The organism is Pseudomonas sp. ICMP 3272, assembly GCF_001466905.1.
Classification (GTDB): Bacteria; Pseudomonadota; Gammaproteobacteria; order Pseudomonadales; family Pseudomonadaceae; genus Aquipseudomonas; species Aquipseudomonas amygdali.
On the sequence record NZ_LKEK01000001.1, the window covers coordinates 1 to 57266 of the forward strand.

Annotated in this window: 54 protein-coding genes, 3 tRNA genes and 3 pseudogenes; 20 read left to right on the plus strand and 40 right to left on the minus strand. The window is 57.3% G+C overall.

The window, feature by feature from the left end:
* From AO068_RS00005 to AO068_RS00095, 18 genes are all read right to left on the minus strand, one after another.
* Positions 1-414 (minus strand): filamentous hemagglutinin N-terminal domain-containing protein (locus AO068_RS00005; protein WP_161936566.1); only part of this gene is annotated, 414 nt, incomplete at its 3' end.
* An 876-nt stretch (positions 415-1290) separates the two neighbouring features.
* Positions 1291-1366 (minus strand) — tRNA-Lys (locus AO068_RS00010).
* 63 nt (positions 1367-1429) lie between these two features.
* Positions 1430-2119 (minus strand): 7-cyano-7-deazaguanine synthase QueC, encoded by a 690-nt coding sequence (gene queC, locus AO068_RS00015; RefSeq protein ID WP_080394845.1) that lies wholly within the window; start codon positions 2117-2119, stop codon positions 1430-1432.
* A 1-nt stretch (position 2120) separates the two neighbouring features.
* Entirely contained in the window at positions 2121-2768 is a 648-nt protein-coding gene (gene queE, locus AO068_RS00020) for a 7-carboxy-7-deazaguanine synthase QueE (protein WP_058407337.1), read from the minus strand.
* Positions 2769-2939: 171 nt separating this feature from the next.
* Complete coding sequence (ybgF, locus tag AO068_RS00025) at positions 2940-3767, minus strand: tol-pal system protein YbgF (protein ID WP_083509064.1); 828 nt, start codon at positions 3765-3767, stop codon at positions 2940-2942.
* 6 nt (positions 3768-3773) lie between these two features.
* Complete coding sequence (gene pal, locus AO068_RS00030) at positions 3774-4274, minus strand: peptidoglycan-associated lipoprotein Pal (RefSeq protein ID WP_002554651.1); 501 nt, start codon at positions 4272-4274, stop codon at positions 3774-3776.
* Between the two features lie 52 nt (positions 4275-4326).
* A complete protein-coding gene (gene tolB / locus AO068_RS00035; RefSeq protein WP_216597196.1) occupies positions 4327-5577 on the minus strand; it encodes a Tol-Pal system beta propeller repeat protein TolB in 1251 nt (416 codons plus the stop codon).
* Positions 5578-5624: 47 nt separating this feature from the next.
* A complete protein-coding gene (tolA, locus tag AO068_RS00040; RefSeq protein WP_058399679.1) occupies positions 5625-6695 on the minus strand; it encodes a cell envelope integrity protein TolA in 1071 nt (356 codons plus the stop codon).
* Positions 6695-7159 (minus strand): protein TolR, encoded by a 465-nt coding sequence (tolR, locus tag AO068_RS00045; RefSeq protein ID WP_002554654.1) that lies wholly within the window; start codon positions 7157-7159, stop codon positions 6695-6697. Before tolR ends, tolA begins: the two co-directional genes overlap by 1 nt.
* Positions 7160-7173: 14 nt before the next feature.
* Complete coding sequence (gene tolQ / locus AO068_RS00050) at positions 7174-7869, minus strand: protein TolQ (protein ID WP_002554655.1); 696 nt, start codon at positions 7867-7869, stop codon at positions 7174-7176.
* Positions 7859-8326, minus strand: a complete 468-nt coding sequence (gene ybgC / locus AO068_RS00055; RefSeq protein ID WP_005733346.1) for a tol-pal system-associated acyl-CoA thioesterase — start codon at positions 8324-8326, stop codon at positions 7859-7861. Before ybgC ends, tolQ begins: the two co-directional genes overlap by 11 nt.
* Positions 8327-8459: 133 nt before the next feature.
* Positions 8460-9521, minus strand: coding sequence for a Holliday junction branch migration DNA helicase RuvB (gene ruvB, locus AO068_RS00060; RefSeq protein WP_002554657.1), 1062 nt, complete (start codon positions 9519-9521; stop codon positions 8460-8462).
* A complete protein-coding gene (gene ruvA / locus AO068_RS00065) occupies positions 9522-10130 on the minus strand; it encodes a Holliday junction branch migration protein RuvA (protein WP_004657901.1) in 609 nt (202 codons plus the stop codon).
* An 87-nt stretch (positions 10131-10217) separates the two neighbouring features.
* Complete coding sequence (gene ruvC / locus AO068_RS00070) at positions 10218-10742, minus strand: crossover junction endodeoxyribonuclease RuvC (protein ID WP_004657902.1); 525 nt, start codon at positions 10740-10742, stop codon at positions 10218-10220.
* Positions 10743-10872: 130 nt separating this feature from the next.
* Positions 10873-11619, minus strand: coding sequence for a YebC/PmpR family DNA-binding transcriptional regulator (locus AO068_RS00075; RefSeq protein ID WP_005733344.1), 747 nt, complete (start codon positions 11617-11619; stop codon positions 10873-10875).
* Between the two features lie 116 nt (positions 11620-11735).
* A complete protein-coding gene (aspS, locus tag AO068_RS00080; RefSeq protein ID WP_002554661.1) occupies positions 11736-13511 on the minus strand; it encodes an aspartate--tRNA ligase in 1776 nt (591 codons plus the stop codon).
* A 280-nt stretch (positions 13512-13791) separates the two neighbouring features.
* Positions 13792-14136: a ribbon-helix-helix domain-containing protein gene (locus AO068_RS00085; RefSeq protein ID WP_005746541.1), complete on the minus strand. Its 345-nt coding sequence runs from the start codon at positions 14134-14136 to the stop codon at positions 13792-13794.
* A gap of 349 nt (positions 14137-14485) precedes the next feature.
* Positions 14486-14959: a Dps family protein gene (locus tag AO068_RS00095; protein WP_003314356.1), complete on the minus strand. Its 474-nt coding sequence runs from the start codon at positions 14957-14959 to the stop codon at positions 14486-14488.
* A gap of 458 nt (positions 14960-15417) precedes the next feature.
* Between AO068_RS00095 and AO068_RS29470 the strand changes: the two genes are divergently transcribed.
* Positions 15418-16026: a cold-shock protein gene (locus tag AO068_RS29470; protein WP_002554664.1), complete on the plus strand. Its 609-nt coding sequence runs from the start codon at positions 15418-15420 to the stop codon at positions 16024-16026.
* 65 nt (positions 16027-16091) lie between these two features.
* On the opposite strand, the gene AO068_RS00105 is transcribed toward AO068_RS29470, so the two are convergent.
* Both AO068_RS00105 and AO068_RS00110 read right to left on the minus strand, forming a co-directional pair.
* Positions 16092-16298, minus strand: a complete 207-nt coding sequence (locus AO068_RS00105; protein ID WP_002554665.1) for a SlyX family protein — start codon at positions 16296-16298, stop codon at positions 16092-16094.
* Positions 16295-16726: an HIT family protein gene (locus AO068_RS00110; RefSeq protein WP_058399678.1), complete on the minus strand. Its 432-nt coding sequence runs from the start codon at positions 16724-16726 to the stop codon at positions 16295-16297. Before AO068_RS00110 ends, AO068_RS00105 begins: the two co-directional genes overlap by 4 nt.
* An 862-nt stretch (positions 16727-17588) precedes the next feature.
* Between AO068_RS00110 and AO068_RS00115 the strand changes: the two are divergent.
* The 3 genes and pseudogenes from AO068_RS00115 to AO068_RS00125 all read left to right on the plus strand — a co-directional run bounded on the left by AO068_RS00115 (position 17589) and on the right by AO068_RS00125 (position 21843).
* Positions 17589-18929 (plus strand): annotated as a pseudogene (locus AO068_RS00115) (OprD family porin).
* Positions 18930-19100: 171 nt separating this feature from the next.
* Positions 19101-20816, plus strand: coding sequence for a proline--tRNA ligase (locus tag AO068_RS00120; protein ID WP_058399676.1), 1716 nt, complete (start codon positions 19101-19103; stop codon positions 20814-20816).
* A 70-nt stretch (positions 20817-20886) separates the two neighbouring features.
* The gene (locus tag AO068_RS00125; protein WP_058399675.1) at positions 20887-21843 is read left to right on the plus strand and encodes a hypothetical protein; all 957 of its coding nucleotides are present in this window, start codon (positions 20887-20889) and stop codon (positions 21841-21843) included.
* A 40-nt stretch (positions 21844-21883) separates the two neighbouring features.
* Here AO068_RS00125 and dinB read toward each other — a convergent pair whose 3' ends face one another.
* A complete protein-coding gene (dinB, locus tag AO068_RS00130) occupies positions 21884-22945 on the minus strand; it encodes a DNA polymerase IV (protein WP_005746536.1) in 1062 nt (353 codons plus the stop codon).
* Between the two features lie 260 nt (positions 22946-23205).
* Between dinB and AO068_RS00135 the strand changes: the two genes are divergently transcribed.
* From AO068_RS00135 to AO068_RS00150, 4 genes and pseudogenes are all read left to right on the plus strand, one after another.
* Positions 23206-23294 (plus strand) — tRNA-OTHER (locus AO068_RS00135).
* A 231-nt stretch (positions 23295-23525) separates the two neighbouring features.
* Positions 23526-23602, plus strand: a tRNA-Met gene (locus tag AO068_RS00140).
* Between the two features lie 374 nt (positions 23603-23976).
* Positions 23977-26594 (plus strand): annotated as a pseudogene (mprF, locus tag AO068_RS00145) (bifunctional lysylphosphatidylglycerol flippase/synthetase MprF).
* The gene (locus tag AO068_RS00150) at positions 26594-27928 is read left to right on the plus strand and encodes a virulence factor family protein (protein WP_058407338.1); all 1335 of its coding nucleotides are present in this window, start codon (positions 26594-26596) and stop codon (positions 27926-27928) included. The pseudogene mprF and the gene AO068_RS00150 overlap by 1 nt, the downstream one beginning before the upstream one ends.
* A gap of 97 nt (positions 27929-28025) precedes the next feature.
* Here the strand turns inward: AO068_RS00150 and AO068_RS00155 are convergent.
* Positions 28026-30018, minus strand: a pseudogene (locus tag AO068_RS00155) (potassium transporter Kup).
* Positions 30019-30337: 319 nt separating this feature from the next.
* Here AO068_RS00155 and AO068_RS00160 point away from each other — a divergent pair.
* The 6 genes from AO068_RS00160 to tsaA all read left to right on the plus strand — a co-directional run bounded on the left by AO068_RS00160 (position 30338) and on the right by tsaA (position 35763).
* Positions 30338-31429 (plus strand): catalase family protein, encoded by a 1092-nt coding sequence (locus tag AO068_RS00160; RefSeq protein ID WP_058407339.1) that lies wholly within the window; start codon positions 30338-30340, stop codon positions 31427-31429.
* 396 nt (positions 31430-31825) lie between these two features.
* Positions 31826-33169 (plus strand): 30S ribosomal protein S12 methylthiotransferase RimO, encoded by a 1344-nt coding sequence (rimO, locus tag AO068_RS00170; protein ID WP_057402364.1) that lies wholly within the window; start codon positions 31826-31828, stop codon positions 33167-33169.
* Positions 33170-33271: 102 nt separating this feature from the next.
* Complete coding sequence (locus AO068_RS00175) at positions 33272-33712, plus strand: GNAT family N-acetyltransferase (protein WP_058407341.1); 441 nt, start codon at positions 33272-33274, stop codon at positions 33710-33712.
* A 92-nt stretch (positions 33713-33804) separates the two neighbouring features.
* On the plus strand, positions 33805-34515 hold the full coding sequence (locus AO068_RS00180) for an rRNA pseudouridine synthase (protein ID WP_058399669.1): 711 nt from the start codon (positions 33805-33807) through the stop codon (positions 34513-34515).
* Positions 34516-34595: 80 nt separating this feature from the next.
* The gene (locus tag AO068_RS00185) at positions 34596-35057 is read left to right on the plus strand and encodes a DUF1456 family protein (RefSeq protein WP_002554678.1); all 462 of its coding nucleotides are present in this window, start codon (positions 34596-34598) and stop codon (positions 35055-35057) included.
* A 13-nt stretch (positions 35058-35070) separates the two neighbouring features.
* The gene (gene tsaA, locus AO068_RS00190; RefSeq protein WP_058407453.1) at positions 35071-35763 is read left to right on the plus strand and encodes a tRNA (N6-threonylcarbamoyladenosine(37)-N6)-methyltransferase TrmO; all 693 of its coding nucleotides are present in this window, start codon (positions 35071-35073) and stop codon (positions 35761-35763) included.
* Between the two features lie 79 nt (positions 35764-35842).
* On the opposite strand, the gene fpr is transcribed toward tsaA, so the two are convergent.
* The gene (gene fpr, locus AO068_RS00195; RefSeq protein WP_002554680.1) at positions 35843-36622 is read right to left on the minus strand and encodes a ferredoxin-NADP reductase; all 780 of its coding nucleotides are present in this window, start codon (positions 36620-36622) and stop codon (positions 35843-35845) included.
* A 123-nt stretch (positions 36623-36745) separates the two neighbouring features.
* On the opposite strand from fpr, the gene AO068_RS00200 reads away from it, so the two are divergent.
* Positions 36746-37672, plus strand: coding sequence for a LysR family transcriptional regulator (locus AO068_RS00200; protein WP_002554681.1), 927 nt, complete (start codon positions 36746-36748; stop codon positions 37670-37672).
* Positions 37673-37678: 6 nt separating this feature from the next.
* Here AO068_RS00200 and AO068_RS00205 read toward each other — a convergent pair whose 3' ends face one another.
* The 3 genes from AO068_RS00205 to AO068_RS00215 all read right to left on the minus strand — a co-directional run bounded on the left by AO068_RS00205 (position 37679) and on the right by AO068_RS00215 (position 39731).
* Positions 37679-38044, minus strand: a complete 366-nt coding sequence (locus AO068_RS00205) for a diacylglycerol kinase (protein ID WP_058399668.1) — start codon at positions 38042-38044, stop codon at positions 37679-37681.
* Between the two features lie 83 nt (positions 38045-38127).
* Positions 38128-38775 (minus strand): response regulator transcription factor ErdR, encoded by a 648-nt coding sequence (erdR, locus tag AO068_RS00210; protein WP_046270723.1) that lies wholly within the window; start codon positions 38773-38775, stop codon positions 38128-38130.
* A 245-nt stretch (positions 38776-39020) separates the two neighbouring features.
* The gene (locus AO068_RS00215) at positions 39021-39731 is read right to left on the minus strand and encodes a tRNA-uridine aminocarboxypropyltransferase (protein WP_058399667.1); all 711 of its coding nucleotides are present in this window, start codon (positions 39729-39731) and stop codon (positions 39021-39023) included.
* A 279-nt stretch (positions 39732-40010) separates the two neighbouring features.
* On the opposite strand from AO068_RS00215, the gene AO068_RS00220 reads away from it, so the two are divergent.
* Both AO068_RS00220 and AO068_RS00225 read left to right on the plus strand, forming a co-directional pair.
* Positions 40011-40427: a quorum-sensing-regulated virulence factor family protein gene (locus AO068_RS00220; protein WP_002554685.1), complete on the plus strand. Its 417-nt coding sequence runs from the start codon at positions 40011-40013 to the stop codon at positions 40425-40427.
* A 193-nt stretch (positions 40428-40620) separates the two neighbouring features.
* Complete coding sequence (locus tag AO068_RS00225) at positions 40621-41742, plus strand: LOG family protein (protein ID WP_058407342.1); 1122 nt, start codon at positions 40621-40623, stop codon at positions 41740-41742.
* Positions 41743-41746: 4 nt separating this feature from the next.
* On the opposite strand, the gene recX is transcribed toward AO068_RS00225, so the two are convergent.
* The 4 genes from recX to AO068_RS29550 form a co-directional block, all read right to left on the minus strand.
* Complete coding sequence (recX, locus tag AO068_RS00230; protein ID WP_005743450.1) at positions 41747-42214, minus strand: recombination regulator RecX; 468 nt, start codon at positions 42212-42214, stop codon at positions 41747-41749.
* A gap of 5 nt (positions 42215-42219) precedes the next feature.
* Positions 42220-43284: a recombinase RecA gene (gene recA, locus AO068_RS00235; RefSeq protein ID WP_004657925.1), complete on the minus strand. Its 1065-nt coding sequence runs from the start codon at positions 43282-43284 to the stop codon at positions 42220-42222.
* 93 nt (positions 43285-43377) lie between these two features.
* On the minus strand, positions 43378-43893 hold the full coding sequence (locus tag AO068_RS00240) for a CinA family protein (RefSeq protein ID WP_054098798.1): 516 nt from the start codon (positions 43891-43893) through the stop codon (positions 43378-43380).
* Entirely contained in the window at positions 43886-44089 is a 204-nt protein-coding gene (locus AO068_RS29550) for a hypothetical protein (RefSeq protein ID WP_058407343.1), read from the minus strand. The genes AO068_RS00240 and AO068_RS29550 overlap by 8 nt, the downstream gene beginning before the upstream one ends.
* Before the next feature lie 273 nt (positions 44090-44362).
* On the opposite strand from AO068_RS29550, the gene mutS reads away from it, so the two are divergent.
* Both mutS and fdxA read left to right on the plus strand, forming a co-directional pair.
* Complete coding sequence (mutS, locus tag AO068_RS00250; RefSeq protein ID WP_161936569.1) at positions 44363-46930, plus strand: DNA mismatch repair protein MutS; 2568 nt, start codon at positions 44363-44365, stop codon at positions 46928-46930.
* A 249-nt stretch (positions 46931-47179) separates the two neighbouring features.
* Positions 47180-47503, plus strand: coding sequence for a ferredoxin FdxA (gene fdxA / locus AO068_RS00255; protein ID WP_002554692.1), 324 nt, complete (start codon positions 47180-47182; stop codon positions 47501-47503).
* 516 nt (positions 47504-48019) lie between these two features.
* Here the strand turns inward: fdxA and rpoS are convergent.
* The 8 genes from rpoS to AO068_RS00290 all read right to left on the minus strand — a co-directional run bounded on the left by rpoS (position 48020) and on the right by AO068_RS00290 (position 55235).
* On the minus strand, positions 48020-49027 hold the full coding sequence (gene rpoS, locus AO068_RS00260; protein ID WP_005733320.1) for an RNA polymerase sigma factor RpoS: 1008 nt from the start codon (positions 49025-49027) through the stop codon (positions 48020-48022).
* 103 nt (positions 49028-49130) lie between these two features.
* Entirely contained in the window at positions 49131-49997 is an 867-nt protein-coding gene (locus tag AO068_RS26100) for a peptidoglycan DD-metalloendopeptidase family protein (protein ID WP_002554701.1), read from the minus strand.
* 208 nt (positions 49998-50205) lie between these two features.
* The gene (locus AO068_RS00265) at positions 50206-50841 is read right to left on the minus strand and encodes a protein-L-isoaspartate(D-aspartate) O-methyltransferase (protein WP_002554702.1); all 636 of its coding nucleotides are present in this window, start codon (positions 50839-50841) and stop codon (positions 50206-50208) included.
* A gap of 41 nt (positions 50842-50882) precedes the next feature.
* Complete coding sequence (surE, locus tag AO068_RS00270) at positions 50883-51632, minus strand: 5'/3'-nucleotidase SurE (protein ID WP_058407345.1); 750 nt, start codon at positions 51630-51632, stop codon at positions 50883-50885.
* Positions 51620-52678, minus strand: coding sequence for a tRNA pseudouridine(13) synthase TruD (gene truD, locus AO068_RS00275; protein ID WP_010201444.1), 1059 nt, complete (start codon positions 52676-52678; stop codon positions 51620-51622). The genes surE and truD overlap by 13 nt, the downstream gene beginning before the upstream one ends.
* Entirely contained in the window at positions 52675-53148 is a 474-nt protein-coding gene (gene ispF, locus AO068_RS00280; RefSeq protein ID WP_002554705.1) for a 2-C-methyl-D-erythritol 2,4-cyclodiphosphate synthase, read from the minus strand. The genes truD and ispF overlap by 4 nt, the downstream gene beginning before the upstream one ends.
* Before the next feature lie 53 nt (positions 53149-53201).
* A complete protein-coding gene (fghA, locus tag AO068_RS00285; RefSeq protein WP_058407346.1) occupies positions 53202-54047 on the minus strand; it encodes an S-formylglutathione hydrolase in 846 nt (281 codons plus the stop codon).
* 75 nt (positions 54048-54122) lie between these two features.
* A complete protein-coding gene (locus tag AO068_RS00290) occupies positions 54123-55235 on the minus strand; it encodes an S-(hydroxymethyl)glutathione dehydrogenase/class III alcohol dehydrogenase (protein ID WP_002554707.1) in 1113 nt (370 codons plus the stop codon).
* A gap of 110 nt (positions 55236-55345) precedes the next feature.
* Here AO068_RS00290 and AO068_RS00295 point away from each other — a divergent pair, with 110 nt between their 5' ends.
* On the plus strand, positions 55346-56236 hold the full coding sequence (locus AO068_RS00295) for a LysR family transcriptional regulator (RefSeq protein ID WP_170947352.1): 891 nt from the start codon (positions 55346-55348) through the stop codon (positions 56234-56236).
* On the opposite strand, the gene ispD is transcribed toward AO068_RS00295, so the two are convergent.
* Both ispD and ftsB read right to left on the minus strand, forming a co-directional pair.
* A complete protein-coding gene (ispD, locus tag AO068_RS00300; protein WP_058407347.1) occupies positions 56237-56947 on the minus strand; it encodes a 2-C-methyl-D-erythritol 4-phosphate cytidylyltransferase in 711 nt (236 codons plus the stop codon).
* Between the two features lie 13 nt (positions 56948-56960).
* Positions 56961-57239 carry a cell division protein FtsB gene (gene ftsB / locus AO068_RS00305; protein ID WP_002554710.1) on the minus strand — a complete coding sequence of 93 codons (279 nt, stop codon included), beginning with the start codon at positions 57237-57239 and terminating at the stop codon, positions 56961-56963.
* Positions 57240-57266: the final 27 nt, after the last annotated feature.

A 57266-nucleotide genomic window follows, 5' to 3' on the forward strand; every position in this document is an offset into this window, starting at 1 on the left:
CTGGCTGGCGTTGGCCCCAACCACTTCGTTAAGAATGGTGGTAGCGGCCGTGCCGCGCAGGTTGGAGTTGCCAACGATGATGCCGCCCAGTTGAGTGCTCTGGGTCTGGTTCGTCGAGTTGTTGAGGATGACGCCCTGACTGTCGACGTTGTACTGCTGGAACTGGTTGTGCGACAGGCCGGTGGCATTGGGCGTGGCAATGTTGACGATGGGCACGCCATTACCGGCCTGGCTCAGGCTGGTATTCGGCCCACTGACCACGATGCCTTCGGCCTGAACCAGCAGCGGCTGCCAGAACAGGGCATTGGCCAGAATCAGCGCGAGGCCGCGTTTGGGCATTCCCCAAAAGGACTGGCGCTCGATCAGCAAGGCAGAAGGCTGGCGAGCAAGCAGAGCCAGTTGGTGAACGTCCATGTAAACGACCTCAGAGCGGGAAGTTGAAAGCGGTCTGACTAAAGAAAGAAGTCCATACGAAAATAGATCGGCGCTTCGCGCTCGGTCACATCAGGACATTGCTGGGAGCACGCGAAGGTCATTTTCAAGATCTTTCAAGCAGGGCATATCACCCAGCGCAGTAGCCACAAGCGGAGAAATGGCCATGCCGGCAACCGAAAGCATTGCAGTTCCGAGCTACTGAAATACACAGCACATCCCAGAAGTGGCAGATCGACATCAAAAGGGCAGGCAATACTAGAACGCCACCATCATGGCGTCAAATATTTGTATCGACCATGTATCCGGTTTATTGAACTTTATTTAAACCTGGATTTATCTGAGGGGACCGGCACTTGCCTTCACGCTATAGGCCGTCGTTGCCACTGTTGAAGCTGGCGTAAACACCAATACCTCACAGCCGATGGCGGTCCCGACTTCTCCACAAGCATCTTTTACGGAGGTGCTTTCAGTGGAGCTGCCTTCTACGCGGCCTTTATATTAAGGCGGCAGCAGGAATGGCAGTCATCTGCCACCCTCGGCACGGATCCGTGAGTGCGGAATTAACGGGATAAGGGTGTTGGTACCACCTGGCATGGATGCCTCTTCGCTGAGCGCACCTTTATTCGCCCAGGATTGCGGCGAGCCATAGCCGACAAAATGCTGGGTGTGGCTGGAGATCAGATGAATTGAAACAAAATTGTCGAGGGGACGCCTTGGAAAGGCTTTCCAACCGCTTACAGATCACAGCACCAATCGAGCACAGGACGCTCAAAGCAGCAATCCAGGCACCACAATCTGCAATGCAAAAAAAAATCTGGAAATCCGCATTTTCATGGGCCTTCCAGATTTTCGAAATGGTGGGTCGTGTGGGATTCGAACCTACGACCAATTGGTTAAAAGCCAACTGCTCTACCAACTGAGCTAACGACCCTCTGTTGTGTGGCGCGTATATTACTGATTTTTATCAGTAATTCAACACCTTTTTCAAAAAACTTTAAAAATAACGTGTCGGGTCTGCCATACCTGCGGCTGTGAAGCCCTCGGCGCGCAGGCGACAGCTGTCGCATTTGCCACAGGCTCGGCCCTGGTCATCAGCCTGATAGCAGGAAACCGTCAGTGAGTAATCGACCCCCAAAGCAGCGCCTGCCTTGACGATGTCCGACTTGCTCAGGTTCTGCAGCGGCGCTCTGATTGTGAACCCCTGCCCTTCCACACCAGCCTTGGTCGCGAGATTGGCCATGCGCTCGAACGACTCGACAAACTCGGGACGGCAGTCGGGATAGCCCGAATAGTCCACGGCATTGACGCCGATGAAGATATCCCGTGCACCTAGCACCTCTGCCCAGCCCAGCGCCAGCGACAGGAACACCGTGTTGCGTGCCGGTACGTAGGTCACCGGAATGCCCTCAGAGGGCGACTCCGGCACGGCGATGGAGCTATCGGTCAATGCCGAGCCGCCAATGCCGTTGAGGTTCAGGCCAATGACCTTGTGCTCGACTGCACCCAGATCGCGGGCAACGCGCGCTGCCGCATCCAGTTCGGCGCGATGACGCTGGCCGTAGTCGAAGCTCATGGTGTAGCAGGCGTAGCCTTCTGCTCGAGCCATGGCGACCACGGTTGCGGAATCCAGTCCACCGGACAGCAGGATCACGGCTCTTTTTTCGGTATTGGTCAATTCAATCATGTCAGCGCCCCGGCTCGTCATCCCAAAGAATTTTATGCAACTGCATCTGCAAGCGTACCGGTAGATTGTCGGCAACGATCCAGTCCGCCAGATCACGGCCTTTAAGCTCGTGGTGACTGGCCGAGAACAGGACCTCGCCCGCACGACGCTCAAGACCGTACTGAATCAGCTTGGAGACAGCCCAGTCGTAATCCTCGCGCGAGCAAATCACGAATTTTACCTGGTCGTTGCTCGTCAGCAGCTCGATGTTCTCGTATCGGTTACGCGAGACTTCCTTTGACCCGGGAGTCTTGAGGTCTACAACGCGACTTACACGAGGATCGACTGCCGAGATATCCAGCGCGCCGCTGGTCTCCAGTGACACCTCATAGCCCGCATCACAAAGACGCTTGAGCAACGGGATGGCATTGGGCTGAGCGAGCGGCTCACCGCCGGTCACACAGACATAGCGAGGACGATAGGCCGCCACTTGCCCAACGATGTCATCCAGCGTCTGGATAGTCCCACCGCTGAATGCGTAGGCGCTGTCACAATACTGACAGCGCAGTGGGCAGCCGGTCAGGCGGACAAATACGGTAGGCAGGCCAGCCGTACGGGTTTCACCCTGCAACGAGTGAAAGATTTCGGTGATGCGTAATGTGTCTTGCATATCAGCCACGGGCGTAACAGCTAAACAGGCCGTCCGCCTCCGTCAGGCACTTCAAGGGACCCTGCAATCGCAGAATCCGGAAAAGCGTAGGGTGTACCGGAATTTCGGGTGCGAGATTCTAACGAAAAAAGCCGCGACTAGCGCGGCTTTCTTGATCAGCGGGTCAGCACATCAAAGACGCTGAAGATCTCGTTGCGCCAATTGTGCAGCCGAGGTGCCCGGATACTGGGCGACCACCTGCTGCAATATGCCTTTTACCTTGTCGGTGTGACCGAGACGACGCTCGACGTCAGCCAGCTTGTACAGCGAGTCAGGCACCTTGGCATGCTTCGGATACTGCTGACTGACCTTGGCGAACGCCTGACCGGCGCCCTGAAGGTCACCTTTGGCCAGATTCACTTCACCCAGCCAGTATTGGGCATTGCCCGCGTACGAGCTGTTCGGGTATTTGCGCAGGAAAGCGGTAAAGGCCTGACTGGCCTTGTCGAAGTCCTTTGCCTTGATCAAATCGAAGGCTGCTTCGTAATAAAGCTTTTCCTTCGCCGGGTCAGGAGGCTCGGTGCCTGCTGCCGGTGCCTGCTGAGCCGCTGAGGCCGAAGGCGTCCCACTAGCGTCGATAGCGCCACCAGCAGGTTGAGAATTATTGGTAGCCGGAGCGGCTGCGCCACTTGCGCCACTGGCTACGCGTTGATCGAGTTCCTGATAACGCTCCAGAGCTTCCTGCTTCATGCGCTGGATATCATTCTGCTGGACCTCGACAACACCGCGCAAACGCGCGATTTCGTCCTGCATTTGCTGCAATTGCATGAACAGCTGACCTTGTGCCGAGGCAGGGGCCGTAACCCCTCCCCCGGCATAGGCGCCGGACGTGCCATAACCCGCTGGCGGATAACTGCTGCTGCCAGAGCCAGAATTGTTATCGACCACAGGTGCCGCACCCAACGCTGAAAGCGGAAGGGCGAGGGCCAAAACGGTTAGAGCACGTCGGCACGTTCGCATGTCAAATTACTTACGCAGTTCGACGCGACGGTTTTGAGCCCAGGACTGCTCGTCGTTGCCGGTAGCAACTGGACGCTCTTCGCCGTAGGAAACCAGTTCCAGCTGAGCTGGGGAAACACCTTGCAGAACCAGGTAGCGTTGAACGGCTTTCGCACGACGCTCGCCCAGTGCCATGTTGTACTCGCGAGTACCACGTTCGTCGGTGTTACCTTCCAGAACAACGCGAGCGCCGTTAGCTTTCAGGTCTTTCGCGTGCACGTCCAGGGAGCGCATGGCTTCTGGCTTCAGGTCCGAACTGTCGTATTCGAAGTAGAAGGTAGTGATTGCGCGCAGAGCAGCTTCTTCGCTCAGGGAGCCGTCAACTGCACCAGTGTTGGCGCCGTAACCAGCGTTAGGATCAACAGCACCGCCTGCACCGGCATTGTCGCCGCCTTTGGAAGAGCAACCTACAGCTACAGCCATGGCCAGAGCCAGCGCAGCAAATTTACCAAACTTCAGCATTTCCATCTTGAAACTCCTAATGAACCCCAGTGTGTTAAGCAAATCGTGTAGCGCCGCGTCAGTTCAGGTAAGGGGACCAGGAAGGTTCTCTGACTTCGCCTTGAGCGGTAGGAAGCGGGAGCCTTACGCGTCCATTAATGGACACGAGCATCAAGACTCCCCGGCCCTGCTGGCGGGTGGCGTAGATTACCATGGTGCCGTTGGGCGCAACAGTAGGCGACTCATCAAGGTTGCTATCTGTGAGGATTTTTACGCTACCGCGGGCCAAATCCTGCACTGCCACCTTGAAATTAGTGAAGCCGTCCTGCCGGTGAATCATTACCAGCGTCTTTTCATCCGCTGACAATTTCGGGTTGGCGTTGTAGTTACCCACGAACGTTACACGTTCGGCACCGCCGCCATTAATGTTTGTCTTGTAGATCTGTGGCTTGCCGCCACGGTCCGACGTGAAGTATAGCGTAGACCCGTCCTTTCCGAAGAAAGGTTCAGTATCAATCGAAGAATCATTGGTAACGCGGCTCAATTGGCGCGAAGCCAGATTGATCACGTAGATCTCCGGGTTACCATCCTTGGACAGAACGAATGCCAGCTTGCTGCCATCCGGCGACCATGCAGGCGCGCCATTCAGGCCTTCAAAATTGGTGATCTGCTCACGGCGACCGGTATCGATGTGTTGAACGAAAATGCGCGGGCGCTTCTGTTCGAACGATACATAGGCAATACGCTTGCCGTCCGGCGCGAACCGTGGCGACAGGATTGGCTCACGCGATTGCAGCAGGGTTACTGCGCGAGCACCGTCGTAATCCGAACGCTGCAGGGTGTAACGCGTGTTGTTCTCGGAGAAACGTTCGGCGGTCACGTAGAGCATGCGGGTAGAAAACGCACCTTTGATGCCGGTGAGCTTCTCGAACGACTGGTCGGCAATGTAATGCGCCATGTCCCGCAGTTGATCGTTGGTACCCGACACGTTACCGGTCAAAACCTGTTGTTCGGTGGCCACGTTGAACAGCGCGTACTGGATCTGCAAACGTCCGCCAGCAGGCGTGATGTTGCCGACCATGACGTACTGGGCACCCAGCGCTTTCCAGTCACGGAAAATGACTTCGCTGGCCTGGGTCGGCAAGCTGATCATGTTCTGCTTCGGGATCGGCGCGTAGTAGCCGGAATTGCGCAGATCGTTGCTGACGATTTCCGCCATGTCTTCCGGCAGTACGTTACCGCCCTGCCATCCGAATGGCACAACAGCAATCGGTGCTGCACGGTCACTGCCGCTGGTGACCAGAATGTTCTTTTCTTCTGCCGACACCATTGCGGATGCGAAACAGAGAACGACCAGCAGTCCTCGAAAAAGGTTGATCACAAGGCTAGATCTCCAGGTGTGAATGTCATCTTGAATGAACGATAGGGAGCGAAGTCAGCCGGCTTCAGACCCTGCATTTCTGTCAAACGTCCAATGTTCTTCACCGCAGCAACCGCAGAGCTGTCGAACGGCCCGTCACCACTGGACTTGGCAATCGATACTGAAGCAATCGTACCGTCCGGCAACATGCCGATCTGCAACGTTACCGACATGTTGTTACGTGCCGATGGTGGACGACTCCAGCCTTCGGACGCCCTGACACGAATCAGGTCATCGAAACTGCCAGCCGTTTCATCGCCCCGCTCGTCAGCCAAAGCCTGTTGCCGTTCCGGTTTATCGGACAGCAAATCGGCCAGTGCCTGCGCCTTCTTGTCTTCAGCGGATTTGCGAGCTGCTTCCTGCGCCTTCTTGGCGGAATCTGCAGCGGCTTTTTTCTTCGCGTCCTCGGCAGCCTTTTTCTTGGCGTCTTCTGCGGCCTTTTTCTTGGCCTCATCAGCAGCCTGTTTCTTGGCTTCCTCGGCAGCAGCTTTCTTGGCGTCTTCTTCGGCTTTTTTCTTCGCCTCTTCTTCGGCCTTTTTCTTGGCTATATCAGCCTGCTGCTTCTCTTCAAGCTTTTTGGCGTCGGCAACCTTCTTGGCTTCATCGGCTTTCTTGGCATCGTCAGCCTTTTTGGCCTCCTCTGCTTTCTGTTCGGCCTTTTTGGCTTCGTCGGCAGCTTTCTGCTCTTCGGCTTTTTGAGCCGACTCTTCTTTCTTTTGTTCCGCAGCTTTTACAGCTTCCTGTTTGAGCTGCTCGATCTTTTTCTGCTCCAGCTGTTCGACTTCAGTTTGTCGCGCAGCGGTTTTCTTCGCCTCACCGGCAATCTTCTGGTTGGTCTGGGTAGTGGCCTGGCTCTTGGACTTGAGCTGATAGAGCGTTGCCTGAACGATAGGCTTGGCTTCGGGCAAATCCGGAGTCATGGCAAAACTGACGAACAGCATGCCGAAAATCAGAATATGCAATGCCACGGCCCAGACACTGGGCCAGAAGTAGCTTTCCGAGGCGGACGGCTCTCGAATCGGCTGCATCAGGGTGCCTCGGTAATCAAGCCAACATTCCCGACCCCAGCCTTCTGCAGCCCGCCCATCGTGCCCATGACCGAGCCGTAATCGACGGTCTTGTCACCACGAATGAAAACCTGCGTCTGCTTGCCTGCGTCACGACCGGCAGCGACGATCTTGGTCACGGCGGCAGTCAGCTGCGGCAGGGTCATTGCCTTGTCCATCTGCTTGTCGGTATCGACTTCGCTGCCAAGGTTCCAGTAATAGGTCTTGTCAGCCTTGATCGAAATGGTCAGGACCTGATTGTTGTTGTCTTGCGGCAAAGCCTCGCTGGAGACCTTGGGCAAGTCGACTTTCACGCCCTGGTTGATCATGGGAGCCGTCACCATGAAAATCACGAGCAACACCAGCATCACGTCGATGTAGGGCACTACGTTCATTTCGGCGACCGGCTTGCGTTTTCTGCGACGATCTCGAGCGATTAAAGCCATGGGGAATTACCTGCTCACTCTTCGCTGGTGTGCACTTTACGGTGCAGGATGGCCTGGAACTCGTCAGCGAACGTGTAGTAACGGCTGATCAAGGTCTCACTGCGCGCGGCGAAACGGTTGTAGGCAATAACGGCCGGGATGGCTGCGAACAGGCCGATAGCCGTTGCAATCAGTGCCTCGGCAATACCCGGTGCCACGGTGGCCAGCGTTGCCTGCTGGGCAGTCGCCAGACCGCGGAAGGAGTTCATGATCCCCCAGACAGTACCGAACAGACCGACGTACGGGCTGGTGGAACCCACGGTCGCCAGATATGGCAGACCTGCTTCGAGCTTTTCTTCCTCGCGGGAAATAGCCACACGCATGGCGCGCGCCACACCTTCCATGACCGCATCGGGATCGACACCGGACTGCTGACGCAGGCGGGAGAATTCCTTGAAACCGGCACGAAAGATCTGCTCTACGCCAGAGTCCGGATCGGGATTGCTGCCCGCCTGACGGTACAGCTTGGACAGATCGATACCCGACCAGAAACGCTCTTCAAAGCTGTCCAGTGCACGACGACCTGCGCGCAGCATATTGCTGCGCTGAAAAATCACGATCCACGAAGTGACCGAAGCAGCCACCAGAATCAGCATTACCAACTGAACAACAATGCTGGCATTGCTGACCAAACTCCACATGGAGGAATGGTCGACGACGTTAGCTTCCACGCTTTATCTCCTGCTCTGAATGTATGCCCGCGCCGCCCTGGTCGGCAAAGGCCGCTCGCAGAGCTTCGGGAATGGCCCGGGGTTTAAAACTATCGGCGCGTACACACGCCACCAGGAACTGCCCTTCACAGAGCAGCGTTGCATCCGACGCCCGCCTGATCTGCTGTTGAAAGCGCAGGCTGACACGGTTCAATTCGGTTACTTCTGCACTGACAAGCAACTCGTCATCCAGCCGCGCGGGCTTGTGATAACGCGCGTCACTGGAGTGCACGACAAATAAAAGGTTTTCCTGCGCCAGTTCGGATTGGGCAAAGCCCAATTCCCGCAGCCGCTCGGTACGAGCCCGCTCCATGAATTTCAGATAATTGACGTAGTAGACGATGCCGCCAGCATCGGTGTCCTCGTAATAAACGCGACAGCGATGTGCGAACGACTGAACCCCGTTTTGCGCGCGCATACTCTAGAGCTTACTCCTCAGGTTGCCAATCGGGTCAGGCAACTGTTTTTCAACGTTTTGCCACTTATTACCGGTATCGGCGGCAGGACTGGCAATGTGACCACGCCGACCGCAAATAAATTGCAAAGCATTGCTATAAATCCGCCGGATCATCGACCACATCGTCCGCCACCGGCATCTCCCCCATCCTGGAGGGGATATTCAGCCCGAAATGCAGATACGCATGACGGGTGACCACACGTCCGCGCGGCGTGCGCATGATATAGCCTTGCTGGATCAAATAGGGCTCGAGCACGTCCTCGATTGTGTGACGCTCCTCGCTGATGGCCGCCGCCAGGCTATCGACACCGACAGGCCCGCCATCGAACTTCTCGATCATGGTCAGCAGCAGACGCCGGTCCTGATGATCGAAGCCATGCTCGTCGACGTCCAGCAGGTTCAGGGCCTTGTCGGCGGTCTGCCGGGTGATCTGCCCATTGCCGCGCACCTCGGCGAAATCCCGTACCCGACGCAACAAACGGTTGGCGATCCGTGGCGTACCACGGGCGCGCCTGGCAATCTCGAAAGCGCCTTGCGGCTCGATGACCAGCCCCAGAATACCCGCCGAGCGCGACACGATCGTCGACAGGTCGGCAATATTATAAAACTCGAGCCGCTGAACGATCCCGAAACGATCGCGTAATGGGTTGGTCAGCATGCCCGCGCGCGTAGTCGCACCGACCAGCGTGAACGGTGGCAGATCAAGTTTGATAGAGCGCGCGGCGGGACCCTCACCGATCATGATGTCGAGCTGGAAGTCTTCCATTGCCGGATACAACACTTCTTCGACAATCGGCGACAAACGATGGATCTCATCGATGAACAACACATCGTTGGGTTCAAGGTTGGTCAGGATTGCGGCCAGATCACCGGGCCGCTCAAGCACCGGCCCGGAGGTACTCTTGATCGAGACACCCATTTCCTGAGCGATAATATTGGCCAGCGTGGTCTTGCCCAGACCGGGCGGCCCAAAGATCAATGTGTGATCCAGCGCCTCATTGCGGCCACGGGCAGCCTGGATGAACAGTTCCATCTGCTCGCGTACGGTCGGCTGGCCGATGTAGTCCGCAAGGCTCAGTGGCCGAATCGCACGGTCCATCTGTTCATCACGATCACGGCCGCCAGCGGCGGTTATCAGACGGTCGGCGTCTATCACTTAACCCATCCCCTTCAACGCACGGCGAATCAGATCCGCACTGCTCAAATCTTTTTCCTTGATGGCGGAGACAGCCTTGCTCGCCTCCTGCGGTTTGTAACCCAGTGAAATAAGCGCGCTGACTGCATCGGATTCGGCCGATGCCACAGGCTCGGCCTGATTCGGACCATTGGAAACCAGCGTAAAGGTGCCTGGCAAGGACTCCCAGGCCTTGAACCGATCCTTGAGCTCGACCAGCAGACGCTCGGCGGTTTTCTTGCCTACACCGGGAATACGAGTCAGCGCCGATGTGTCCTGCGCCTGAACGCAACGCACCAGCTCATCGACTTCCAGGCCGGACATCAACGCCAGCGCCAGCTTGGGGCCGACCCCGTTCAGCCGGATCAATTCACGGAACAGCTCGCGCTCGCGTTTTTCATAGAAGCCATACAGCAGATGCGCGTCCTCGCGGACCACCAGATGGGTGTGCAATGTCACTGTTTCGCCGACGTGCGGCAACCGATACAGCGTCGTCATCGGCACTTCCAGCTCATAGCCGACACCATTGACATCCAACACCAGATGCGGAGGCTGTTTTTCGGCGAGAGAGCCGCGTAAACGTCCAATCACGTTTCAGATCCTTTCGTGTTGCCTGTCGCTTGCGCGAAGAAGAAATTGAACACAGTCATCGTAAAGACACAGGTCCTCGTGATTCAGTCACAGACGCAAACGGCCGCCGCGGCTGCGCGCGGTACTCAACCCGTGAGGAATCAGGCTGGAGCGCGTGTGCGCATGACACAGCGCGATAGCCAGCGCGTCGGAGGCGTCAATCTGAGGCTTCTGGGTCAGTTTGAGCAAATGCATGACCATCATCATCACCTGCTCTTTGTTGGCACCGCCAGTCCCTGCTACTGCCTGCTTGACCTGAGTGGCAGTGTACTCGGCAATTTCCAGCGCCTCCTCGGCACCCGCCACAATGGCCGCGCCCCTGGCCTGCCCCAGTTTCAGGGCCGAATCGGCGTTGCGCGCCATGAAAACCTTTTCGATGCCCATCGTCACCGGTCCGTAGGTCTTGATGACCTCCCGCACCCCGCGATAGACGATCTGCAAACGCTCGTGCAATTCACCACTGCCGGTACGAATGCACCCGGAAGCGACGTAGACACAACCACGCCCGGTGTCACGTACCACGCCATAGCCGGTAATTCGCGAACCGGGGTCGATACCAAGAATAAGAGTCATAACGCCTGCAGCTTGAGAAGGTGACGCAAAACAATAGGTGCAGCATAAAGGCAGAAGCCGGAGGCCGATAGCTGCGTGATGCTCACAGCTTCGCTCCCCCGGCTTCTGACTCGGTATTACCTGTCGGCGATCAGCCCAGTTGTTCCATGACGTCGTCCGGAATTTCCGCGTTTGAATAGACGTTCTGCACGTCATCCAGGTCTTCAAGCATGTCGATCAGCTTGAGGACCTTCTCGGCGGTCTCCAGATCAAGCACTGCACTGGTTGTCGGCAACATGACGATTTCTGCGTCGGAAGCCTTGAAACCTGCGGCCTCAAGAGCGTTACGCACGGCATAGAACCCGGAGAACGACGTAAACACATCGATCGAGCCATCGTCGTTGGTCACGACATCATCGGCGTCAGCTTCCATGGCAGCCTCGATCAGGGAATCCTCATCGACGCCGGCAGCAAAGGAAATCTGGCCCTTGCGATCGAACAGGTAAGCCACAGAGCCGTCAGTACCGAGGTTGCCGCCACACTTGGTGAACGCATGGCGAACGGCAGCGGCGGTGCGATTACGGTTGTCAGTCATGGTTTCGACCATGATTGCCACACCGCCCGGGCCGTAGCCCTCGTAACCCAGCTCCTCGACATCGTCACCGTCGGACGCGCCCACGCCTCGCGCGACCGCACGATCAATGGTGTCACGGGTCATGTTTGCACCAAGCGCCTTGTCCAGCGCCAGACGCAGACGCGGGTTGGAACCAGGATCGCCGCCGCCCTGACGCGCAGCAACGGTCAGCTCACGAATCCACTTGGTGAAAATCTTGCCTTTCTTGGCATCCTGACGCTCTTTGCGGTGCTTGATGTTCGCCCACTTAGAATGACCTGCCATTTTTCGCTCCAGATTCTTTTTGAAACACCTTCACCTTTCGCCCTGAACAACGAGGCAAAAAGCTTCACTCAATAAGGGCAGATACAGGGCGTATCGACGATACGCCCTGCCCGGCATCACTCGGCCTTTGGCTGCTCGCGCAGACGGATATGCAGCTCGCGCAACGCTTTGGCATCGACAACGCCAGGCGCCTGGGTCATGACGTCGGCGGCGCTCTGGGTTTTCGGGAACGCAATCACTTCACGAATCGATTGCGCGCCGGTCATCAGCATCACCAGACGGTCCAGACCAAACGCCAGACCACCGTGCGGCGGAGCGCCGTATTTCAAGGCGTCGAGCAGGAAGCCGAACTTCTCCTGCTGCTCGTCTTCGGCGATACCCAGCAGACGGAAGACCGCCTGTTGCATTTCCTTGCGGTGGATACGAATCGAACCGCCGCCCAGCTCGGTACCGTTAAGCACCATGTCGTAGGCACGCGACAGCGCCGTCGCCGGATTGGCTTCCAGCTCTTCGGGCGTGCACTTGGGTGCCGTGAAGGGATGGTGCAATGCGGTGAAGCTGCCGTCGTCGTTTTCTTCGAACATCGGGAAGTCGACGACCCACATCGGTGCCCACTCGCACGTGTGCAGCTTGAGGTCGTTACCGATCTTGATGCGCAGCGCGCCAAGAGCTTCGCTGACGATCTTGAACTTGTCCGCGCCGAAGAAAACGATATCGCCATCGACCGCACCCACGCGATCAAGGATGACGTTCAGGTTGTCTTCCGGGATGAACTTGACGATCGGCGACTGCAAGCCTTCCGGCCCCTTCGCGCGCTCGTTGACCTTGATGTAGGCCAGGCCCTTGGCACCATAGATGCTGACGAATTTGGTGTAGTCGTCGATCTGGCTGCGCGCCATGCTGGCAGCGCCCGGCACACGCAGTGCGGCAACACGCCCTTTGGGGTCGTTGGCCGGACCGCTGAACACCTTGAACTCGACGCCGGTGAGCTGATCGGCAACATCCACCAGTTCCAGCGGGTTACGCAGGTCTGGCTTGTCGGAGCCGTAGCGGCGCATGGCTTCTTCGAAGGTCATGTGCGGGAAATCACCGAACTCCAGGTCCAGGACTTCCTTGAACAGCTGACGAACCATCTTCTCGGTCAGACCGATGATGTCCTCTTCATTGAGGAAACTGGTCTCGATGTCGATCTGAGTGAATTCCGGCTGACGGTCGGCACGCAGGTCTTCGTCGCGGAAGCACTTGGCGATCTGATAGTAGCGGTCAAAGCCAGCCACCATCAGCAATTGCTTGAACAACTGAGGCGACTGCGGAAGAGCGAAAAAGCTGCCCGGGTGTGTGCGACTTGGGACCAGATAGTCGCGAGCACCTTCCGGCGTGGCGCGGGTCAGGATCGGCGTCTCGACGTCGAGAAAGCCGTTGTCATCCAGATAGCGGCGGATGCTGGTGGTGATGCGCGAACGCAGACGCAGCTTCTCGGCCATTTCCGGACGGCGCAGGTCGATAAAGCGATAACGCAGGCGTGTTTCCTCGCCGACGTCGGAATATTCATTCAGTGGGAATGGCGGAGTCTCGGACTCGTTCAGCACTTCGAGTTCGTAACCCAGAACCTCGATGGCACCCGACGCCATATTCGCGTTCACGGCACCTGCCGGACGAGCGCGAACCTTGCCCACGACCTTGACCACGTACTCGCTGCGCACGCGGTCAGCGGCGGCGAAGCTGTCGGCACGATCAGGGTCGAACACGACTTGAGCCATGCCTTCACGGTCGCGGATATCGAGGAAGATAACGCCTCCGTGGTCACGACGACGGTGGACCCATCCGCAAAGGGTAATTTCCTGGCCTTCCAGACTCTCGTTCAGTTGGCCGCAATAATGGCTGCGCATCATGATGGTGTTTTCACTTCTCGTAATTCGAATTCGGTGGCGCTTTCGCTCCTGGCTTGCGCTCAGTGGTACACGGCACCGGCACAAGACTAAAGCCAGCCCTGGCCCACGCAGAGTCACGCCCGCTAGCAAGACGGAGGATTATATAGAGTTAATTGGCACCGTGCAGCCGAACGAACCTATCACGGCCGGATAAGTTCGTGACCGCCCCCAGCTCGGTCGCGCTACGAGGGAAACGCAGGCACGTCGAGGCGGGCCTGCAGGAATGAGGGTAAAGACCACTCTAAACGTGGGTATTTTCCACGTGAGCATCCTTCAACAGATGCGCAACACAGACAACGCGAATGAGACCGCTGAAGTTTTTTACACCTCCATGACGTAAGTGAACCTCTCGATCAATGTAGGACAATACCGCATTAACAGAACACTCATTGGAACTTGCAATGCCTGACAGAATGTTCCAATACACGTTCTCCAGGCGCAGGCAGGTGGCCAGACCATTTAGCCGAACGGATTTGGAATGAGGCTGCGCCAGGGTCATGTTGAAATCTTCGACAAAGGGGTCATGGCGTATTTCCACCTCCCGATGTAAAAACTTAAGCTCTCGCTCAGCACTTCGTAACATCATAACGATCACCTTCGAATCATAAACTTTAAACATTAAAAGAAATATTCAAAAACAAATAAATACCCTGATGCATAAAACATGATTCGAGATTTTATATCCAGCCGCTCTGATACTTTATCACTGTAGGAGATGGCTACAGAAATCAGCGGAATATCGTTTAACCCTGAAGGCATAATGAAGAGGAGCAAGGAATATGGCTGGATGATATGCGTGACGACGAGCGACGACCAGGCCTTCTTGTGCCTGAGCGCTCAAGCAGCGGAGGCCAAAAAGGCGAAGATCAGGCGCTGCCTGCAAGGCAACATATGAAGAACAGGCGAGTGGCGCTTGGCGTCACTCGCCCCGGTCGTTATTTCGACTCAAGCATCGAGCGCAACATCCAGGCAGTTTTCTCATGAACCTGCATACGCTGCGTCAACAGATCAGCCGTCGGCTCGTCGCTGACCTTGTCCAGAAGAGGAAAGATACTACGCGCAGTACGGACAACGGCCTCTTGACCCTGAACCAGACTTTTGATCATGTCTTCGGCACTTGGCACGCCCTCTTCTTCCTTGATGGAAGACAGGCGAGCATACGTCGAATAAGTGCCAGGAGCAGGGAAGCCCAACGCACGAATACGCTCAGCGATAGAGTCAACCGCCAGTGCCAGTTCGTTATACTGTTCTTCAAACATTAAATGCAGCGTGCGAAACATCGGCCCGCTGACATTCCAGTGAAAGTTGTGAGTCTTGAGATAAAGCACATAAGTATCCGACAGCAGATGCGACAGACCGTCCACGATCGACTTGCGATCCTCTTCACTGATACCAATATCGATTGCCATGTTTCATGCCCTTTTAGTGAGGATTGAAAAGCAGTAAAGACCACTACTCTATCAAGAGAACCCGAATGGCGCAGCTTTCCGTTGGGTCGATGCCACAAGCCGGCAACGATTCATGGACATACCTGGGTGCTTTGTGACGCATCACAACAGGCGCCACGGACAGAAAATCCCTGCGCACCCTCAATGCTCATTAGCAAAACCAGCCTGAACGCTCTGTTTCAATCCCTGTAGCGGCACGGGCTATCAAAGCTGGGCAGGCAGGAGGGCCGTTATTGATTGCTGATTTGAGTAGCATCAGGCTTTGCTGTTAAATACACGACGTGTCGCCAACGAGTTGCCATTCAGCGCTGGCGCATAGGCTGGCCCTGCGCCCGTGCATCACGCCTCATCTTGTTCAGAAGCGTACCGGGCGTTACCAGCTATTTCTTGTAATCCTTCTTGCATGTGAGCTTTTTAAAATGTTGAAAATCGTCCATCTGGTAACGGGAGCAGCAGCCCTGTTGCTCTCTTTCATACCTAGCCTGCGTAGTGAAGCGGTCTCTCTCTACCTGCAAAACCCTGACGCCATCTGCCTGGCATTTCTCGGGCTGCTTAACCTGATACTCGCTCCGGTAATCCCTTACTGGAATCGAGGCCCACGTCATAATCTGCAAAATCTGGTCAGTGCCCTGCTTGTCATTGCGGTAATCGTACAAACGCTGACCTTGCTCGTTCCTCTGCCCGGCATCGCAGGCCAACCGGCAATTCTGGTTAGCCTGAGCATCGCCATCGTGGCCGTCGCCTTGCACCTGGGCGTCAGCTTTTACAGGTCTTACACTCCATCCTCCGCACCTCAAAACCACGACATGGGAAATCGTGATACTGGCACCGTAAAGTGGTTTAACACCTCCAAGGGCTTCGGCTTTATCTCCCGGGATTCCGGCGACGATATTTTTGTGCATTTTCGTGCCATTCGCGGTGAAGGCCATCGCGTACTGGTCGAAGGCCAACGCGTCGAGTTTTCCGTGATGAACCGCGACAAAGGCCTGCAGGCCGAAGACGTTATTGCAGCCCTGCCCCGCCGCTGATTTTTTTCGGGCAACAAAAAACCGCGACCTTCCAAAGGAAGTCGCGGTTTTTTTATGGCAACGGATCAATAGTGAGGTGGCGGCGCTTCTTCCTCGAAGGTATCGAACTGACTGCCCATCTCCTCCTGACGCTTGATCATTGCTGCCATCTGCTGCTGCAGATGATCAAACTCGCGCCGCTGCTTTACCAGCACATCATTGAGTGCCTGAATCGTATCGTCCTGAAAGGCCATGCGGCTTTCCAGCTCCATGACTCGCTCTTCAAGGCTCATGACTGCTCCTCCTCAAATCGAAAATCATTCGTCAATACCGGCCTGAGCTGCCGGCAGATTGCCGAGAACTGCTCGTCGGTGTAAGCAACTGCAGCATGCTTGCCCCAGACGGGCGCAGGCCAGGCCGTATCGTCACGATTGCGCACAATTACGTGCATGTGCAACTGACTGACCACATTACCCAAGGCAGCAATGTTGATTTTATCCGCATCGAACAGCTCTTTCAGCACCTTGGCCAGAACACTGGTCTCCTGCCATAGCTGCAACTGATCTGCAGCACTCAACTGAAACACCTCAGTGATATCAGCCCGACGCGGTACCAGAATGAACCACGGGTAATGACTGTCATTGGAGAGCAGTAACCGGCACAGCGGAAAGTCGCCAATGGGCAAGGTGTCTTGTTGAAGACGAGAATCCAGAACGAACACGATAAAAAACTCCTGACTGCCAGGTGAATGTACCTGCCCTCTCGGTAACAGGGTGCTGCGAGGTCCGCAGGATACTAGGGTTCGCACGGCGCTTCACGTGCCCGCCGCCATGCGCACCAGAATGATTCCGGCATAACGGTGAGCGCACCGATTTGACGCTCGCTAATGTCACACAACCGCCAACCATGAATTCATGCATTGAAACGCCGCCTGACAATTGCCTGTTTCAGGTACATGAAAATGAAACAACCCTGGCCTCACCATGGTGACCAACCAGAGCATTGCTCCAGGTTCAGGCGAGCCGGGTACGCACTGCACCAAAATCACACACTGCTGTTGCGACAACAACACAGCGCATTCGTTTTCTACTCAAAGGGAGCTGATTCGGGTAACGCTTTTGCGAGAAAGAACCGCCCCAAACCATGACACGTAAAATCCATCGATATTTTTACAAAATTGAAATATTCATAAAAATCATATGGATAAATCAAAAAAGCGATGCTGATTCTGATTTTTCACAAAATTTTTTCATTTTCGGAAATTTTGTGCACGCTTGTTGCTTTATGACCCATATGATCACGTCCCCCCGGCGGAAAACGAGGGTGACAGCATCAAGGGAAACAAGGCTCGCGGCCTTGGGGACGTGTTTGGCAGACCGCGTATTGATCCATTCGATCAAGCACAGATGCCACTACGGGCTAGCCTGGCGCCATGTCGTAAAGAATCTGAAAGGATAGAGCTGTACCTATAGCAACCAGCGTCAGCGTGATATAGATTCCGCCGACCAAAAATAGAAAGAGCCGCCCAGATAAAAAAACAGGTGGACGGCAAAAATCTTCTAAAAACCAAAGGAGCAATCACGATGAGAGTGATGAAGTGGAGCGCAATCGCACTGGCCGTTACGGCAGCCAGCACCCAACTGGCAACAGCGGCACCTTTCGTCAGCGATCAGGCTGATGCCAAGGGCTTTGTGGAAGGCAGCACGCTTGACCTGAAGTTGCGCAATTACTATTACAACCGCGACAAGAAAGATCGCGCTCAGGATGATCGCGACTGGACCCAGGGTATCTGGGCCAACTTCAGCACCGGCTACACTCAAGGCACCATCGGTGTCGGTGTTGAGGCATTCGGCTACGCTGGCCTGAAACTGTGGGGTCCGGATAAGTACTCAGGTTCAGGCAACCTTGCGACCCGCGCTGACGGGGCTGATCGAGACAACAAAGACACATTTGGCAAGATAGGCGGCGCTGTCAAATTCCGCATCTCCAAAACCGAGCTGAAAGTCGGTGACATGCAACCTACCAGCCCGGTATTCGCTGTAGGTGGTTCGCGTCTTCTGCCTCAAACTGCGAGCGGTCTGAGCCTGCAGAGCAGCGAGATCGCAGGCCTTGATCTGGAAGCAGGTCACTTCTACTCCGGCACAGCCCAAGATACTACGAGCCATGACGGTACGATCTGGGCTACTTATGCGAACGGCAATGGCCTGCGCGCTTCAAATGCCGACTTCCTGGGCGGCAAATATGCAGTGACCGACAGCCTCGGAGTTGCCTTCTACGCATCCAGACTTGAGGACATATGGGATCAGTACTACGGTAATGTGAATTACGTTTTGCCTCTGAGCAATGATCAGTCTCTGGCCTTTGACGTAAACCTTTACCGCACACTCGATGAAGGTAGCGCTGAAGCAGGCTCGATCAATAACACTACCTATTCCGCCTCAGCTGCCTATTCCTTTCTGGCAGCGCACACGGTTACTGTCGCATTTCAGAAGGTCGATGGTGACACCCCGTTCGACTACATCGGTATCGGCAGCAAGAACCGTGGCGGCGACTCGATTTTCCTCGCCAACTCGGTTCAGTATTCTGACTTCAACGGTCCGGGCGAGAAATCCTGGCAAGTTCGTTAGGATCTGAACATGACTCCCTACGGCGTGCCTGGCCTAAGCTTCATGACGCGCTACATCAATGGTGACGACATCGACGGCACCAAGGTAGATAGTTCCAGCAAGTATGCTGGTCTTTATGGCGCCGATGGCAAACACCACGAAACCAACCTTGAAGCTAAATATGTTGTACAGAATGGCCCGGCGAAAGACCTGTCCTTCCGTATGCGTCAAGCTTGGCACCGCAGCAATGTTGATCAGCCAGATGGCGACGTCAACGAGTTCCGCCTGATCGTCGACTACCCGATCTCGATCCTGTAATCGCAGCTCAGCACTCGTTAATAGAAGAAGCCCGGCTCATGCCGGGCTTTTTCATTCAGCTCTGAAAGAGCTCCCCTACCCCCTGCAAGCCTGCCCTGCCCTGTACGCGACCGGAACACCGCCGTACAATGCCAGGTCATATCCAGTCTCAGCAACCGACAACGGCCAACCATGCGCACCAGTCAATTTTTGCTCGCCACACAGAAAGAAACCCCTTCCGATGCGGTCGTGGTCAGCCATCAGCTGATGCTGCGCGCTGGCATGATCCGCAAGTTGGCATCCGGTCTTTACACCTGGCTGCCAATGGGCCTGCGCGTGCTGCGCAAGGTCGAAGCCATTGTTCGTGAAGAAATGGACGCCGCTGGCGCACTCGAAATTCTGATGCCCGGCATTCAGCCTGCAGAACTCTGGCAGGAATCCGGTCGCTGGGAACAATACGGTCCGGAGCTGATGCGTCTGGTCGACCGCCACAACCGTGAGTTCTGCCTGGGCCCGACCCACGAAGAGGTCATCACCGACCTGGCACGCAATGAGCTCAACAGCTATAAACAGCTGCCAATCAACATGTACCAGATCCAGACCAAATTCCGTGACGAAATCCGTCCACGCTTCGGCCTGATGCGCGGGCGCGAGTTCGTCATGAAAGACGCCTACTCGTTCCATGCTGACCACGCCTCGCTGCAGGTCACCTACGATCGCATGCACCTGGCGTACAGCAACATCTTCACGCGCCTGGGCCTCAAGTTCCGCCCGGTCGAAGCTGATAACGGCTCGATTGGCGGCGCAGGCTCGCACGAGTTCCACGTGCTGGCCGAATCCGGCGAAGACGATATCGTGTTCAGCGATGGCTCCGATTACGCAGCCAACATCGAAAAAGCCGAAGCGGTGCCTCGCGAAAAGACTCGTCCGGCCGCTACTGAAGAATTGCGTCTGATCGACACTCCGAACGCCAAAACCATCGCCCAACTGGTCGAAGGTTTCGATTTGCCGATCGAGAAAACCGTCAAGACGCTGGTGGTCCATGCTGCCGAAGAAGGCAAGCTGATCGCACTGATCATCCGTGGCGATCACGAGCTCAACGAAATCAAGGCCAGCCAGCTTGAACAGGTTGCCAGCCCGTTGGTGATGGCTTCCGAAGCTGAACTGCGTGACGCCATCGGCGCAGGTGCAGGCTCGCTGGGCCCGTTGAATCTGCCGCTGCCATGCATCATCGACCGCTCGGTCGAGCTGATGAGCGACTTCAGCGTCGGCGCCAATATCGATGACAAGCACTATTTCGGCGTCAACTGGGAACGCGACCTGCCGGTTCCGACCGTCGCCGACCTGCGTAATGTTGTTGCGGGCGACCCAAGCCCGGACGGCAAAGGCACGCTGGAAATCAAGCGCGGCATCGAAGTGGGCCACATCTTCCAGCTGGGCACCAAATACAGCGAAGCGATGAAGTGCCAGGTGCTGGGGGAAAACGGCAAGCCGGTCAATCTGGCGATGGGTTGCTACGGCATCGGCGTTTCCCGCGTGGTTGCCGCCGCAATCGAACAGAACAGCGACGAAAACGGCATTATCTGGAACGACACTCTGGCGCCTTTCCAGATCGCCCTGATCCCGCTGCGCTACGAAACAGACGCGGTTCGTGAAGCGACAGACAAACTGTACGCCGAGCTGACTGCCGCCGGCTTCGAAGTATTGCTCGATGACCGCGACAAGAAGACCAGCCCCGGCATCAAGTTCGCCGACATGGAACTGATCGGTATCCCGCATCGCATCGTGGTCAGCGACCGTGGTCTGGCCGAAGGCAATCTGGAATACAAGAGCCGTACCGAGTCGCAACCGCAAGCCATTGCAGTCGCGGATGTGCTGTCGTTCATCCAGGGCAAAGTGAACCGCTGAGTCAAAAGGCGCACCTGTTTTTTCAACAGGTGCGCCGCTCGTCACTCGCCCAATCCGCATCAGAGATCCCATGCTCAAACGAAGCACCTTAAGCCTCGGCAGCGCCGTCCTGTGCGGCTCGTTTCTCGTCGGCGGCTGTGCCAATCAGCTATCACAACGCAGTGAGCACGAGGAGCGCGTCGAACGCAAACTCCTCGAACACACACTGCAAGTCGATATCGGTGAACCCAAAACACTGGAGTTACCGCAACGCCGCGTGCGGATTCACGAGCACAAATCGTTCGAAGTCACCGATTTTGAAGTCACCCGCCACTATGACCGCTATACGCCCTACCAGCCCTGGCGGGAGATCTACGAGATCCCGCTCGGCGCGGTCGCTGTTGTAGCTGGCGTAGGGGCGAATGTGGTCAACGTCTTTGCACTGGGCAATTTGCCGGAAAGCATGACCCGGGACTGGATTCACTATGGTGTGGCAGGTCTGAACCCGTTCATGAACGCCCCGTCCCACGGTCGCGCCGAGCAGAATCTGGCGAGCATCGACGAGGTTCAGAAGGACAAGCGGATCGAGAACTCCACCCTGCCGTGGAATGAACGCCCGGTGATGGTCAAGGCCGGTAACGAAACTCATGAAATGAGCACCGACCGCAACGGCATTCTGCGCCTGAACCTGCTGGACAGTCCTTTTGCCGAACAGGACCTGAGCCGTATCACGCGCATTTATATCAATGTCGAAGACGACCAGGACAGCGCTCACGCGAACGCCAGCTTGCCAATCAGCCACTCTCTGCGCGGCAAGCTGCTGGAAGCCCACGCGCTGATATACGACGATCTGGAAGATGACGAAGTCAGCCAATGGGTGCATCGCGTCAAACGCCTTTCTGACCTGGGACTGGAAGAAGAAGCCAGCGAGCTTGAACAGAGCCTGATTGAACTGACACGCAACGATCCGCAGTTGCAGGGTGAATTTCTCAAATCACTCGCCAGGGACGCTGGCCGTCTGGTCGCCGTTCCCGCCCAGAGCCAGTAATGTGAAAGGCTGCGGTATGTAACCGCAGCCGACCATTTCATTATTGCGAGAACAACTCCAATTGTTCATGCGCTGCGCGCAGGTCGTGCAGGCGCACACCTATACCCAGAAGCCGAACAGGCTTGGCACCACGGGCAAACGCCTGCGCCAGCAACTGCTCATAACTGCCTAGATCCCTTCCGGCTCCGGACTGCTCCAGAGTCGTCTGAGTGAAGTCGTGAAATTTCACTTTGACGAAGGGCTTGCCGGGCCGGTACTGCCCTTCCATTCTCGCCATCCGGTTACCGAGGGTTTCCAGCAGGGCGGGCAGCTTTTCCAGGCAGGCGGCCAGATCAGGCAGATCCGTGTCGTAGGTATTTTCTACGCTGACTGACTGACGTCGACTGTCATTCTGCACCGGACGGTCATCTATTCCGTGCGCCAGACTCCAGAGACGCTCACCAAAGCTGCCGAACTCACGGACCAGCGCAAGCTTGCTGCGGCTTCGCAGGTCGGCACAGTCGACGATACCCAGCCGCCCCAGCTTGTCTGCGGTGACTTTTCCCACGCCGTGGAGTTTGGTAACGGGCAAAGAGGCGACGAAATCCTCGACCTGATCCGGAGTAATGACGAACAAACCGTTGGGCTTTTTCCAGTCACTGGCGATCTTGGCCAGAAATTTGTTCGGCGCGACGCCCGCCGAAACCGTGATATGCAGCTGATTCGAGACCCTGCGCCGGATGTCCTGGGCAATGCGCGTGGCGCTACCGGAAAAGTGCCCGGCATCCGATACGTCGAGGAACGCCTCGTCCAGAGACAAAGGCTCTATAAGGTCGGTGTAATCCCGGAATATCGTATGGATTTCCCGTGACGCCTCCTTATAGGCCTCCATGCGCGGCTTGACGATGGTCAGGTCCGGGCAAAGTTTGAGCGCATGTCGGGATGACATGGCTGAACGCACCCCATACGCGCGCGCTTCATAATTACAGGTCGCAATCACCCCGCGCCGCTCTGCAGAGCCGCCCACCGCCAGCGGCTTGCCAGCGAGTTCGGGCTCGTCACGCATTTCAATGGCTGCATAAAAGCAGTCACAGTCGATATGGATGATTTTGCGCTGCGTCATGACCTGATGGGATTTTGCAATCAATGGCTGAGCAGTATCTCATTCGTACCGGCAAGTAACATCCAGTGATGCGAAAGGTCGCCGTGAAAAGCAGTGAAAAGTCCCTGACGCGTGGTCGAAAAAACTGCGGAGCCCCGCCATACAGGCGTCAGAGCCGAAAAAACTCATAAGCGGCGGCGCTAACCAATTGAAGAAAAAGCACTTTTTTAAAACTAACCATTGACACCCCGCCATCTCTCTGTAGAATGCCGCCACACAGACGCGGGATGGAGCAGTCTGGTAGCTCGTCGGGCTCATCGTCGGGCTCATAACCCGAAGGTCGTCGGTTCAAATCCGGCTCCCGCAACCAAACATCAAAAGAGGCTACTCGAAAGAGTGGCCTTTTTTGTGCCTGCGTTAAAAGTACCTTCTCATGCCCTGCCACTGACACCCCTTCATTGCAGCCTGATCAGCGCTTTCACATTGCGGCGCAAAAAAGGCAGCATCATTGGCACAGGTGCACAATCTGCTACTCATTTGCCCGCTTTCAAGATTAAGGGTTGACACTTCAGCGTTCGGCTGTAGAATGCCGCCACACAGACGCGGGATGGAGCAGTCTGGTAGCTCGTCGGGCTCATAACCCGAAGGTCGTCGGTTCAAATCCGGCTCCCGCAACCAAACATCAAGAAAGGCTACTCGAAAGAGTGGCCTTTTTTGTTTCCGGTGAAAAAACATTTCAGGCGACCGCTAACTGCCTGAGAAAAAAGACTATTTTCCAAGCCCTTTGAAACCCTATCATCACATCTGTAACGTAATGCTTTCATTGACGACAGTTTTTGCATGCGCTGCCGATAGGTGTTACTAAGCTGAATCACGACTGAACCTCGGCTGAACAGCATCGCCTGGCCGGATTCGCTATTCGCTCGTTAGACGTTGACGCGCTAACATCCTGAAATATTTTCTGCGTAGGGATTGGTAACTTGGCTGCATACCTCCATCCTGTCGCGCACGATCCAAGGAGTGATTGATGCGCGACAACATGTCCGATTCCAATGAAACCGTTGATGCAGAGCAACCCGGCAGCCCACCACGCCAGAACTGGCGGGAGCTGCTAAGCAAATACCGGCAGCCTATCGGGCTGGCGGTGATGCTGCTGTTGTTCAGCCTGGCCCTTATTGCCTGCCGCCACATGCTGGTCGAAATGGACTGGTATGCGCTGCACGACTCACTGTTCGCAGTGCCCCTGCCCGCTCTGGGCGGTGCGCTGCTCGCGGCAATCGTCGGCTATATCATCCTGATGGGCTATGAACTGTCCGCCAGTCGCTATGCCAATGTCGATCTGCCCATCAAGACGCTGCTTCTCGGCGGCTTCACCTCGTTTGCAATCGGCAATGCGGTCGGCCTGTCGATGCTGTCCGGTGGCTCGGTACGCTACAGGCTTTATTCACGCCATGGCGTAGGCGCAATCGAAATTGCCCGCATGACCGTGTTCGCCAGCCTGTCACTGGGCTGTGCGTTGCCGCCCCTGGCGGCACTGGCCACGCTCAGCAACCTGTCCGGCGCGTCACTGGCGCTCAAGCTTCCAGTAGACGTACTGGCCGTCGTTGCCACGGCGGTACTGGTGGGCAGCCTGCTGCTGGCGGTATTCGTCTACCGTCGCCGCCTGCCGGAACAGGACATCCCGCACAATATTCTGGTTCGCCTAGGTCGTCGTACCTTGCGTCTTCCAGACTTGAAGCTGACGCTGATCCAGCTGGTGATTACCGCGCTGGACGTCGCTGCTGCGGCGATGGTGTTGTACCTGCTGCTGCCGCACGCGCCGCCTCTCGGTGCGTTCATCCTTATTTATCTGCTGGCGCTCGCTGCTGGCGTACTCAGCCACGTGCCTGGCGGCGTCGGCGTGTTCGAGGCCATTCTGCTCGCAGCCTTTGCCAACGAACTGGGTGCCGCCCCGCTCGCCGCTGCGCTGCTACTTTACCGCTTGATCTACGTGATCCTGCCGCTGCTGCTGGCCTGCCTTACCCTGCTGTTTACCGAAGCCCAGCGCCTGCTGCCGACCAAGCAAGCCATGCGCGTTGCCTCGGGGCTGGCGGCACCGATTCTGGCCCTACTGGTTTTCTTGTCGGGGGTGGTGCTGCTCTTCTCTGGTGCCACCCCTGAAATCGATACCCGACTGGAAAACGTCGGCTTCATGATCCCGCATCGGCTGATCGACGCGTCGCACTTCGGGGCCAGTCTGGTGGGCGTGCTGTGCCTGCTGCTCGCTCAGGGCCTGCGCCGTCGACTGTCGGCGGCCTGGATGCTGACCTCTATCCTGCTGTTGGTGGGCGCAGTGCTGTCGATACTCAAGGGCTTCGACTGGGAAGAAGCCAGCATGCTGCTGTTGACCGCCTGCCTGCTGCTGACCTTCCGCCGTTCGTTCTACCGTCCAAGCCGCCTGCTGGAGCTGCCGTTCTCGCCAGTCTACCTGATTGCCAGCATTTGTGTGGTCGGTGCCTCGATCTGGCTGTTGCTGTTCGCCTATCAGGACGTGCCCTACAGTCATCAGTTGTGGTGGCAGTTCACACTGGATGCAGATGCCCCGCGCGGCCTGCGTTCGGCACTGGGCAGCGCAGTGCTGCTGGTGGTGGTTTCGCTGACCTGGTTGCTGCGTACTGCCAGACCAGTCATCAAACTGCCCGACGCGGCAGATCTGGACAAGGCAGCCGAGATCCTCAAAGCATCCAAACAGCCGGATGGCGGCCTGGTGCTGACCGGCGATAAGGCGATCCTGTTCCATCCGGCCGGTAATGCATTCCTGATGTACTCGCATCGCGGCCGCAGTCTGGTTGCGCTTTACGATCCGATTGGCCCGACCCAGCAGCGTGCCGAGCTGATCTGGCAGTTCCGCGACCTGTGCGACGTGCACCATGCGCGCCCGGTGTTCTACCAGGTACGTGCAGAAAACCTGCCGTTCTACATGGACATCGGCCTCACCGCCATCAAGCTGGGTGAAGAGGCGCGCGTCGACCTGCGGCGCTTCGATATCGACGCCAAGGGCAAGGAAATGAAGGACCTGCGTTACACCTGGAACCGAGGTGGCCGCGATGGTCTTTCGCTGGAAATCTACGAACCGGGCCAGGCACCGATCGACGAGCTGAAAGTGATTTCCGACGCTTGGCTGACGGGCAAGAATGTCCGTGAAAAAGGCTTCTCCCTAGGCCGCTTCAGCACCGAGTACCTGAAGTACTTCCGCATTGCCATCGTGCACTTTCAGGGCAAACCGGTCGCGTTTTCCAACCTGCTGGAAACCACCAGCCCGGAACTGGCCAGCCTGGACCTGATGCGCTCTCACCCGGACGCCCCCAAGCTGACCATGGAATTCATGATGGTCGGCCTGATTCTGCATTATAAAGCCCAGGGCTATGCGCGGTTCAGCCTGGGAATGGTGCCTTTGTCCGGCCTGCAGCCACGACGTGGCGCGCCGATCACTCAGCGCCTGGGTTCGATGATCTTTCGTCGTGGCGAACAACTGTACAACTTCCAGGGGCTGCGCCGCTTCAAGGACAAGTTCCAGCCCGATTGGGAACCTCGTTATATGGCCGTGCCTGCCGGACTTGATCCGCTCGTGGCACTGGCTGACACCGCCGCCCTGATTGCGGGCGGCCTGACTGGATTGGTGAAACGCTGATGATTCGACGCTCCTGGCGCCTTTTGCTTGCAGCTCTGGTAATTGTTCTTTTAGTCGTAGCACTGGGAATATGGATCTGGAACCGCCCCGCCCCGCCCGCATCGCTGGAACACTTGAACCTTGACGGTGGCGCGCCGCTGACCAGCGTGACACCGGCCACCAGCATCAAGACCCGCATTGCGCTGGCCGTCACCGCCGAAGAAATGCTCTCCGACAAGCAGTTGCTGGCGATCAGCAAGGACGCTTCGGCACGCATCATTCAGGTGGTACTGCCCAAGGACGACTGCGTCCTGCAACAGAAAACCTTTCAGGAAGCCCTGGCGAAGCTCGACGGCCCTGCAAAGGTTGTTGGAGGCATAGGCCCTGGTGCGACCCTGGCGTGGCGCTGGCTGGCCGAACAGACCGACGACAAGGCGCAGGCCATTTCCGTCGGGTTTGCGCTTGAGCATGTTTCGAATCCGCCGCCTGTTCTGGAGGAAGACGAGAAACCGCCGCAGATCTGCGACGTGCCGCTGCCGCAAAAAGCTCCGCACGGGCACTGGCTGGCCGCCTGGAACGACGCCCCGGATGATCCGAGCGCAGCGTTCGTGCGTGACCAGAGCAACGCCGACACCAGCATCAGCGACTACGACATTCCGCTGCCTCAGGTGCTCAACACTGAACTGCGTCACCTGCTGCTCGGCGAGAACGACAGTGGCGGCCTGGGTATCCCGACCGTCGAAGTCCCGGCCAGCCAGCCTTCCGATACCGTGACGCTGTTCATGTCCGGTGACGGCGGCTGGCGCGACCTGGACAAGGTCGTGGCAGGCGACATGGCCAAGATGGGCTATCCGGTGGTGGGCATCGACGTGTTGCGCTACTACTGGGAACACAAGACACCTGAGCAGACCGCTGTCGATCTCACCGACCTGATGAACCACTACCGTCAGAAATGGGGCACCAAGCGCTTCATCCTGGCTGGCTACTCGTTCGGCGCGGACGTGATGCCCGCGATCTACAATCGCCTGGCTGCGGATGATCAGAATCGGGTCGACGCGATCATTCTGCTGGCCTTCGCCCGCACCGGCAGTTTCGAGATTCACGTCGATGGCTGGCTCGGCAATGCAGGCAAGGAAGCCACCACCGGACAGGAAATGGCCAAGCTGCCAGCCGCCAAGGTGTTCTGTGTTTATGGTGTAGAAGAGAAGAAAGACAGCGGTTGCACCGACACTACCGCAGTCGGCGAAGCCGTTCAGTTGCCTGGAGGTCACCACTTCGATGAAGACTATCCGGCACTGGCCAAACGCCTGATCGACGCCATCAACAAGCGTCAGGGCAAGGCTACCGCTCAGTAAGCGCCGCTAGATAGAAGTCTGAACGGCATAAAAAATCCCGGCACCGTGAGGTCGCCGGGATTTTTTTATTCACGCTGCCGGCCTTGCCGGCGAACGCTTACATCTCTACTTGCGTACCCAGCTCGATCACCCGGTTGAACGGCAGCTTGAAGAAGCGCAGGTTACCGTTGGCATTCTTGAGCATGAACGCGAACAGCGCCTCACGCCACCGCGCCATGCCATCCATCTTCGACGGGATCACCGTTTCGCGGCTGAGGAAGTAAGTGGTGCGCATCGGACTGAAATCCAGCTCCGGCAGATCACACAAGGCCAGCGCAGCAGGCACATCGGGCTCATCGATGAAACCGAAGTGCAGAATCACCCGGTAAAAACCCTCGCCATAGGACTCCACTTCAACGCGCTGCGCGGCAGGCACACGCGGTGAGTCCTCATACACCACCGTCAACAGCACCACTTGCTCGTGAAGTACCTGGTTGTGCAGCATGTTATGCAGTAGCGCATGAGGCACGGCATCCGAACGTGCGGTCAGGAATACCGCCGTGCCCTGCACGCGATGCGGCGGCTGAACGCGAATACTGCCGATGAAGATCGGCAACGGCAGGCCGCCCTCGTCAATCCGCTCCGCCAATAGTTGCTTACCGCGCTTCCAGGTGGTCATGAGGATGAACAGCACCGCACCTGCCAGCACCGGGAAGGCACCGCCCTGGAAGATCTTCGGTACGTTGGCCGCAAAGAACAGGCCATCCACCAGCAGCAGGCAGATCAGCAACGGAACAGCCAGCAACGGCGGCCATTTCCAGAGCATCAGCATCACCGTCGACACCAGAATGGTGGTGCAGAGCATGGTCCCGGTCACTGCCACGCCGTACGCAGATGCGAGCGCGCCAGACGATTCGAAGCCGATCACCAGCAGAATGACACCCGCCATCAGCGCCCAGTTGACGGCACCGATGTAGATCTGGCCCTGCGCATCACTGGAGGTGTGCTGGATATGCATGCGCGGAATGTAGCCCAGCTGGATCGCCTGCAGCGTCATCGAGAACGCGCCGGAGATTACCGCCTGCGAGGCAATGATGGTCGCCATCGTCGACAGGCCGATCAGTGGCAGCAACGCCCAGCCCGGTGCCAGCAAATAGAAAGGGTTGCGAACCGTCTCAGGGTTGCCCAGCACCAGCGCACCCTGGCCAAAATAGTTGAGCAACAGTGCCGGCAGCACAAGGATGAACCAGGCACGCGAAATCGGCTTGCGACCGAAGTGCCCCATGTCGGCATAAAGTGCCTCGGCACCGGTCAGGGCCAGCACCACAGCACCAAGAATGGCAACGCCAATACCCGGATGGATGATGAAGAAGTTCACACCCCAGGCCGGATTGACCGCTTTGAGCACTTCCGGCGACTGCATGATGCCGTAAACGCCCAGCGCACCCAGCACCAGAAACCAGGTCACCATCACCGGGCCGAACAGCACACCGATGCGTGCGGTACCGTGGCGCTGAATCAGAAACAGTCCCACCAGCACGATCAACGCCATGGGCACGATCCAGTGATCGAGGCCATCGAAGGCGAGTTCCAACCCTTCCATCGCCGACNGGAATCAGAAACAGTCCCACCAGCACGAGCAACGCCATGGGCACGATCCAGTGAGCGAGGCCATCGAAGGCGAGTTCCAACCCTTCCATCGCCGACAATACCGAGACCGCCGGGGTGATCATGCTATCGCCATAGAACAGCGCAGCACCGAACAACCCGAACACCACCATCATCATTTGCAGTTTGGGGTGTTTGGCCGATGCTCGACGCGCCAGCGCCATCAACGCCATGATGCCGCCCTCGCCCTGGTTGTCAGCACGCAGAACAAACGCCATGTACTTGAAAGAAACGACCCAGATCAGCGACCAGAAGATCAGTGACAACACCCCGAGTATGGCGTCATGCGTGACTTCCACGCCGTAACCGCCCTGAAACACTTCCTTGAGGGTGTACAGCGGGCTGGTGCCGATATCGCCGTAAACCACCCCCACTGCCGCGATCAGCAACCCGATAGGCCTGGCAGTGCCTGCGGCCTCCCCATGACTGTTTGTTTGACTCATCCACTACTCCCGGAAACCAGACATGAGGTTCAACACTGAGAACATCACAACGCGTAACAATTCAGATTCAGCCAGACATTGACATGCCTCGGCGCGATGGCGCGAAGCATAACGCAGCACTCGATGTAATTCTTGGTGAAACGCGAACGACGAGAATGATCAGGCCTACGCGCCCCGCCTTTCACGCAGTTTTCGGGCAGGTATTTATCATTGAACGACGCAAACACCGGCCGGTCATTACTTAAGCCTGCCGCCTGAAAGGTCATCAAGAACCGTATCGACGTCCGGGTACCCTGATCCCTCTGACCGAGATGCCCTGATGACTACAAAAAATCTGACTGTTCAGCCATTACGCTTCCAGCCCTCATTTGAAGTCGTCCCCGACGATGAAGCGCAAACCAGCAAAGAGCTGGTGGAAGCCATGCATTCCATTCTTGAAACCACTCTGCAAGACACCGGGCACGCCATTCGCAGTGTGCATGCCAAGGCACACGGGTTACTTCGCGGGCAGATTCAGGTCTATGACGACCTGCCCGAGCCGCTGGCTCAAGGCGCGTTTGCGAAACCTGGAAATTTCCCGCTCTTCATGCGGTTCTCAACCAACCCGGGGGATATTCTTGACGACAAGGTCTCTACGCCCAGGGGGCTGGCGATCAAACTTGTGGGCATCGAGGGCACGCGCTTGCCCGGTAGCGCAGACGCATCGACCCAGGATTTTGTCATGCAGAACGCCAAGGCCTTCACTGCCAGGGACCCCAAGGCTTTTTTGAAAACCTTGAAGTTATTGGCCAAAACAACTGACAAAGCGCCGGGCATGAAAAAGGCGCTGTCTGCCGTCCTTCGCGGTATCGAGTCCACTATCGAGTCTGCCGGCGGCGAGAGCGGCACGCTGAGAAGTCTCGGCGGGCACCCGATGACTCATATTCTCGGCGAGACGTTCTACACCGTCGTACCTTTTCTGTACGGGCCCTACTACGCCAAGCTGAGCGTAGTCCCCATTTCCGCAGAGTTGATGGCGCTGACCGACAAGGCTGTGGACCTGAAAGACAAGCCGGATGGCCTGCGTGAGGCAGTCAAAGCGTTTTTCCTCGAAAACGATGCCAGCTGGGAGGTTCGTATCCAGCTGGCCACGGACCTGGAGAAGATGCCGGTAGAGGATGCGTCGGCGATCTGGCCGGAAGACCTCAGCCCCTACGTTGCAGTCGCTCGAATCGATGTCCCCCGCCAATCCTCGTGGTCCGAGCAAGGCATTCAGGAAATCGACGAAGGCATGTCATTCAGCCCTTGGCATGGTCTTGCAGCGCACCGTCCGCTGGGCGGAGTGATGCGAGTGCGCAAACCTGCCTACGAACACTCGGCGGGCTTTCGCAGTCAGCACAATGGGTGCCCGATGCACGAGCCGCGCGGCTGACAGGTCAATCGGCCCGGGGCTAGACCCCTTATAGCGATGGCTCCCGTTTCATCAGTGCGAATCTGCTGAAACGGGACAACCTCCAGGCAAATACGACTCCAACTCGCGGCCGAGAGCGTAGCCTAATACGTCCTGCACATCCTGAAGGTCTCAACCAATGCGCCTCCCTCCCGAACCTGACAATTGCGCAGACAAAGCATGCAGGCTCTCTCAACAGCCAAGCGCTCTTTGAGCATAAATCCTCCTCTCGCCTGACATACGTCGCAATTCTCATCCAAACGCTGGTCATCGCGCCCGCTCACCGCTAGAATTGCGCACTTTTTGATCAGAGGCGCAGCAAGCGCCCAGTCAGCACCTGCGCTTCGCGTCCGGGTGCCCTTCACGCCGAGGTTTGCCATGTCCACCGTCACCACGCCGTCCGCCCCAAAGGTCGGATTCGTTTCACTGGGTTGCCCGAAGGCACTCGTTGATTCCGAACGCATCCTGACCCAGCTGCGCATGGAAGGTTACGAAGTCGTTGCGACCTACGAGGACGCCGACGTGGTGGTGGTCAACACCTGTGGCTTCATCGATACGGCCAAGGCCGAGTCGCTGGAAGTGATCGGCGAAGCGATCAAGGAAAACGGCAAGGTCATCGTGACCGGCTGCATGGGCGTTGACGCAAACGTCATTCGCGATGTGCATCCAAGCGTATTGTCGGTGACCGGCCCGCAGCAGTACGAACAAGTGGTCAACGCAGTGCACGATGTCGTGCCGCCCCGCAAGGACCACAATCCGCTGATCGACCTGGTGCCGCCACAAGGCGTCAAGCTGACCCCGCGCCATTACGCGTATCTGAAGATTTCCGAAGGCTGCAACCATAGCTGCAGCTTCTGCATCATCCCGTCGATGCGCGGCAAGCTGGTCAGCCGTCCGGTTGGCGATGTACTCGATGAGGCCAAGCGTCTGGTCAAATCCGGTGTGAAGGAGCTGCTGGTCATCTCCCAGGACACCAGCGCCTATGGCGTAGACGTCAAATACCGCACCGGGTTCTGGGACGGCCAGCCGGTCAAGACCCGCATGACCGAGCTGTGTCAGGCGCTGGGTTCGATGGGCGTCTGGGTTCGCTTGCATTACGTTTACCCGTACCCGCACGTCGACGAACTGATTCCGCTGATGGCAGCCGGCAAGATCCTGCCGTACCTGGACATCCCGTTCCAGCACGCCAGCCCGAAGATCCTCAAGCTGATGAAGCGGCCAGCCTTTGAAGACAAGACACTGGCACGCATCAAGAACTGGCGCGAGCAGTGTCCTGATCTGATTATCCGCTCGACCTTCATCGTCGGCTTTCCCGGTGAAACCGAAGAAGACTTCCAGTACTTGCTGGACTGGCTGACCGAAGCCCAACTGGATCGCGTAGGCTGCTTCCAGTATTCGCCGGTTGAAGGTGCTCCTGCCAACCTGCTGGACGCGGCCATCGTGCCAGATGACGTCAAGCAGGACCGCTGGGATCGTTTCATGGCTCACCAGCAGGCAATCAGCGCTGCGCGCCTGCAAATGAAGATCGGCAAGGAAATCGAAGTGCTGATCGACGAAGTCGATGATCGTGGTGCCGTAGGCCGCTGCTTCTTCGATGCTCCGGAAATCGACGGCAACGTGTTCATCGGTCTGGAAGATGGCAGCACCGTTCAGCCCGGTGACAAGATCATGTGCCGCGTTACCGACGCTGACGAATACGACCTGTGGGCCGAGGTGCTGTAAGCACAGTCCCTTGCCGTAATCGAAAGCCCTGCCCTTGAACCGGCAGGGCTTTTTCGTGTCTGGCCGTTGTCTATGCAAGACTGGCCGAAAGGAGAACGCGAGATGCGGTTATATACCCCGGACACCAACGATTACCCGGAGATGAGCGAGGTGTGGGAGCGCTCGGTTCGCGCCACCCATGACTTTCTACCGGACGCCTACATCATCAGGCTCAAGGGGTTGCTGACACAGTATCTGGACAGCGTGACGCTGTTCTGCACCCGGGACGAGCAGCTCAAGATCACGGGCTTTGCGGGCGTGAACAAAAACCGACTGGATATTCTGTTCATCGACCCGAACCATCGCGGTAAAAAGCTGGGCACGCAGCTGCTGACCCACGCAATCGAGCACTTCGACATCCGTGAACTGGACGTCAACGAGCAGAACACTCAGGCACTGGGGTTTTACCTCAGGCATGGTTTCGAAGTTTTCAGCCGTTCTGAAGTCGACGGTTTGGGTCAGCCCTATCCGATGCTCAGAATGCGCCTGCCCCGTCGTAACTGACATCGATTACAGCGCAAATGCAATGTTGCCGCGATTAACCAGCGTGAGGCGGTTACAATGGCGCCTTTCTCATCAGTAAACGGCTTTTCTTCATGACAGACCCCATTCGCCTTTCCAAACGCCTTATCGAGCTGGTCGGTTGCTCCCGCCGGGAGGCCGAACTGTTTATCGAGGGTGGCTGGGTTACTGTGGACGGCGTGGTCATCGAAGAGCCGCACTTCAAGGTCAGCACCCAGAAAGTCGAGCTCAGCCCGGATGCCAAGGCAGACTCCCCTGAACCGGTCACGATCATTCTGCACAAACCCGCCTCGGCAAGCGCCGAAGAGGCTTTGCAGATGATCACGCCGGGCACGCTCTCGGTCGAGCACAGCTACAGCAAGCGTCCGCTCAAGGGCCACTTCATGCGCCTTGAGGCGATTTCAAGCCTGCAGGCCAATGCCAGCGGCTTGATGGTGTTCAGCCAGGACTGGAAAATCCTGCGCAAGCTCACCGATGACCGCAGCAAGATCGAGCAGGAATACGTGGTGGAAATATCGGGCGAAATGGTTGCTCACGGCCTGAACCGGCTGAATCACGGCCTGACCTACAAAGGCAAGGAACTGCCCGCCGTAAAGGCCAGCTGGCAGAACGAGAACCGCCTGCGCTTTGCAATGAAAAACCCGCAGCCCGGCATCATTGCCCTGCTGTGTGAAGCCGTTGGCCTGAAGATCGTCGCCATTCGTCGCATCCGTATCGGCGGCGTGTCCATGGGCAAACTGCCCGAAGGCCAGTGGCGCTACATGACGACCAAGGAAAAGTTTTAACTCCCTCGGCACCCGACCTTATTACCGCGCGCATGACCATCGTCACGCGCCGCCATACGACTTATCAGGAAACACGCCTCATGATGAACAACGACGTACTGCGCAGCGTGCGCTACATGCTCGATATCAGCGACAGCAAGGTTGTCGAAATCATCGGTCTGACCGGTTTTGAAGTGTCCAAAAGCGATGTCATCGCTTTCATGAAGAAAGAGGAAGAAGAGGGCTATCTGGATTGCAGCGATGAAATCATGGCGCATTTTCTCGATGGCCTGGTCTACTTCAAGCGTGGCAAGGACGAAAGCCGTCCGCCGCAGCCGATTGATCTGCCGATTACCAACAACATTGTTCTGAAGAAACTGCGCGTGGCCTTCGAACTGAAAGAAGACGACATGCATGCCATCCTGAAATCCGCAGAATTTCCGGTTTCCAAGCCAGAGCTGAGTGCGCTGTTCCGCAAGGTCGGACACACCAACTACCGCGCCTGTGGCGATCAACTGCTACGCAATTTCCTCAAGGGTCTGACCCTGCGCGTGCGTGGCTGAACCGGTCGACACCATGAGTTACAACGTCTCCCCTGTCGGCTTCGTACGCTCCTGTTTCAAGGAGAAATTCGCCATCCCCCGCCAGCCACAGCTGGCCCCGGCAGCACGTGGAGTGCTGGAGCTGGTAGCGCCTTTCGATCAGGGTGAGGCTGTTCAAGGGCTGGAACAGGTCAGTCATGTCTGGTTGCTGTTTCTGTTCCATATGGCGCTTGAAGACAAGCCGCGCCTGAAGGTGCGCCCTCCGCGTCTGGGCGGCAATCAGTCGATGGGGGTATTTGCCACCCGCGCAACGCATCGCCCCAATGGCATCGGCCAGTCGGTGGTCAGGCTGGACAAAGTCGAAGCCGGTCGCCTGTGGCTGTCCGGCATCGACCTGCTGGATGGCACACCAGTGCTGGACATCAAGCCATACGTGCCCTACGCCGATGCCATCACTGAGGCGACCAACCAGATCGCCAGTGCTGCGCCCGCCCTGATACCGGTGCAGTGGCAGGACGCCGCCCTGCTGCAGGCTTGCGAACACGCACTACGCCTGAGTGAGCCACTGGTCGAACTGATCGAGCAGTGCCTGGCGCAAGACCCGCGCCCGGCCTATCAGCTACCGACGCCGGAACGCCGCTACGGCGCTCAGTTCTGGGATCTGGACGTACGCTGGCACTACCCGCAGGCCGGGGTGATTTGCGTGCTTGAAGTGCTGCTGGCCTGAAGGGATGCCAACGACAAATCCCGGGCAATAAAAACCCGCCTGATCCCTTCAGGGACGAGGCGGGTTTTGTAAGGCCGACTTACTTCTCGACGAATGCACGCTCGATCAGATAGTCACCAGGCTCACGCATGCGTGGCGAAACGGTCAGACCAAAGCTGTTGAGCACTTCGCTGGTCTCGTCGAGCATGCTCGGGCTACCGCACAACATGGCGCGGTCGTCCTGCGGGTTGATCGGTGGCAGGCCGATGTCGCTGAACAGCTTGCCGCTGCGCATCAGATCGGTCAGGCGACCTTCGTTCTCGAACGGCTCGCGGGTGACAGTCGGGTAGTAGATCAGCTTGTCACGCAGCGCTTCACCGAAGAACTCGTTCTGTGGCAGATGCTCGGTGATGAATTCGCGATAGGCGACTTCGTTCACGTAACGCACGCCGTGGCACAAGATGACTTTCTCGAAACGCTCGTAGGTTTCGGGGTCCTGAATCACGCTCATGAACGGCGCCAGGCCAGTACCCGTGCTCAACAGGTAAAGATGTTTGCCCGGCTTGAGGTCGTCCAGCACCAGCGTACCCGTAGGCTTCTTGCTGATGATGATTTCATCGCCTTCCTTGAGGTGCTGCAACTGCGAGGTCAACGGACCGTCCGGCACCTTGATGCTGAAGAATTCCAGATGCTCTTCCCAGTTCGGGCTGGCAATCGAGTAGGCGCGCATGAGCGGACGACCGTTTGGCTGCTGCAGACCGATCATGACGAACTGACCGTTCTCGAAACGCAAACCAGGGTCGCGGGTGCACTTGAAACTGAAGAGGGTGTCGTTCCAATGGTGGACGCTGAGGACACGCTCGTGGTTCATGTTGCTCATGTACGTGAAGACTCCTGAAAAAATAGTGCGCGCAGAAGCACTGCGCTATTGCGCGACATTCTAGTGGCAGACACAATATCTGTTAAATGAATTATCAAGATATAGGTTATCGGTTATATAGATATGCGATTTACTCTTCGTCAGCTCCAAGTGTTCGTTGCCGTCGCCCGGCAGGAAAGCGTCTCCAAAGCAGCCGTGCTGCTTTCGCTTTCGCAGTCGGCTGCCAGCACCTCCATCACCGAGCTGGAGCGCCAGTCGAGCTGCCAGCTGTTTGACCGCGCCGGCAAGCGGCTAAGCCTTAACGCCACGGGCAGGCAATTATTGCCGCAGGCCGTCGCTCTGCTGGATCAGGCAAAGGAAATCGAAGACCTGCTGAACGGTAAATCAGGCTTTGGCTCGCTGGCCGTCGGGGCAACGCTGACGATCGGCAATTATCTGGCGACCCTGCTGATCGGCGGCTACATGCAGCGTCACCCGGAAAGCCAGGTCAAGCTGCACGTCCAGAACACCGCGCATATTGTGCAACAGGTTGCCCACTACGAGATTGATCTGGGCTTGATCGAAGGCGATTGCAGCCACCCGGACATCGAGGTGCAGTCCTGGGTCGAAGACGAACTTGTGGTGTTCTGCGCCCCACAGCATCCACTGGCCAAACGCGCCCATGTAACGCTGGAAGAACTGACCCATGAAGCCTGGATCCTGCGAGAACAAGGTTCAGGCACGCGCTTGACGTTCGATCAGGCCATGCGTCACCACCGCAACGGGCTGAATGTCCGACTGGAGCTGGAACACACCGAAGCCATCAAGCGGGCAGTTGAATCCGGATTGGGCATTGGCTGCATTTCCAGACTGGCGCTACGCGATTCGTTTCGTCGCGGCAATCTGGTGGAACTGGCCACCCCGGAGCTGGATCTGGCGCGTCAGTTCTATTTCATCTGGCACAAACAGAAATATCAGACGTCAGCCATGCGCGAATTCCTCGAACTGTGCCGCGCGTTCACCGCCGGGGTGAAGCGCAGCGACGAGATCGTGCTGCCAAGCCTGTATTGAACAAGCCTAACCCAGCAGCACGATGCCCCACACCAGAGCGATCATGCTCAGGGCGATGAACTGGGCAGCGCTGCCCATGTCCTTGGCGTTCTTGGACAACGGGTGCAGGTCCAGAGAGATCCGGTCGATGGCAGCCTCTACAGCAGAGTTGAGCAGCTCTACAATCAGGGCCAGCAGGCAGACGGCAATCAGCAAGGCATGCTCGGCCTTGCTGACGTGCAGGAAAAACGACAGCGGGACCAACACCACGTTAAGCAGTACCAGCTGGCGGAAAGCGGCTTCGCCTTTGAAAGCGGCTGACAGGCCGTCCAGAGAATAGCCTGCGGCATTGAGGATACGTTTTAGACCGGTTTGGCCTTTGAAGGGCGACATAGAGAGGCTGCTGTGTAAAAAAGATGAGGAAAGCTAAGGCACTAAAGGTCAAAAAAGCGTGAATGCTCGCAACCTGAACGCCGTTAACTGGACGAGATGGACTCAAGCTGTTGTAACAACAACGCTGCCTGGGTTCGCGTGCGTACGCCGAGCTTGCGAAAAATCGCCGTGACGTGCGCTTTGATAGTGGCTTCGGAGACGCTCAGTTCGGAGGCAATCTGCTTGTTCAGCAGCCCCTCACAGACCATCGTCAATACTCGAAACTGCTGGGGCGTGAGGCTGGCGAGGCCAGCGCTTGCAGCCTTCGCTTCATCCGAAACACTGATCACTTCATTGACCTGTGGCGGCCACCAGACGTCGCCATCGAGCACGGTGCGCACCGCCTGCTGAATGACTTCAAGGGAGCTGGATTTGGGAATGAACCCGCTGGCACCAAACTCTCTGGAACGCACCACAATCGACGCTTCTTCCTGAGCCGAAACCATCACCACCGGTATCTGCGGATATTGGCCGCGCAACAGGACCAGCCCGGAGAAGCCATAAGCCCCCGGCATGTTCAGGTCCAGCAGAACCAGATCCCAATCAGCCTTCTCTCCCAGACGGGATTCAAGCTGGGCAATGCTTTCTGCCTCGACGAGCCGCGCTTCAGGCCCCAGGCCAATGCTCAGCGCCTGATGCAGCGCACTGCGAAACAGGGGATGATCATCAGCGATCAGGATGTCGTAGGTCATGTAGTGATCCTGTTTTTATAGTGAGGGCCGACAGAATCGGCCACCCAGCAAGACTGGCGAACGCGCATAACGACAACCCGAAAAGAGCGTCGGTGCCACGCCAGACAAGATGAATCGGCTTCCAGGCGGCGCCAAGCATGCCCAGCAAGACCATGACGGTCAAGCGCGAAGCGTCTTTGCCCGGGCACATGGATGGCAATTAGCCTATACAGGGCAGATCCGCAACACTGCGTGATAGAAAGCCTTCAAATGAAAGCCTTCAAATGAGTGTGGGCCGCGTCGTCGGGGTCAATCGGCTTGAGGTACTTGGCGCCCAGATAATGAGCGCTGAACACGTCCAGATAAGCATCCAGTACGCCACTGGCGCAGGTGTCCCCGGCCAGTTCCAGACAAAGCGCGGCGACTTCGGCAGTACAGAAGTGATCGTCGCGCCTTGAGCGGCGCAAACGGTAACGCGAGATCTGCTCGGGCTCCAGCGTCAACACCGGAAACCTTTCCAGATATGGGCTTTTGCGGAACATCTTGCGCGCTTCGGTCCAGGTAGCATCCAGCAGAATGAACAGCGGACGCTTGCCATCCATGCGCGACACCTTATTGACCACACGCTCCTCGGCAACGAATTCACCAGGAAAGACGATGTAGGGCTGCCACTGCGGATCGTCCAGCAAGGCGAGCAATTGCTCGTCGACATCTATTCGCGACCAGCCGAAGGCATGGGTGTCCTTGATGACATCGGCGATCAGCCAGCCGGTGTTGGTCGGTTTCAAAGGCTCGGTGTCGTACATCAGCAGGCACATGCCTGACTCGGCATTCACGGCAGGTCGCCACGCGCACAGGCAATAACTGGAGATAACCCGGCAATCCGGACAGCGCGGCGCGCGCGAGCCGCGAGCAATAAAGGGCTTGGTACTGCGGGCCAGACGCTCGTCGCGCAGACGGGAAACGGCATGACTCATTACAGGACACGCCTGCGGGGGAAATACATCGACACCACAAAGACTCGGCAGGATTAAAGTACGCGCAGTTTATCAGAGCACCGGCACTTCAACCCGCTTTCGGTCCTCAGGCTGTTCCCGCGTCATAGAGACCGCGTTGAAACGGGTACAGCCCCTAGGCCCGATGAAGACTCCTGCTCTATACTGCTGCGCCATTGCAACCCGCGTTATCGGCGGGCTGCCCGGAACGCACTTTGAAGTCGCTGGTCCAACGGCCAGCCACTTAATCAGGAGAGTTTAATGCTGCGCCTTATCGTACCCACCCTTACGCTTTTGCTCGTTGCTCCGCTATGCGCCCAGGCGGCGTCGAAACAGGAGTTCGAACTCAGCAAGATGCTGGAAAAAGTCGCTAAGGAAAGCAGTGTCGGCACGCCAAGGGCGATCAACGAAGACATCCTCGATCAGGGCTATACCGTCAGTGGCAACGAACTGATCAACCACTTGAGCGTACGCGAAGGCCAGGCCCAGCAAATGCGCGCCAACCCGGACGTGATGCGCAACCAGTTGGGCAACAGCGTTTGCCACAACAACGGTTTCCGCCAGTTGATGACCAAGGGAGCCGTCCTCAAATATCAGTTCACCGAGTACAAGACCAACCGCCCGGTTGCGACCCAGACCTTTCAGGCGTCGGATTGCACTGTAAAGCCGAAAAAGTAAGTACCCTCGGCACTTGGCACACTCCCCGCGCGCCTGCCCCTCAGGCGCGTCAGTTCAGCAACGCTCAAGACATCCTGCAACGAATCCGCCCTGGCAATGATCAGGGAATGGGTAGCCTTTCTCTGCAAACCGGGACATCATCGATTCAACACGCCCCACCGGGCCATTGATTCTGCAGGAGGATAAATCCCGAATGCCGTATGTACCTGACGATCTTCTATCCCGACACTTTCAAAGCAACGGGCTCGACCTGACCAGCAAAATTGAAGAGCACATCAACGAGGTCGCTCCCGGCACCAGAAACCTGCCGCTGTACCGCGACATGATGCTCACGGTGCTACGCATGGCCCAGGACGACCGCAATCGCTGGGACGTCAAGATAACGCTGCAAACCCTGCGCGAACTGGACAAAGCCTTTCGGGTGCTCGAACGCTTCAAGGGCCGCCGCAAAGTCACCGTATTCGGTTCTGCTCGCACCCCTCAGGAGCACCCCCTTTACGCACAGGCCAGAGAGCTGGGCGAAAAGCTTGCCCGCTCGGACATGATGGTCATCACCGGCGCAGGTGGTGGCATCATGGCCGCAGCCCACGCAGGTGCAGGTCTGAAACACAGCCTGGGGTTCAACATTACCCTGCCCTTTGAGCAGCACGCCAACCCCACGGTGGAGGGCACGGAAAACCTGCTGCCTTTCCACTTCTTCTTCACCCGCAAGTTGTTCTTCGTCAAGGAAGCCGACGCGCTGGTGCTGTGCCCAGGCGGCTTTGGAACTCTGGATGAAGCCCTGGAAGTGCTGACGTTGATACAAACCGGCAAAAGTCCGTTAGTACCTGTCGTATTGCTGGACACACCTGGCGGGAGTTTCTGGCAAGGTGCACTGGACTTCATCAAAAACCAGTTGCAGGACAATCACTACATTCTGCCAGCCGACATGAAACTGATGAGGCTGGTCTACAGCGCCGATGAAGCGGTGGAAGAGATCAACCGGTTTTATGCCAACTTCCACTCCAGCCGCTGGCTGAAGAACAAGTTCGTGATCCGTATGCGCCACGCGCTCAGCGCGAAGGCTCTGGAGCACATGCAGGAAGCTTTCGCCGATCTGTGTATCAATGAAAACTTCCATCAGCACAGCTATCAGGGCGAGGAGCACGATGAAGTTCAATTCAGCCACCTGACACGACTTGCGTTTACCTTCACAGGACGCAATCAGGGCAGGCTTCGTGAATTGGTGGACTACATCAATCAACAGGAAAACTGGGAGGATGCCTCAGCGACAAGAGATGGCGCGCATGATCAGGCGCCACAGAAAACGCTCTGAGACCTCAGTCATCGCCGCCACGGCCGCTTAACAAGCGGCCGATCATATCCAGCGGATAGCCGCGATAACTCAGAAACCGTCCCTGCCTGGCCCGCTCACGAGCATCAACAGGCAAGGCACCGGCAAACTTGCGTTGCCAGAGCTCGTGAAGCTTCTCCTGCCAATCCACACCACACTCCCTGAGCGCCTGTTCAATGTCGGCCCGCTGCAAACCACGCTGATTCAGTTCTTCCCGAATACGAACAGGGCCATAGCCCGAGCGTGCCCGGTAAGAAACGAAGCTTTCAAGGTAACGGGATTCGGAGAGCAGGCCTTCCTCGACCAGACGGTCAAGGGCAGCGTCGATGAGCTCGGGGGGAGCGCCGCGCTGACGCAGTTTACGCGTCAGCTCGACCCGACCGTGCTCGCGACGTGCGAGCAGGTCCATTGCAGTACGCCTTACGGCGACAGGTGTATCAAGTACGACAGGCATGACTATCAGATATCAGCGTCTGCTTCGGCCATATCATCAGCAACGGCAGCTTCGCGGGAACCGACAGCTTTGGTGTCGACGCCAGGGGTGAGCAACTTGTCGCGAATCTGCTTCTCGAGCGCTTTGCAGATTTCCGGATTGTCTGCCAGGAATTTGGCCGAGTTGGCTTTACCCTGACCGATCTTGCTGCCCTGGTAGCTGTACCAGGCACCGGACTTCTCGACAAAACCATGCAGCACGGCCAGATCAACGATTTCGCCGTTCAGGTAGATACCCTTGCCGTAAAGAATCTGGAACTCGGCCTGACGGAATGGCGGAGCCACCTTGTTCTTAACGACCTTGACGCGGGTTTCGCTGCCGACAACCTCGTCGCCTTCTTTCACTGCGCCTGTACGACGGATATCCAGACGTACCGAAGCGTAGAACTTCAGGGCGTTACCACCGGTAGTGGTTTCCGGGCTGCCGAACATCACGCCGATCTTCATGCGGATCTGGTTGATGAAGATTACCAGGCAATTGGCGTTCTTGATGTTACCGGTGATCTTGCGCAGCGCCTGAGACATCAGACGCGCCTGCAGACCCACGTGCATGTCGCCCATTTCGCCTTCGATCTCTGCCTTTGGTACCAGCGCAGCAACGGAGTCGACAACGATGACGTCGATGGCGTTGGAACGTACCAGCATGTCGGTGATTTCAAGCGCCTGCTCACCGGTGTCCGGCTGCGAAACCAGCAGGTCGTCGACATTGACGCCCAGTTTGCCGGCGTATTCCGGATCAAGCGCGTGCTCGGCGTCGACAAATGCACAGGTAGCACCCATTTTCTGGGCCTGCGCGATGACCGACAACGTCAGCGTGGTTTTACCGGAAGACTCTGGACCGTAGATTTCCACGATCCGGCCTTTCGGCAGACCGCCGATGCCGAGTGCGATATCCAGACCCAGCGAGCCGGTGGAGATGGCAGGAATAGCCTGGCGATCATGGTCGCCCATGCGCATCACGGCACCTTTACCGAACTGACGCTCGATCTGACCCAAGGCCGCAGCCAAGGCTTTCTTCTTGTTGTCGTCCATTGAAGTCCTCACGTAATCAAATTCAATTAGGGCCTTGATGGCCACAACACCTGTATAAGTAGACAGTATTATTCCACAGCGATGAGCGCGCGCCTACCCCTGTTTTGGCATTTCTCCGCGCGCAAGCTGTATCAGCCCCTGTAGAGCGGCTTCGACCGTCTGTCGACGGACCTGATCCCGGTCGCCATCGAACTGGCGGCGCTGTGCGACAAGCGCGTCATCCTTGCCCCAACACAGCCATACAGTACCGACCGGTTTATCCGGCGAACCACCGCCAGGCCCTGCAACACCACTGACCGCGACAGCGAATCGCGCGCCGCTTTCACGCTGCGCACCTCGCACCATGGCTTCGACAACAGGCTGACTGACCGCCCCGACATCTGCGAACAACGCCTCCGGTACGCCCAATTGTCGGGTCTTCTGGGCATTCGAATAAGTCACATAGCCAGCCTCGAACCATGCCGAGCTACCGGCGATGCGCGTGATCGCTTCGGCGATTCCGCCTCCTGTGCAGGATTCGGCGGTGGTCACTTGAGCGTTCATTGCGCCGAGAAGCCTGCCAAGCGTATTGGCCAGCCCGGTTATCTCGTCCACGGTGTCCTCATTCATGCTGGAAGCCTGTAAAAGTGATTGCTGAGACAAGGCAGCCGCCTTGAAGCGGGTCTGCCATTGCCGGCTTATCGCGCATCTTTCCTGCGTTCGGGCTTTTGACCGTTTCAACCGTGGTTTCTCTCGGCCTTTTTCTGGCTTCTTCCAACGGGATGAAGCGACCGTTGACGGAATCCCTTGCTCGTTTATTTTTCATATAAAAGTCCTTTTTTATAGCGTGCCGTCCGGTTATCGAGTGGCAGCGATGAAAGTCTATACGTCAAATCGAGGTTCATGGCTGTCAGGAAACGCCTGGTCACCAATAAGCGGAAGGTACGCTGTAACTGCACCGCCTGATTGAGCGTGATAACCTTGCGACCATCGCACATACCCGGCAGACGCCCCTCGATTCAAGGAGGGACCACCCGTCATGCCTCAAGGTTGCCTCACTCCTCTCAAGAACTTGCCTAAGCCACTGATGAACAAAGCAATTTCCGACCTCTCTTCACATACCCCTATGATGCAGCAGTACTGGAAACTCAAAAACCAGCACCTGGATCAACTGATGTTTTATCGCATGGGCGATTTCTACGAGATCTTCTACGAAGATGCGAAGAAAGCCGCCAAGTTGCTGGACATCACCCTGACCGCGCGCGGTCAGTCGGCAGGCCAGAGCATCCCCATGTGCGGGATTCCGTACCACGCCGCCGAAGGCTATCTGGCCAAACTGGTGAAGCTGGGCGAATCGGTGGTGATCTGCGAGCAGATCGGCGACCCCGCGACCAGCAAGGGCCCGGTGGATCGTCAGGTAGTCCGCATCATTACGCCTGGGACCATCAGCGACGAGGCCTTGCTCGATGAGCGCAGGGATAACCTGATTGCCGCCGTACTGGGTGACGAACGCCTGTTCGGCCTTGCCGTGCTGGACATCACCAGCGGCAACTTCAGTGTGCTGGAGATCAAGGGCTGGGAGAACCTGCTGGCCGAGCTTGAACGCATCAACCCGGTCGAGCTGTTGATTCCGGACGACTGGCCGCAAGGTCTGCCTGCCGAAAAACGCCGTGGTGCCCGACGTCGTGCACCGTGGGATTTCGAGCGCGACTCAGCCCACAAAAGTCTGTGTCAGCAGTTTTCAACCCAGGACCTGAAGGGTTTTGGCTGCGAAAACCTGACACTCGCCATCGGCGCTGCTGGCTGCCTGCTCAGCTACGCCAAGGAAACCCAGCGCACCGCCCTGCCCCACTTGCGCAGCCTGCGCCACGAACGCCTCGACGACACGGTAATCCTCGATGCCGCCAGTCGGCGCAACCTGGAGCTGGACACCAACCTGTCCGGTGGCCGCGACAATACGCTGCAATCGGTCATGGACCGTTGCCAGACGGCAATGGGAACGCGGCTGCTGACCCGCTGGCTGAACCGGCCGTTGCGCGACCTGACAATTCTTCAGGCACGCCAGACGTCCATTACCTGCTTTCTGGAGCTCTACCGCTTCGAGAACCTGCAACCGCAGCTCAAGGAAATCGGCGATATCGAGCGGATTCTGGCGCGTATCGGCCTGCGTAATGCGCGACCACGAGACCTTGCGCGTCTGCGCGACGCCCTGAGCGCCCTGCCCGAACTGCAGCAGGCGATGACCGACCTGGAGGCGCCGCATCTGCAGCAACTTGCGCAGACCGCCAGCACCTATCCGGAACTCGCCGATCTGCTGCAGCGCGCAATCATCGACAATCCGCCTGCCGTGATCCGCGACGGCGGTGTTCTGAAAACCGGCTACGACGCTGAGCTGGATGATCTGCAATCGCTGAGTGAAAACGCCGGTCAGTTCCTGATTGATCTGGAGGCCCGCGAAAAGGCCCGTACCGGTCTTGCCAACCTGAAAGTCGGTTACAACCGCGTTCACGGCTACTTCATCGAGCTGCCGAGCAAACAGGCCGAGCAGGCCCCGGCTGATTACATACGCCGCCAGACCCTCAAGGGCGCCGAGCGCTTTATCACGCCTGAACTCAAGGAATTCGAAGACAAGGCGTTGTCGGCCAAAAGCCGTGCACTGGCTCGGGAAAAGATGCTCTACGAAGCGCTGCTTGAAGACCTGATCGGCCATCTAGCGCCGCTGCAGGACACGGCAGCTGCATTGGCCGAACTGGACGTACTCAGTAACCTCGCAGAACGCGCGCTGAATCTGGACCTCAACTGCCCACGCTTCGTTGCCGAGCCTTGCATGCGCATTGAGCAGGGCCGTCACCCGGTCGTAGAACAGGTACTAAGCACTCCGTTTGTCGCCAACGACCTGGCGCTGGACGACAGCACCCGCATGCTGGTCATAACCGGCCCGAACATGGGCGGTAAATCGACCTATATGCGTCAGACGGCGCTGATCGTACTACTGGCGCATATCGGCAGTTTCGTGCCCGCTGCCAGCTGCGAACTGTCGTTGGTCGACCGGATCTTCACCCGTATCGGCTCCAGCGACGACCTGGCCGGCGGGCGCTCGACGTTCATGGTGGAAATGAGCGAAACGGCAAACATCCTGCACAACGCTACCGACAAAAGCCTGGTGCTGATGGACGAAGTCGGACGCGGTACCAGCACCTTCGACGGCCTTTCTCTGGCTTGGGCAGCGGCGGAATGTCTGGCGCAACTGCGTGCTTATACACTGTTCGCGACGCACTATTTCGAGCTGACAGTGCTGCCGGAAAGCGAACCGCTGGTGACCAACGTGCACCTGAATGCTACCGAGCATAACGAGCGGATCGTCTTCCTGCACCGCGTACTGCCAGGACCAGCCAGCCAGAGCTACGGCCTGGCCGTGGCCCAGCTTGCGGGCGTTCCGGGCAAAGTCATCACGCGCGCCAAAGAGCATCTGCAGCGCCTGGAAACCACCAGCCTGCCGCACGAACAGCCTAAAGCCAAGCCCGGCAAACCCGCGATCCCGCAGCAGAGCGATATGTTTGCAAGCCTGCCTCATCCGGTGCTCGACGAACTGTCCAAGATCAAAGTCGACGATATGACTCCGCGGCAGGCGCTGGATTTGCTATACACATTGCAAACTCGCCTGTGACGCGAAGCGTTACATACTGTTAGAATCCCGCGCGGTTTGGGACGCTCTCGGCTTTTAGCCTGGCCGAGGCGTTTTTCGAGCCGCGTGAAAATGCAGCGAACCACTGGTAGGTAGCAGGCGACGCAGTCCCACTGCCTCAAGGCCACCCACCAAAAGCACGTATTTTCATAGGGCCGGGAAACCTCCCGAACCTGGCAACCCTGTCTGGAAGGGCTCTGCCACAGCAGCCGCCTGAGGAGAAAATTAGAAATGACCTTCGTCGTCACCGACAACTGCATCAAGTGCAAGTACACCGACTGCGTAGAAGTCTGTCCGGTGGACTGCTTTTACGAAGGCCCGAATTTCCTGGTGATCCACCCGGACGAGTGCATCGACTGCGCGCTTTGCGAGCCTGAGTGCCCTGCCGTGGCCATTTACTCGGAAGACGAGATTCCTGCTGGCATGGAAAACTTCATCGAGCTCAACGCTGAGCTTGCCGAGGTCTGGCCCAACATCACCGAAAAGAAAGACGCGATGCCGGATGCGGCAGAGTGGGATGGCAAAACCGGCAAGATCGCTGATCTGGAACGCTAGATTCCAGACAGACAAAAGGCCCTCGAGAGGGCCTTTTTTGTTGAATCTGTGCGGTTTTCTGCAGATAAAAAAAGGGGCGGTATGACCCGCCCACATTTTATCCCTGATCCCTGTATTCCGTTGTCATCATCCTGATGAATCGCATCCCGCGATGTCCTTGACCGTCATCCTTGATGGCCTGTGCCTGTCCGTTGGCACAGCTTCGATATTAGAGATTTAAACCCGCAGAGCAACACCTCAAACGCTCCAGGATATTTCCATGTCAATCACCTTAAAAACATAATCTCTATTTAAAACAACGTGTTAAATCCTTAAACACAGCTGTTTGGCGACAAGCCTCACTGTTGTTACCTGAATGACTTACAGCAACCGTACGCAATGACTTACAGGCTTTGAAAGCTGAAAGGCCGAGCAGGCGCATTGACCTACGACATTCAAATGACGAAAGACATATAAAAAGGCCGATATACACACTATGTGTTATATCGGCCCTGGATTGACGTTATGAGGGGGTGGTTACTGGAAGAGAGACTCGCTGGACAAGCCGTTTTTTTCAAGGATCTCACGTAGGCGCTTGAGCCCTTCAACCTGAATCTGCCTGACCCGCTCACGCGTCAGACCGATCTCAAGCCCTACATCTTCAAGTGTGCTGCTTTCATGCCCGCGCAAGCCAAAGCGACGGATGACAACCTCCCGTTGCTTCTCGGTCAACTCGGACAACCATTGATCGATGCTCTGGGACAGATCATCGTCCTGCAGCAGCTCACAGGGGTCGGTCGGACGATCGTCGGTCAAGGTGTCGAGCAGCGTCTTGTCCGAATCAGGCCCCAGCGAGACGTCCACCGACGAGACACGCTCGTTGAGACCGAGCATGCGCTTGACCTCACCTACCGGTTTTTCCAGCAGATTGGCGATTTCTTCGGGAGAAGGTTCATGATCCAGCTTCTGGGTCAGCTCTCGGGCCGCGCGCAGATAAACATTCAGCTCCTTGACGACGTGAATCGGCAGCCGGATGGTCCGGGTCTGATTCATGATCGCGCGTTCGATGGTCTGGCGAATCCACCAGGTGGCGTAGGTGGAAAAACGAAAGCCGCGTTCAGGGTCGAATTTTTCAACCGCCCGAATCAACCCCAGGTTGCCCTCCTCGATCAGGTCAAGCAATGACAGACCACGATTGACATAACGTCTGGCAATTTTAACTACCAGACGCAGATTGCTTTCAATCATGCGTTTGCGCCCGGCCGGGTCTCCACTTTGCGACAGACGCGCAAAATGAACTTCTTCTTCCGGGGATAGTAGAGGAGAAAAACCGATTTCATTGAGGTACAGCTGGGTAGCATCAAGCGCCCGCGTGTAGTCAATGTACTTGTGTTGTTTGAGCGATGTTGAATGCTTGACCTTGGCGCGTCCGGAGGCAGCGGGTGGCTGCTTCTCGTTTGACGCTTCCTTCAGGACAATGCCGGCTTCCATAAGGAGCACTTCATCATCGATGTCAAACTCCGGCGCTTCGTTGCCAAGAGCCATTGTTTTAGTCCTTTGGTGAGTTCGACCTCAAGCTCCAGCATCGCCTGATTCCATGGCAACACTTGAGCCTGTTCCTAATACGCCTGGAACAGGCTGGCAACTATCAACGACGTGGCAAAAATCCCAATGGATCTACAGGTTTCCCTTGGCGGCGAATCTCAAAATGCAGCTTCACCCGGTCAGTTCCTGTTGACCCCATTTCGGCAATCGTTTGCCCTGCCTTGACCTGTTGACCTTCCCGTACCAAAAGCCTGCGATTATGACCGTAGGCACTGACGTAGGTATCGCTGTGTTTGATGATGATCAATTCGCCGTAGCCCCGTAATCCACTTCCGGCGTAAACAACTGAACCATCAGACGCTGCCAAAACAGGCTGTCCCAAATCACCAGCGATATCAATTCCTTTATTCAAACTGCCGTTTGAGGAAAATTTTCCTATCAAAATGCCACTTGAAGGCCAGGTCCAACCCGTCGGAGACTTACCGGCCGGGCCTGTCCCGGTGGTCGCAGAAGGAGGTATCACCACAGGTACAACCGCAACAGGCTTGGAAATAACCGTAGTTTTGACCGAACCGGAACTGCTGGTGCTGGTTGATGTAGACGTCACCGGGCGTCCTGCACCGGAGGTAGAAGCTACGTCCTGCGTTGAAGACGAGCGCCCGTCAAAGCGAATTGTCTGACCTGGCTTGATGGTAAACGGCTCGGGGATCTGATTGCGGGCAGCCAGCGCTTTCCAGTCCCAGCCGTAACGAAATGCAATCGAAAAAAGCGTGTCACCGCGCCTGACCACGTATTGGCCGGTAGTTACCGTCGGACGCTGGGCAACGGCATTGCCGTTGCGATCAACGACACGAACCCCGCCTGAAGGCGTGCTGGAGCAGCCGACCAAAAGGACACTGAGAGCAATGCCAATCACCAGACGCTGATAACTTCTTGAAGACCTGAGCTGCTGAATGACTGTGAGACTCACCCGCCACTCCCTTTACTGGTGACTGAATTCAAAAAAGATGCCTATTGTGCCGTAATAGCGACGGGCAGCCAGTGATTAACCGTTGAAAAAACGTTGTTATGTATCAATCAGCTACATGGAATGATGCCATCAGGCCATTCAACATTCCGGGCCGCGCGCTGTAGACCAATGACTGAAGCCAGAATTCACTGTTTACCGCAGACAATCTTCACGCGATTGGCCCGTTGAGCAGTGGCACGAAGCGCACAGCCCCCAGTACGTGCCGGGAAAAACCGTTTTCTTCACGGATGATCAGCATCAATTGCTGAACCTCTCCCGAACCCACCGGGATGACCAGCCGACCTCCAGGTGCCAGTTGATCAAGCAGCGCCTGCGGTACGTCGGTTGCCACTGCCGTGACGATGATGCCGTTATAAGGTGCCAGAGCAGGCCAGCCTTCCCAGCCGTCGCCCCAGCGGAAAACCACATTACGCAGATTGAGCTCGACCAGACGCTCCTTGGCGCGGTCCTGAAGGACTTTGATACGCTCGACCGAAAATACACGCTCCACCAGTTGCGCCAGCACCGCGGTTTGGTAGCCCGACCCTGTACCGATCTCCATGACCTTGTCCAGCGGACCGGCTGCCAATAGCAGCTCGCTCATCCGCGCGACCATGTAAGGCTGGGAAATCGTCTGGTTGTGACCGATGGGCAGCGCTGTGTCTTCATAAGCGCGATGCGCCAGCGCTTCATCGACAAACAGATGCCGGGGCGTCTTGCGAATGACGTCCAGCACCCGCTGGTTGGAAATACCCTCTTCGCAGAGGCGCTGGATCAGACGTTCACGGGTGCGCTGCGAGGTCATCCCGATCCCGCGACGCAATAGATCATCCTGCTCGCGCGACATCAACGAAGACCCTCCAGCCAGGTATTCAGGCTGCTGAATCCGTCCTGATAAGTTCGATCCAGCTGCAACGGCGTAATCGATACGTAACCCTGTATGACCGCATGGAAGTCGGTGCCAGCACCGCCGTCCTCGACATCGCCGGCAGCAGCGATCCAGTAACCAGCGCGGCCACGCGGGTCGACGACCTTGATCGGCGCCGCAGCGCGGGCACGATGCCCCAATCGGGTCAGTTGAATGCCGCGGATGTGCTCGAGCGGCAGGTTGGGAATATTCACGTTCAATACCGTGCGGGGTGGCAGGTCGAGTTGCTCATGGGCCTCGACCAGCAAGCGCGCGTAATGCGCCGCCGTCGCCAGATTATCCGGCTGACGTGACAGAAACGAAAAGGCAAACGACGGGCGCTGCAGAAAACGCCCTTCAAGCGCTGCAGCGACCGTTCCGGAATACAGTACATCGTCGCCCAGATTGGCACCCAGGTTGATACCTGAAACCACCATGTCCGGTTGATGCTCCAACAACCCATGAATCCCCAGATGCACGCAGTCGGTCGGCGTACCATTGAGACTGATGAAGCCATTGGCCAGTGCATGTGGGTGCAAGGGCCGGTCGAGTGTCAGGGAACTGCTGGCACCGCTTTTGTCCTGATCAGGGGCGATCACTACGCACTCGGCATAGTCCGCCAGCGCCGCATGGAGCGCGACAAGACCGGGCGCGTTCACCCCGTCATCATTTGATATCAGAATACGCATGGGCTGTCCGTCTGCCCAACCGGCACCAGATCAATGAGTTCGCGCACTAAAACGGTGGCGAAGCATCCGGGCGGAAGGACGAATTCCAGTTGCAGAATGTCAGACTCGGGATAATGCCACGTCAGCCGCCCAATGGGCAGTCGCAGGATGCGTCGTTCGTGCTCCATGCCCGCTCTGACCAGCCAGTCACGCAACGCAGACTCATCATTGGCGATGGCATTTTCCAGTTCTGCCGTCGCGCCACCGGCTGGCGAAGGGCCTTCACCCCACTGCGGCCCGGTAGGGTGCAGATCGAGAATCGCCAGCCGGGGATCGCTGCACTCATCAACACCCGCCGGAAAAAAGCTGCGGCTGTCGGTGAAAGCGAGCAAATCCCCTACCTGAGCCTTTTCCCAGCTGCCATCGGCAACGCGGGCTGCCAGAACCCGATTGAACAGGTAGCTGCGCGCTGTGGATAACAATCGCGAACGCACCGCACGTTGCTCAGGCAGCGCTTTGCGGGCAGCGTAATCGCGTGCCTCGCCAAGATTTCCGCCCTGATAACCGAAACGCTGCGTACCAAAGTAGTTGGGGATGCCCTGCCGGGCAATTATTTCAAGGCGCTGGTTCAAAGCGTCCGTATCAGCGTCCAGTTGCGTCAGCCGCAGCGTAAAGCCATTCGCTGCGTGAGCACCGCGTTGTAGCTTGCGCTTGTGTCGAGTGCTTTTGAGAATTTGCAGCGTATCGTCCTGCGCGGCCGACAGATCAGGATCGGCCTTGCCCGGCAGTTGAATGCTGAACCACTGGCGGGTCAGTGCCTGGCGGTCCTTGAGACCGGCATAGCTGACCGTACGCAACTGCACCCCCGCGGCCCGGGCCAGCCGACGTGCCGCCTCTTCGGTATTCAGACCGCGTTTTTCGACCCACAGCCATAAATGCTCGCCATCGCCTGAAAGCGGAATGTCCAGCACCTCGTCGACCTGAAAATCTTCGGCAGTCGCCTTGAGGGCTGCACGACCCAGCGCATCGCCGTAGGCCCTGGGGCCAAGCAGTTCAAGTTCATTCATGCGCGCAGCAACAACGCAACGGCATGCACCGCGATGCCTTCTTCGCGCCCGGTAAAGCCGAGTTTTTCTGTCGTTGTCGCTTTCACGTTCACCTGATCCAGCTCAACCTGCAGATCTTCAGCGATCAAGGCACGCATGGCATCGATATGCGGTGCCATTTTTGGTGCCTGGGCAACGATGGTGGCGTCGACATTACCGACTTTCCAGCCTTTGCCGTGGATCTGCTTGAGGACATGACGCAGCAGCACGCGGCTGTCGGCACCCTTGAATTGCGGATCGGTGTCAGGAAAGTGCTTGCCGATATCGCCCAGTGCCGCGGCCCCCAAAAGCGCATCGCTCAGGGCATGCAGCAGGACATCGCCATCGGAATGGGCCAGCAGGCCGAACCCGTGTGCAATCCGCACGCCGCCCAAGGTAATGAAGTCGCCTTCAGCGAAACGGTGCACATCATAGCCATGGCCAATACGCATAAAAAAACGCCCTGAAAAAAGTCAGGGCGTGATTCTACCTGCTTTGGCGCTCGTTAGCTGTTCAAGGCTTCAGCGTGATGCCTTAGATGCTCTTCGATGAAGCTGGCGATGAAGAAATAGCTGTGGTCATAACCTGGCTGCATCCGCAAGGTCAGCGGATAGTTAGCAGCCTTGGCGGCCTGAACCAGAACTTCAGGCTTGAGCTGATTGACCAGAAAGTCGTCACGATCACCCTGATCCACCAGGGTCGGCAGTTTTTCCGACGCTTGCGCAATCAACACACTGGCATCCCACTCGCGCCAGCGAGAACGGTCTTCACCCAGATAACGGGAAAATGCCTTTTGCCCCCAGGGGGAATCGATCGGATTACTGATCGGCGAAAACGCCGATACCGAGCGATAGCGGCCAGGATTGCGCAGTGCGCAGACCAGCGCCCCATGCCCGCCCATCGAGTGCCCGCTGATACTGCGTGCCTCTGACGCCGGGAAGTGCTCTTCGATAAGGGCTGGCAGCTCCCTGACGACGTAATCATGCATCTGGTAATGCCGCGCATAAGGCTGTTCGGTGGCGTTGAGATAGAAGCCCGCCCCTTGACCGAAATCCCAGGCGCCGTCAGGGTCGTCAGCTACGTCGGCACCGCGTGGACTGGTGTCAGGTGCCACGATGATAATGCCCAGCTCGGCCGCAAGCCGGTGAGCGGCGGCTTTCTGCATGAAGTTCTCGTCGGTGCAGGTCAGGCCGGAAAGCCAGTACAACACGGGCAGCTTGCCGCCCTGCTCTGCCTGGGGCGGCAGATAGACTGCAAACACCATGTCACAACCCAGTACTTGAGAGTGGTGTTTGTAACGCTTGTGCCAGCCGCCGAAGCTTTTCTGGCAGGAAATATTTTCCAAAGGCATGTCGCTTCCTCCAGTTGCAAGCGGCAAGCTACAAGCATGTAACAAATCTTCGTGCTTGCCGCTTGCCGCCGCTCCTCAAAAATGAATGACGGTGCGGATGCTTTTGCCTTCATGCATCAGGTCGAACGCCTTGTTGATGTCTTCCAGGCCCATGGTATGGGTAATGAACGTATCCAGCGGAATTTCGCCGGTCTGCGCCATGTCGACATAGCTTGGCAGTTCGGTGCGGCCACGCACGCCACCAAATGCCGAACCGCGCCAGACGCGTCCTGTCACCAGTTGGAACGGACGGGTAGAGATTTCCTGACCGGCACCGGCCACGCCGATGATGACCGACTCGCCCCAGCCCTTGTGGCAGGATTCCAGCGCTGCACGCATGAGCTGTACATTGCCGATGCACTCAAAGGAGAAATCCACCCCGCCATCAGTCATGTCAACTATGACTTCCTGAATAGGACGGTCGAAATCTTTCGGATTGACGCAATCAGTCGCGCCCAACTGTTTGGCGATCTCGAACTTGGCCGGGTTGATATCGATGGCGATGATTCGAGACGCTTTGGCTTTGACCGCGCCGATCAGTGCTGAGAGGCCGATACCGCCCAGACCGAAGATCGCCACGGTATCGCCAGGCTTGACCTTGGCAGTGTTGAGCACCGCACCGATACCGGTGGTGACACCACAACCCAGCAGGCAGACTTTTTCCAGCGGTGCCTGTTTGTCGATTTTGGCCACCGAGATTTCCGGTAGTACGGTGTATTCGGAGAAGGTCGAAGTGCCCATGTAGTGGAAAATCGGCTCGCCCTTGTAGGAAAAGCGCGTGGTGCCATCCGGCATCAGGCCTTTACCCTGAGTGGCACGAATCGCCTGACACAGGTTGGTCTTGCCCGAGCGGCAGAATTTGCACTGACGGCATTCCGGGGTATACAGCGGAATGACGTGGTCGCCGACCGCGACAGAGGTGACACCTTCGCCAATGGCTTCGACAATCGCACCGCCTTCGTGGCCGAGGATCGACGGAAAAATCCCCTCGGGATCGGCACCGGAAAGTGTGTAGGCATCGGTATGGCAGACGCCGGAGGCCACTACTTTGAGCAGCACTTCTCCCGCCTTGGGCATGGCGACATCGACTTCAACGATCTCCAATGGCTTTTTGGCTTCAAAAGCGACAGCAGCGCGCGACTTGATCATCAAACTTCTCCGACGGGTAAAAACAAGGTTTGCAGTGTAGTACAGTGCCAATTGGCGAGTAATACGGCTAAAAGCAAAACATTAATGCTGTACAGGGATAATCGATGCACATCAATCGCTGGGAAGGTCTGGACGAATTCGTTGCGGTCGCTGAATGCGGCCAGTTCACAGCGGCTGCACAAAGGCTTGGGGTTTCCTCGTCACATATCAGCCGCCAGATCGTGCGCCTTGAAGAACGACTGCAAACCCGTTTGCTTTATCGCAGCACGCGCAAGGTCGCGCTGACAGAGGCTGGTCAAACGTTTTTACATCACTGCCAACGTTTGCAGGACGGCCGCGAAGAAGCACTGCGCGCTGTAGGCGATCTGGCCAGCGAGCCGAAAGGGTTGCTGCGCATGACCTGCGCTGTGGCTTATGGCGAGCGCTTCATCACGCCCCTGGTGACACGCTTCATGGACCTGTATCCGCACTTGCGGGTCGACATCGAGCTGAGCAATGAAACGCTCGATCTGGTGCATGAAGGGATGGATCTGGCGATTCGCCTGGGCCGGCTACAGGATTCGCGCATGGTTGCAACCCGCCTCGCGCCACGGCAAATGTATCTGTGTGCTGCGCCTTCCTACATTGAACGCTACGGGCGACCTCACAGCCTGTCGGAACTGAATCGCCACAACTGCCTGGTCGGGGGCAGCGATACCTGGCAGCTTCAGCAGAATGGCCGTGAGTTTTCTCAGAGAGTGCAAGGCAACTGGCGCTGCAACAGCGGTCAGGCGGTTCTGGATGCCGCGCTACATGGGGTTGGCTTGTGTCAGTTGCCAGACTATTACGTGCAGAAACACCTCAATGACGGAACGCTGGTTTCATTGCTGGAAGCCCATCAACCGCCCAATACTGCCGTTTGGGCGCTCTATCCGCAGCAAAGGCACCTGTCGCCCAAGGTACGCAAGCTGGTGGACTACCTTAAAGAAGGATTGGCGATGCGTGATGAGTACCGCCAGTAGCTAACGGCCGATCTCAGTGCGGCGTTGACGCAACCATTCAAGATCCTCGGGGCGAGTGACCTTGATGTTATCGGACCGCCCTTCGACCAATCGCGGCGACTGCCCCGCCCACTCGATCGCCGATGCCTCATCGGTGATATTCACGTTCGACACCAGGCTGTCCGCCAGGGCGCGATGCAGGGCCCCAAGACGAAACATCTGCGGCGTGAATGCTTGCCAGATCAGGCTCCGGTCGACGGTTTCAAGCACGCGACCACTGCTGTCGGCACGCTTGAGGGTATCGCGGGCCGGTACGGCCAGCAGGCCGCCAACCGGGTCGTCAGCCAGCTCACCGAGCAGATTATCCAGATCACTGCGCGCCAGATTAGGACGCGCAGCGTCATGCACCAGCACCCAGTCATTGTCACTCGCGCCCTGCGCATGCAGGTACAGAAGCGCATTGAGCACCGAGCCTGAGCGCTCGCTGCCGCCATCCACCCGCTGAATGCGAGTGTCTTTAGCGCAGGGCAATGCAGCCCAGTAAGGGTCGTCCACAGCCAGACTGATCACCAGTCCCTTGAGCCGGGGGTGATCGAGAAAGCAAAGCAGGCTGTGTTCAAGAATTGTCAGGCCGCCCAGTTGCAAATATTGCTTGGGACGGTCAGCTGCCATGCGAGCACCAATGCCCGCTGCAGGTATCACTGCCCAGAAGGCAGGAAGAAAGTCTTTCATTGCACCAACTTGATTATTGCGCGAGCTGGTAAAGGGTTTCGCCGTCCTTGACCATGCCGAGTTCATGTCGGGCACGTTCTTCGACGGTTTCCAGACCTTTTTTCAACTCCATGACCTCGGCATCAAGCACGCGGTTGCGCTCCAGCAGCACCTCATTCTCAGCGTGCTGGTCGGCAATCTGCTGAGTCAGGCTGGCCACTTGCGCAAGGCTTCCGTTACCGACCCAAAGGCGGTACTGCAAGCCAGCCAGCAACAGGAGCAGGACGAGGAACAACCAGTTAGGACTGCGCATTGAAATATCAGGTACCCAGTAAAAAAG

Coding starts and splice junctions, on each gene's coding strand:
- queC (WP_080394845.1), bottom strand. CDS start 2,119: ATGATTGAATTGACCAATACCGAAAAAAGAGCCGTGATCCTGCTGTCC.
- queE (WP_058407337.1), bottom strand. CDS start 2,768: ATGCAAGACACATTACGCATCACCGAAATCTTTCACTCGTTGCAGGGT.
- ybgF (WP_083509064.1), bottom strand. CDS start 3,767: ATGCGAACGTGCCGACGTGCTCTAACCGTTTTGGCCCTCGCCCTTCCG.
- pal (WP_002554651.1), bottom strand. CDS start 4,274: ATGGAAATGCTGAAGTTTGGTAAATTTGCTGCGCTGGCTCTGGCCATG.
- tolB (WP_216597196.1), bottom strand. CDS start 5,577: ATGGTGTCGGCAGAAGAAAAGAACATTCTGGTCACCAGCGGCAGTGAC.
- tolA (WP_058399679.1), bottom strand. CDS start 6,695: ATGCAGCCGATTCGAGAGCCGTCCGCCTCGGAAAGCTACTTCTGGCCC.
- tolR (WP_002554654.1), bottom strand. CDS start 7,159: ATGGCTTTAATCGCTCGAGATCGTCGCAGAAAACGCAAGCCGGTCGCC.
- ybgC (WP_005733346.1), bottom strand. CDS start 8,326: ATGCGCGCGCAAAACGGGGTTCAGTCGTTCGCACATCGCTGTCGCGTT.
- ruvC (WP_004657902.1), bottom strand. CDS start 10,742: ATGACTCTTATTCTTGGTATCGACCCCGGTTCGCGAATTACCGGCTAT.
- AO068_RS00075 (WP_005733344.1), bottom strand. CDS start 11,619: ATGGCAGGTCATTCTAAGTGGGCGAACATCAAGCACCGCAAAGAGCGT.
- aspS (WP_002554661.1), bottom strand. CDS start 13,511: ATGATGCGCAGCCATTATTGCGGCCAACTGAACGAGAGTCTGGAAGGC.
- AO068_RS00085 (WP_005746541.1), bottom strand. CDS start 14,136: ATGATGTTACGAAGTGCTGAGCGAGAGCTTAAGTTTTTACATCGGGAG.
- AO068_RS00095 (WP_003314356.1), bottom strand. CDS start 14,959: ATGGCAATCGATATTGGTATCAGTGAAGAGGATCGCAAGTCGATCGTG.
- AO068_RS29470 (WP_002554664.1), top strand. CDS start 15,418: ATGTTGAAAATCGTCCATCTGGTAACGGGAGCAGCAGCCCTGTTGCTC.
- AO068_RS00105 (WP_002554665.1), bottom strand. CDS start 16,298: ATGAGCCTTGAAGAGCGAGTCATGGAGCTGGAAAGCCGCATGGCCTTT.
- AO068_RS00120 (WP_058399676.1), top strand. CDS start 19,101: ATGCGCACCAGTCAATTTTTGCTCGCCACACAGAAAGAAACCCCTTCC.
- AO068_RS00125 (WP_058399675.1), top strand. CDS start 20,887: ATGCTCAAACGAAGCACCTTAAGCCTCGGCAGCGCCGTCCTGTGCGGC.
- dinB (WP_005746536.1), bottom strand. CDS start 22,945: ATGACGCAGCGCAAAATCATCCATATCGACTGTGACTGCTTTTATGCA.
- AO068_RS00150 (WP_058407338.1), top strand. CDS start 26,594: ATGATTCGACGCTCCTGGCGCCTTTTGCTTGCAGCTCTGGTAATTGTT.
- AO068_RS00160 (WP_058407339.1), top strand. CDS start 30,338: ATGACTACAAAAAATCTGACTGTTCAGCCATTACGCTTCCAGCCCTCA.
- rimO (WP_057402364.1), top strand. CDS start 31,826: ATGTCCACCGTCACCACGCCGTCCGCCCCAAAGGTCGGATTCGTTTCA.
- AO068_RS00175 (WP_058407341.1), top strand. CDS start 33,272: ATGCGGTTATATACCCCGGACACCAACGATTACCCGGAGATGAGCGAG.
- AO068_RS00180 (WP_058399669.1), top strand. CDS start 33,805: ATGACAGACCCCATTCGCCTTTCCAAACGCCTTATCGAGCTGGTCGGT.
- AO068_RS00185 (WP_002554678.1), top strand. CDS start 34,596: ATGATGAACAACGACGTACTGCGCAGCGTGCGCTACATGCTCGATATC.
- tsaA (WP_058407453.1), top strand. CDS start 35,071: ATGAGTTACAACGTCTCCCCTGTCGGCTTCGTACGCTCCTGTTTCAAG.
- fpr (WP_002554680.1), bottom strand. CDS start 36,622: ATGAGCAACATGAACCACGAGCGTGTCCTCAGCGTCCACCATTGGAAC.
- AO068_RS00200 (WP_002554681.1), top strand. CDS start 36,746: ATGCGATTTACTCTTCGTCAGCTCCAAGTGTTCGTTGCCGTCGCCCGG.
- AO068_RS00205 (WP_058399668.1), bottom strand. CDS start 38,044: ATGTCGCCCTTCAAAGGCCAAACCGGTCTAAAACGTATCCTCAATGCC.
- erdR (WP_046270723.1), bottom strand. CDS start 38,775: ATGACCTACGACATCCTGATCGCTGATGATCATCCCCTGTTTCGCAGT.
- AO068_RS00215 (WP_058399667.1), bottom strand. CDS start 39,731: ATGAGTCATGCCGTTTCCCGTCTGCGCGACGAGCGTCTGGCCCGCAGT.
- AO068_RS00220 (WP_002554685.1), top strand. CDS start 40,011: ATGCTGCGCCTTATCGTACCCACCCTTACGCTTTTGCTCGTTGCTCCG.
- AO068_RS00225 (WP_058407342.1), top strand. CDS start 40,621: ATGCCGTATGTACCTGACGATCTTCTATCCCGACACTTTCAAAGCAAC.
- recX (WP_005743450.1), bottom strand. CDS start 42,214: ATGCCTGTCGTACTTGATACACCTGTCGCCGTAAGGCGTACTGCAATG.
- recA (WP_004657925.1), bottom strand. CDS start 43,284: ATGGACGACAACAAGAAGAAAGCCTTGGCTGCGGCCTTGGGTCAGATC.
- AO068_RS00240 (WP_054098798.1), bottom strand. CDS start 43,893: ATGAATGAGGACACCGTGGACGAGATAACCGGGCTGGCCAATACGCTT.
- AO068_RS29550 (WP_058407343.1), bottom strand. CDS start 44,089: ATGAAAAATAAACGAGCAAGGGATTCCGTCAACGGTCGCTTCATCCCG.
- fdxA (WP_002554692.1), top strand. CDS start 47,180: ATGACCTTCGTCGTCACCGACAACTGCATCAAGTGCAAGTACACCGAC.
- rpoS (WP_005733320.1), bottom strand. CDS start 49,027: ATGGCTCTTGGCAACGAAGCGCCGGAGTTTGACATCGATGATGAAGTG.
- AO068_RS00265 (WP_002554702.1), bottom strand. CDS start 50,841: ATGACCTCGCAGCGCACCCGTGAACGTCTGATCCAGCGCCTCTGCGAA.
- surE (WP_058407345.1), bottom strand. CDS start 51,632: ATGCGTATTCTGATATCAAATGATGACGGGGTGAACGCGCCCGGTCTT.
- truD (WP_010201444.1), bottom strand. CDS start 52,678: ATGAATGAACTTGAACTGCTTGGCCCCAGGGCCTACGGCGATGCGCTG.
- ispF (WP_002554705.1), bottom strand. CDS start 53,148: ATGCGTATTGGCCATGGCTATGATGTGCACCGTTTCGCTGAAGGCGAC.
- fghA (WP_058407346.1), bottom strand. CDS start 54,047: ATGCCTTTGGAAAATATTTCCTGCCAGAAAAGCTTCGGCGGCTGGCAC.
- AO068_RS00290 (WP_002554707.1), bottom strand. CDS start 55,235: ATGATCAAGTCGCGCGCTGCTGTCGCTTTTGAAGCCAAAAAGCCATTG.
- ispD (WP_058407347.1), bottom strand. CDS start 56,947: ATGAAAGACTTTCTTCCTGCCTTCTGGGCAGTGATACCTGCAGCGGGC.
- ftsB (WP_002554710.1), bottom strand. CDS start 57,239: ATGCGCAGTCCTAACTGGTTGTTCCTCGTCCTGCTCCTGTTGCTGGCT.